Annotated in this window: 51 protein-coding genes, 6 tRNA genes and 1 rRNA gene (1 of these 58 running past the window's edge); 7 read left to right on the top strand and 51 right to left on the bottom strand. The window is 37.0% G+C overall.

The features are described 5' to 3' along the window. A protein-coding gene (locus VK91_RS15245; RefSeq protein WP_048393989.1) for an Msr family ABC-F type ribosomal protection protein crosses the window boundary here: on the bottom strand, positions 1-1288 show its 5' portion. The gene continues 161 nt to the left of window position 1, outside the view; 1288 of the gene's 1449 nt are visible here — the first part of the coding sequence; it begins with the start codon at positions 1286-1288; its stop codon lies beyond the left edge, outside the window. A 277-nt stretch (positions 1289-1565) separates the two neighbouring features. Then, complete coding sequence (locus VK91_RS23345) at positions 1566-1610, bottom strand: erythromycin resistance leader peptide (RefSeq protein ID WP_156181907.1); 45 nt, start codon at positions 1608-1610, stop codon at positions 1566-1568. 202 nt (positions 1611-1812) lie between these two features. Between VK91_RS23345 and VK91_RS15240 the strand changes: the two genes are divergently transcribed. Beyond that, the gene (locus VK91_RS15240) at positions 1813-2652 is read left to right on the top strand and encodes a YitT family protein (protein WP_036079667.1); all 840 of its coding nucleotides are present in this window, start codon (positions 1813-1815) and stop codon (positions 2650-2652) included. A gap of 263 nt (positions 2653-2915) precedes the next feature. Here the strand turns inward: VK91_RS15240 and VK91_RS15235 are convergent, their stop codons facing one another. The 4 genes from VK91_RS15235 to VK91_RS15220 all read right to left on the bottom strand — a co-directional run bounded on the left by VK91_RS15235 (position 2916) and on the right by VK91_RS15220 (position 7875). Further along, positions 2916-3824 (bottom strand): D-alanine--D-alanine ligase, encoded by a 909-nt coding sequence (locus VK91_RS15235; RefSeq protein WP_048393986.1) that lies wholly within the window; start codon positions 3822-3824, stop codon positions 2916-2918. Between the two features lie 12 nt (positions 3825-3836). After that, positions 3837-5276 (bottom strand): PLP-dependent aminotransferase family protein, encoded by a 1440-nt coding sequence (locus VK91_RS15230; protein WP_048393985.1) that lies wholly within the window; start codon positions 5274-5276, stop codon positions 3837-3839. A 176-nt stretch (positions 5277-5452) separates the two neighbouring features. Beyond that, positions 5453-6907, bottom strand: coding sequence for a sodium/proline symporter (locus tag VK91_RS15225; protein WP_048393984.1), 1455 nt, complete (start codon positions 6905-6907; stop codon positions 5453-5455). 86 nt (positions 6908-6993) lie between these two features. Continuing rightward, positions 6994-7875: a LysR family transcriptional regulator gene (locus VK91_RS15220; RefSeq protein WP_048393981.1), complete on the bottom strand. Its 882-nt coding sequence runs from the start codon at positions 7873-7875 to the stop codon at positions 6994-6996. A gap of 137 nt (positions 7876-8012) precedes the next feature. Between VK91_RS15220 and VK91_RS15215 the strand changes: the two genes are divergently transcribed. Together VK91_RS15215 and VK91_RS15210 are read left to right on the top strand one after the other, a co-directional pair. Then, positions 8013-8708: an L-2-amino-thiazoline-4-carboxylic acid hydrolase gene (locus VK91_RS15215; RefSeq protein WP_048393979.1), complete on the top strand. Its 696-nt coding sequence runs from the start codon at positions 8013-8015 to the stop codon at positions 8706-8708. Positions 8709-8712: 4 nt separating this feature from the next. Then, positions 8713-9924: a Zn-dependent hydrolase gene (locus tag VK91_RS15210; RefSeq protein ID WP_048393977.1), complete on the top strand. Its 1212-nt coding sequence runs from the start codon at positions 8713-8715 to the stop codon at positions 9922-9924. Positions 9925-9973: 49 nt separating this feature from the next. On the opposite strand, the gene VK91_RS22750 is transcribed toward VK91_RS15210, so the two are convergent. After that, entirely contained in the window at positions 9974-10123 is a 150-nt protein-coding gene (locus VK91_RS22750) for a hypothetical protein (RefSeq protein WP_156181906.1), read from the bottom strand. Positions 10124-10343: 220 nt separating this feature from the next. On the opposite strand from VK91_RS22750, the gene VK91_RS15205 reads away from it, so the two are divergent. Together VK91_RS15205 and VK91_RS15200 are read left to right on the top strand one after the other, a co-directional pair. Then, entirely contained in the window at positions 10344-11126 is a 783-nt protein-coding gene (locus tag VK91_RS15205) for an ABC transporter ATP-binding protein (RefSeq protein ID WP_048393975.1), read from the top strand. After that, on the top strand, positions 11123-12745 hold the full coding sequence (locus VK91_RS15200) for a hypothetical protein (protein WP_048393974.1): 1623 nt from the start codon (positions 11123-11125) through the stop codon (positions 12743-12745). The genes VK91_RS15205 and VK91_RS15200 overlap by 4 nt, the downstream gene beginning before the upstream one ends. Positions 12746-12807: 62 nt before the next feature. Here the strand turns inward: VK91_RS15200 and VK91_RS15195 are convergent, their stop codons facing one another. The 27 genes from VK91_RS15195 to VK91_RS15065 form a co-directional block, all read right to left on the bottom strand. Then, entirely contained in the window at positions 12808-14091 is a 1284-nt protein-coding gene (locus tag VK91_RS15195) for a histidine--tRNA ligase (protein WP_048393973.1), read from the bottom strand. 251 nt (positions 14092-14342) lie between these two features. After that, positions 14343-14774, bottom strand: a complete 432-nt coding sequence (locus VK91_RS15190) for a MarR family winged helix-turn-helix transcriptional regulator (protein ID WP_048393972.1) — start codon at positions 14772-14774, stop codon at positions 14343-14345. Beyond that, the gene (locus VK91_RS15185; RefSeq protein ID WP_048393970.1) at positions 14764-15045 is read right to left on the bottom strand and encodes a transporter suffix domain-containing protein; all 282 of its coding nucleotides are present in this window, start codon (positions 15043-15045) and stop codon (positions 14764-14766) included. The genes VK91_RS15190 and VK91_RS15185 overlap by 11 nt, the downstream gene beginning before the upstream one ends. A gap of 145 nt (positions 15046-15190) precedes the next feature. Beyond that, positions 15191-16825, bottom strand: coding sequence for a DUF4179 domain-containing protein (locus VK91_RS15180; protein WP_048393968.1), 1635 nt, complete (start codon positions 16823-16825; stop codon positions 15191-15193). Then, a complete protein-coding gene (locus tag VK91_RS15175) occupies positions 16812-17345 on the bottom strand; it encodes an RNA polymerase sigma factor (protein ID WP_048393966.1) in 534 nt (177 codons plus the stop codon). Before VK91_RS15175 ends, VK91_RS15180 begins: the two co-directional genes overlap by 14 nt. 253 nt (positions 17346-17598) lie before the next feature. Then, complete coding sequence (locus VK91_RS15170) at positions 17599-17835, bottom strand: small acid-soluble spore protein Tlp (protein ID WP_048393965.1); 237 nt, start codon at positions 17833-17835, stop codon at positions 17599-17601. 153 nt (positions 17836-17988) lie between these two features. Beyond that, complete coding sequence (locus VK91_RS15165) at positions 17989-19200, bottom strand: MFS transporter (RefSeq protein ID WP_048393964.1); 1212 nt, start codon at positions 19198-19200, stop codon at positions 17989-17991. A 142-nt stretch (positions 19201-19342) separates the two neighbouring features. Then, positions 19343-20341, bottom strand: coding sequence for a LacI family DNA-binding transcriptional regulator (locus tag VK91_RS15160; RefSeq protein ID WP_048393963.1), 999 nt, complete (start codon positions 20339-20341; stop codon positions 19343-19345). A gap of 74 nt (positions 20342-20415) precedes the next feature. After that, positions 20416-21414 (bottom strand): ureidoglycolate dehydrogenase, encoded by a 999-nt coding sequence (allD, locus tag VK91_RS15155; protein WP_048393962.1) that lies wholly within the window; start codon positions 21412-21414, stop codon positions 20416-20418. Between the two features lie 15 nt (positions 21415-21429). Then, positions 21430-22437 carry a zinc-binding alcohol dehydrogenase family protein gene (locus tag VK91_RS15150; protein ID WP_048393961.1) on the bottom strand — a complete coding sequence of 336 codons (1008 nt, stop codon included), beginning with the start codon at positions 22435-22437 and terminating at the stop codon, positions 21430-21432. Continuing rightward, the gene (locus VK91_RS15145) at positions 22425-23690 is read right to left on the bottom strand and encodes a hypothetical protein (RefSeq protein WP_048393960.1); all 1266 of its coding nucleotides are present in this window, start codon (positions 23688-23690) and stop codon (positions 22425-22427) included. The genes VK91_RS15150 and VK91_RS15145 overlap by 13 nt, the downstream gene beginning before the upstream one ends. 12 nt (positions 23691-23702) lie before the next feature. After that, positions 23703-25202, bottom strand: a complete 1500-nt coding sequence (locus VK91_RS15140) for a UxaA family hydrolase (RefSeq protein ID WP_048393959.1) — start codon at positions 25200-25202, stop codon at positions 23703-23705. A 21-nt stretch (positions 25203-25223) separates the two neighbouring features. Beyond that, positions 25224-26489 carry an MFS transporter gene (locus VK91_RS15135; protein WP_048393958.1) on the bottom strand — a complete coding sequence of 422 codons (1266 nt, stop codon included), beginning with the start codon at positions 26487-26489 and terminating at the stop codon, positions 25224-25226. 36 nt (positions 26490-26525) lie between these two features. After that, positions 26526-27359 (bottom strand): SDR family oxidoreductase, encoded by an 834-nt coding sequence (locus tag VK91_RS15130; protein WP_048393957.1) that lies wholly within the window; start codon positions 27357-27359, stop codon positions 26526-26528. Beyond that, a complete protein-coding gene (locus VK91_RS15125) occupies positions 27352-28374 on the bottom strand; it encodes a zinc-binding alcohol dehydrogenase family protein (protein ID WP_048393955.1) in 1023 nt (340 codons plus the stop codon). Before VK91_RS15125 ends, VK91_RS15130 begins: the two co-directional genes overlap by 8 nt. 9 nt (positions 28375-28383) lie before the next feature. After that, the gene (uxuA, locus tag VK91_RS15120; RefSeq protein ID WP_048393954.1) at positions 28384-29448 is read right to left on the bottom strand and encodes a mannonate dehydratase; all 1065 of its coding nucleotides are present in this window, start codon (positions 29446-29448) and stop codon (positions 28384-28386) included. Positions 29449-29461: 13 nt separating this feature from the next. Beyond that, a complete protein-coding gene (locus tag VK91_RS15115) occupies positions 29462-30082 on the bottom strand; it encodes a bifunctional 2-keto-4-hydroxyglutarate aldolase/2-keto-3-deoxy-6-phosphogluconate aldolase (RefSeq protein WP_048393953.1) in 621 nt (206 codons plus the stop codon). A gap of 12 nt (positions 30083-30094) precedes the next feature. Beyond that, positions 30095-31048, bottom strand: coding sequence for a sugar kinase (locus tag VK91_RS15110; protein WP_048393952.1), 954 nt, complete (start codon positions 31046-31048; stop codon positions 30095-30097). Between the two features lie 183 nt (positions 31049-31231). After that, the gene (locus tag VK91_RS15105; protein ID WP_048394295.1) at positions 31232-32590 is read right to left on the bottom strand and encodes a TraB/GumN family protein; all 1359 of its coding nucleotides are present in this window, start codon (positions 32588-32590) and stop codon (positions 31232-31234) included. 213 nt (positions 32591-32803) lie between these two features. Then, positions 32804-33496 carry a stalk domain-containing protein gene (locus VK91_RS15100; RefSeq protein WP_048393950.1) on the bottom strand — a complete coding sequence of 231 codons (693 nt, stop codon included), beginning with the start codon at positions 33494-33496 and terminating at the stop codon, positions 32804-32806. A gap of 165 nt (positions 33497-33661) precedes the next feature. Next, positions 33662-35332 carry a helix-turn-helix domain-containing protein gene (locus VK91_RS15095; protein ID WP_048393948.1) on the bottom strand — a complete coding sequence of 557 codons (1671 nt, stop codon included), beginning with the start codon at positions 35330-35332 and terminating at the stop codon, positions 33662-33664. A 135-nt stretch (positions 35333-35467) separates the two neighbouring features. After that, positions 35468-36460, bottom strand: a complete 993-nt coding sequence (locus tag VK91_RS15090; RefSeq protein ID WP_048393947.1) for an ABC transporter substrate-binding protein — start codon at positions 36458-36460, stop codon at positions 35468-35470. Between the two features lie 301 nt (positions 36461-36761). Continuing rightward, positions 36762-37250: a VOC family protein gene (locus tag VK91_RS15085; RefSeq protein ID WP_048393946.1), complete on the bottom strand. Its 489-nt coding sequence runs from the start codon at positions 37248-37250 to the stop codon at positions 36762-36764. A gap of 268 nt (positions 37251-37518) precedes the next feature. Next, the gene (locus VK91_RS15080) at positions 37519-38811 is read right to left on the bottom strand and encodes a CitMHS family transporter (RefSeq protein WP_048393945.1); all 1293 of its coding nucleotides are present in this window, start codon (positions 38809-38811) and stop codon (positions 37519-37521) included. A 328-nt stretch (positions 38812-39139) separates the two neighbouring features. Next, a complete protein-coding gene (locus VK91_RS15075; RefSeq protein WP_048393944.1) occupies positions 39140-40099 on the bottom strand; it encodes a tripartite tricarboxylate transporter substrate binding protein in 960 nt (319 codons plus the stop codon). A gap of 39 nt (positions 40100-40138) precedes the next feature. Continuing rightward, on the bottom strand, positions 40139-40816 hold the full coding sequence (locus VK91_RS15070) for a response regulator (protein WP_048393942.1): 678 nt from the start codon (positions 40814-40816) through the stop codon (positions 40139-40141). A 111-nt stretch (positions 40817-40927) separates the two neighbouring features. After that, positions 40928-42517: a sensor histidine kinase gene (locus tag VK91_RS15065; RefSeq protein WP_048393941.1), complete on the bottom strand. Its 1590-nt coding sequence runs from the start codon at positions 42515-42517 to the stop codon at positions 40928-40930. A gap of 606 nt (positions 42518-43123) precedes the next feature. On the opposite strand from VK91_RS15065, the gene VK91_RS15060 reads away from it, so the two are divergent. After that, positions 43124-43378: a GlsB/YeaQ/YmgE family stress response membrane protein gene (locus tag VK91_RS15060; protein ID WP_048393940.1), complete on the top strand. Its 255-nt coding sequence runs from the start codon at positions 43124-43126 to the stop codon at positions 43376-43378. A gap of 248 nt (positions 43379-43626) precedes the next feature. On the opposite strand, the gene VK91_RS15055 is transcribed toward VK91_RS15060, so the two are convergent. The 16 genes from VK91_RS15055 to VK91_RS14975 form a co-directional block, all read right to left on the bottom strand. Further along, positions 43627-44391: an SDR family oxidoreductase gene (locus VK91_RS15055; RefSeq protein ID WP_048393938.1), complete on the bottom strand. Its 765-nt coding sequence runs from the start codon at positions 44389-44391 to the stop codon at positions 43627-43629. A gap of 679 nt (positions 44392-45070) precedes the next feature. Then, positions 45071-45487 carry a hypothetical protein gene (locus VK91_RS15045; protein WP_048393932.1) on the bottom strand — a complete coding sequence of 139 codons (417 nt, stop codon included), beginning with the start codon at positions 45485-45487 and terminating at the stop codon, positions 45071-45073. Positions 45488-45652: 165 nt separating this feature from the next. Further along, positions 45653-47455 (bottom strand): glutamine--fructose-6-phosphate transaminase (isomerizing), encoded by a 1803-nt coding sequence (gene glmS, locus VK91_RS15040; protein ID WP_048393931.1) that lies wholly within the window; start codon positions 47453-47455, stop codon positions 45653-45655. A gap of 594 nt (positions 47456-48049) precedes the next feature. Next, positions 48050-48565: a type 1 glutamine amidotransferase domain-containing protein gene (locus tag VK91_RS15035; protein ID WP_016995286.1), complete on the bottom strand. Its 516-nt coding sequence runs from the start codon at positions 48563-48565 to the stop codon at positions 48050-48052. 127 nt (positions 48566-48692) lie between these two features. Further along, on the bottom strand, positions 48693-50045 hold the full coding sequence (gene glmM / locus VK91_RS15030; protein WP_048393930.1) for a phosphoglucosamine mutase: 1353 nt from the start codon (positions 50043-50045) through the stop codon (positions 48693-48695). A gap of 214 nt (positions 50046-50259) precedes the next feature. Then, positions 50260-51336, bottom strand: coding sequence for a YbbR-like domain-containing protein (locus VK91_RS15025; RefSeq protein WP_048393928.1), 1077 nt, complete (start codon positions 51334-51336; stop codon positions 50260-50262). Then, on the bottom strand, positions 51329-52165 hold the full coding sequence (cdaA, locus tag VK91_RS15020) for a diadenylate cyclase CdaA (protein WP_009370548.1): 837 nt from the start codon (positions 52163-52165) through the stop codon (positions 51329-51331). Before cdaA ends, VK91_RS15025 begins: the two co-directional genes overlap by 8 nt. Positions 52166-52314: 149 nt before the next feature. Then, positions 52315-52941, bottom strand: a complete 627-nt coding sequence (locus VK91_RS15015) for an anti-sigma factor (RefSeq protein ID WP_009370547.1) — start codon at positions 52939-52941, stop codon at positions 52315-52317. 13 nt (positions 52942-52954) lie between these two features. Next, positions 52955-53518: an RNA polymerase sigma factor SigW gene (gene sigW / locus VK91_RS15010; protein WP_004225410.1), complete on the bottom strand. Its 564-nt coding sequence runs from the start codon at positions 53516-53518 to the stop codon at positions 52955-52957. Between the two features lie 133 nt (positions 53519-53651). Next, on the bottom strand, positions 53652-54557 hold the full coding sequence (rocF, locus tag VK91_RS15005; protein ID WP_004225412.1) for an arginase: 906 nt from the start codon (positions 54555-54557) through the stop codon (positions 53652-53654). A gap of 185 nt (positions 54558-54742) precedes the next feature. Then, positions 54743-54815, bottom strand: a tRNA-Lys gene (locus VK91_RS15000). A gap of 13 nt (positions 54816-54828) precedes the next feature. Further along, a tRNA-Gln gene (locus VK91_RS14995) sits at positions 54829-54903 on the bottom strand. A gap of 14 nt (positions 54904-54917) precedes the next feature. After that, positions 54918-55001 (bottom strand) — tRNA-Tyr (locus VK91_RS14990). Positions 55002-55019: 18 nt separating this feature from the next. Continuing rightward, positions 55020-55095, bottom strand: a tRNA-Val gene (locus tag VK91_RS14985). Between the two features lie 55 nt (positions 55096-55150). Continuing rightward, a tRNA-Glu gene (locus VK91_RS14980) sits at positions 55151-55225 on the bottom strand. Positions 55226-55343: 118 nt separating this feature from the next. Beyond that, positions 55344-55420, bottom strand: a tRNA-Asn gene (locus VK91_RS14975). A 269-nt stretch (positions 55421-55689) separates the two neighbouring features. Between VK91_RS14975 and mbcS the strand changes: the two genes are divergently transcribed. Next, on the top strand, positions 55690-57276 hold the full coding sequence (gene mbcS / locus VK91_RS14970) for an acyl-CoA synthetase MbcS (protein WP_048393927.1): 1587 nt from the start codon (positions 55690-55692) through the stop codon (positions 57274-57276). Positions 57277-57391: 115 nt separating this feature from the next. On the opposite strand, the gene rrf is transcribed toward mbcS, so the two are convergent. Next, positions 57392-57507 (bottom strand): 5S ribosomal RNA (gene rrf, locus VK91_RS14965). Positions 57508-57671 lie beyond the last annotated feature (164 nt).

The following is a 57671-nucleotide window of genomic DNA, read 5'->3' as shown; positions in this document are numbered from 1 at the left end:
ACAGCAAAATATTATAATTTCCTAAAAATAGCTGACAAAGCTGAAGGCGTATGGCCTCACCACCACTAAGTGTGGTAATTTTCTTTTGTAAATCAGTGCCAGCAAACTGCATGGAATGAAGTACGCTTCGTAATAAACTTTCATCATATTCAGAGCGATTCTTTAAAAATTGTAGCACTGTTTCCTCACCAGCAAATTGGTAGCTCATCTGATGAAAATAACCTATTTTAGCCTTTGGAGAAATAGTTATACCCTCACCATTATTGGCTATATGTTTTAGTAATGTACTTTTACCACTACCATTGTTACCCTTAAGCGCAATTTTTTTACCTAACGGGATTTGGAAGCTCACCTCGTGTAATAGTACCTTATCTTGAGCATGTAAAGTGAATCGATCTGCCATAATGGGGTACTTATTATGCAATGCCAAGGCTTTTGATTGTCGAAAAACAATTTTTCTTTCTTCCTGAACCGCTTCTGCTTTATGAAGCTTCCCTATCCGATGTTCGATAGCTTTTGCTGCACGCTGTACGGCTTTTTGACTTGTGCCTTTGGACTTTGTCATAAACATACGATTAGGTTTAGCGTTAGCCTCTCTTTTAGACATATTGCCTGCCTGAGCAATTTTTTCAGCTTTTTTCATTTTTTCATCTACAGCTTTTTCAAGCCTGCTCTTTTCTTTCAAGTATTGTTCATGAGCCTGATTTTGTTGATCTTGCTCTAATTGCTTTTGCATGGCATACTCGCTGTAATTCCCTGAGTAGATCGTTACCTTACCACCATCTACCTCCCATATCGCTGTAACCAGCTCATCTAGTACAGCACGATCATGGCTAATGAGTATGAGGGCCCCATAATAATAACGTAATTCATCTAATAAAAATGAGATGCCGAGTTGATCCAAATGTGTTGTCGGCTCATCAATAAGCAAAGCTTCCTCATAAGAAGTAAATAATTGTGCTAGCTTTAATCTTGTTTGCTCTCCACCACTTAATCCTTCAGAATACGTAGGTACTGCTAATTTCCCTAATAACTGTGGATCTGCCTCTATTAACGTTGGTGCCTCCATCTGTTCAAAGTATCCGAAATGAACATGCCTTTTCAATTTCCCACTTACTGGTTGTATCTTGCCAGCAAGTAACTTCATCAACGTACTTTTACCTGCACCATTTTTACCAACGATTCCTATCCGGTCAAATTGATGCACGGCTAATTTTTCAATATTTAATAGTTCTTTATCTAAATAAGTAACGACTACATTCTCTAACTCAAAGCAAACCTTTTCCATTTTGCTACCTCCCGAAATTGATCATTCCGTACCGATAGCGATGGTATCGATACGAGCTTTTAATCAAAGCTCGTATTAAAAGAATAATAGACTATACATCTCACTTTCCTCCCTACATTCAATAAAAAAACACAGACAAATTTGCCTGTGATGTAAAGTAAAAGAGATTTATTATAAGACAAGCGTCTCTTTTTTCTCATGATTATGAAGATGATTAAAAAAGGACAGACTATCCCATTTACTCTGGTGTCACAAAACAGCGTTTGGCCCTATTCAGTTACTGGTTCAACATTGGGAAACGTAGTGTCATAGCATGTGTCATTTTTTAATAACCCTCCTTGCAGTGTTACGACTATTATAAATTCTCGCTTTAATATGTCAAGTTTCGAAAGTTCTCTCTAAAGACACACTAATTACTGTCGATATATCACAAATGAACATTCCAAAAAGTATATCATTTGGTGAAAACCTGATATAGTATGGAATTTAAGAAAAATAAAATTTGATTTGGTGGTGTTATGTGAATGAAGAAATATGTTATCGATATTTTAATGATTATGCTTGGATCACTGCTTTTTGCCCTAGCAGTTAACTTATTTGTTATTCCAAATGATTTAGGTGAAGGTGGCGTAACAGGCTTAACGATTATTGCTTATTATCTGTTCGGATGGTCGCCAAGTATTGTCAGTTTTGTTATGAATGCCGCTTTACTTATCGTGGGTTATAAATTTTTAAATAGACAAACAACAATTTATACAATCATTGCGGTCTCATTCCATTCTTTATTTTTACATTTAACAGAAACGTGGTCTATCTCTTCAGATGAGATTATCGTCAATACAATTTTTGGTGGCGTATTTGCAGGAGTCGGTATTGGCTTGATTATCAGAGTTGGTGGTACAACAGCAGGTTCTACAATTTTAGCGAGAATCACTAACAAATATCTTGGATGGAGTATTAGCTATGGACTTTTATTCTTCGATTTAATTGTTGCTTTTTCATCCTATTTTATCATTGGTGCAGAGGCATTAATGCTAACAATTGTTATGCTATATGTTGGTACTAAGGTAATGGAGTTTGTTATTGAAGGAGTTAACCCTAAAAAGGCAGTTACCATTATCTCTAAAAAACCTGAAGACATTGCTGGACAGGTAACTGCTTATATGAATCGTGGGGTAACTGTGCTATCAGGTCATGGTTATTACACAAAGGAACAAAAGGAAATCCTGTATATTGTTATTAGTAAGCAAGAAGTTGTAAAGCTTAAAAAAATTGTCAAAGAAGTCGACAAGGATGCCTTTATTGCCATTCATGATGTAAGGGACGTTTTCGGAGAAGGCTTTATTGAATTAGCAAAATCATAAAACAGTCAAAACACCTTTTGTAGGTAACAACAAAAGGTGTTTTATGTTGTTAAAAAAGATTTCACTAGCAGAAAAAGAACTTTTGGCAAAGCGAAGTGTTGATTTACGTTCCGCCAGCGTCACTCAAATCACCATGTGCAAAAGAGTCTTTTCCTTATCTTTCATCCTAACAGTAACGATCGAATAACCAATTAGAAGTAGCTTGGAACGGATGTTCATTTTATCCTTTCACAAAAATTCTATTGGTGGTTTTGTTTTTCGATTTACCTATTTCTATCAATCTGTAAAGAGCTTTGGATAATGCTGTCTAATAGTGCTGAATAGCTGATCCCCGCAGCAAGGGCACTTTTTGGTAGTAGGCTATTTTGCGTCATGCCAGGCAACGTATTAACCTCCAACACATAAGGAACGCCATCCTTCATTAACATATCTACTCTTGCGTAGACACTGCATCTTAAAGCCTTGTAACTGATCATCGCAGCCTTTGCCACTCGGTCATGAATTGCAAGTGGTAGTTCCACAGGCTCCTCCACGGTAGAAGCATCGTCATATTTTGCCTGGTAGTCAAAAAATACTGCTGTATGTTTGATTGACAGGACTGGCAATAGCTGTTCATTGAGTATTGGGCATGTAATTTCGTCACCAATCAAATACTGCTCAATAATGATTTCGTTATCCCACTTAAATACTTCTGCAACCGCAGCCAATAAGGCACTCCGATCATGGACAATTTGAACACCCACACTAGAGCCGCCAGCATTTGGTTTAACTACAAGTGGATAACCCATAAGCTCTATATCCTGCAAGGGCAACTCCTCTTCCTTTATGAGATGCACCCAATCTGGAGTTGCGACACCTTCATATCGAAGGATTTTTTTTGCCATATTTTTATCCATGCACAAACTACTTGCTAGAAGACCGCTTCCTGTATAAGGAATTCCCAACGTTTCTAGTACCCCCTGAATCGTACCATCTTCCCCGAACTTACCGTGAAGTGCTAACAAAGCCACATCAATATCACCTACCTTGTCAATAACCTCTTTGTTGTTATCTAATGTGATTGCCACAACTTCGTATTTTTGCTTATCTAATTGAGTGACCATTTCCTTACCTGTCATGATGGAAACCTGCTTTTCAGAGGAAGTACCACCCATAATTACGCCAACCTTCATTTTTTCAACTCCTCATAACGTTTTCAATGTATCACCAATAATTTGAATACCTCGAACAATATCGTCATCTGCTAAACGAGAAAAACCTAAACGAAATGTATTACTACCTCTTCCATTTGTATAAAATACATCACCTGGATAAAATACAACGCCCTTGTCATAGCATTTCTCAAGCAACAATCGTGCATCTACGTCCTCTTTTAGTTCTATAAAAAGGTGAAGCCCCCCATCCCCTGTTATCCTGCTATAGGGAATGTATTGGATACAAGCTTGACGGGCAAGCTCATATTTTTTCTTGTAAACAAATCTTGCTTTCTTTAAATATTTTTCAAAGTAACCATCCTGTAAATATTGATATAATACTGCCTGATCCAGTGTTGATGTATGAATTGTTCGAGCTCTTTTCATACTTTCCAAGCTATCAATTAACTCCCTATCTGCTAAAATCCAGCCAACACGTAAGCCAGGGAAAAGAATTTTAGAAAAGCTACCAATATAGACAATGTTATTACCTATACCGCTAAAAGCGATAAGTGGTGCCAAATGCGAGCTTGAATACCTTAATTCCTCATTAAAACCATCTTCTATAATGGGTATTTGATATTTGGAAAAAAGCTGAAAAATAGCACTCCTTTTCTCGGAGGAAGTGACAATTCCTGTTGGATTATGATAGGACGGGATAAGATAGGCAAAATCAAAGTCCTTATCTGCTAATGTTTTTTCCACCTGTTCCATGTCAATCCCGTCATCTTGCATATCGATGCCATGTACGTCTAACCCATGCAAACGGAAAAGCTTCAATGCTGCATGATGTGTAGGATTTTCACATAGTACACGCCCTGATTTTTTAGCTAAAGAGGACAATAAAATATCTAGACCTTCTGTAAAACCATTTGTAATTAAAATATCTTTATTAGAAATGTCCACACCTTTCATCTCCATATAGCTAAGAAGGTGGTCAATTAAGGGCTTATAGCCCTTGGCATAGCCATAGTTTAAGACAATATCTCCTTCAATGGACATCCTTGTGAGAAATGCCCTTTTGAAATTTTCAACATCAAAAAGCTTTTCTTCTGGAGCTATACTAGTAAATGAAATCATGCCTTTTTTCCAGTGTATATCTTGTCGTATTAAATCAATTTCATCAGCTAACAAAGTTGTTTCATTCAGCCTTTGTTTCCAATCTATTTCAATAGAAGAAGTTTTCAATGTAGTAACCTTTCCGATAAAATGCCCTTTTCCTTTCACTGCATAGATGATGCCATCTAGCTCTAATTCGGCATATGCGTTCAGCACCGTGTTTCTACTGACCGCTAATAACTTACTAAGTTCACGGGTAGATGGAAGCTTTTGATGTTCCAACAGATGCCCCTTGACAATCATGTCTTGAACATAATCCTTCAATTGTACATAAACTGGCCGTTCATCCATAAGCTTAAAATCACTAAACACTTCCTAACCCCCTTGCTTCATTTTTGCATAAACCCTGATAACCAAAAAGGTCCACACATTATGTAATTTCCTGTTAGAGTGGTTGCTCTTCTTTCTATCATATTTCAATATGGTCATAAGCATAAAAAGAAAACTCCTCTTTTGAGAAATATATCAGCAAAAAAGGAGTTTTATTATTATTTTAAAATATCATTCAGACCGTTTTCCTTTTTATCAGGACATACTAAAGACACCACAACTCCAACAATTAAGCAAATAAAGAATGTCGCTGCCTTGGCTGACACTACAGCCTCCATAGGTGACAGGGACCATACAATCGCACTAATAAAACCGACAATAATTGTAGCAATAACCCCAATGCCTGAAACACGTTTCCAGAAAAAGATTAAAAGGATCACAACCGAAAATGTATTGCCAATCCCTGCCCATGCAAAGGATACTAAGCTATAAATTACAGAACCTGATTTGAGTGAAATGATAATACCCACAATCCCACTAATAACAGCCACTAGACGCGAAAGGTGAACTAATTTTTTGCTAGAAATATTCCAACGTAATGTTTTATGAATTATATCCTCACTTATCGATGTTGTGATGACTAACAATTGAGACGAAGCCGTTGACATAATAGCTGCTAAAATACCAGCCACAATAATTCCTGCAACCCAAGGTGGTAAAATTTCAAATACCATATGTGGCAATATCATTTCAGGATCTTCAATAGAACCTTGCTTATACAAAGTGGACGCGAAAATCGCAGATAAAAAGGCACCCACATAGACAATTAATGTCCAAATAATCGCCATATTACGGCCAGTAATTCGCTCTTTTTCAGTCGTAATAGCCATAAAGCGAGAGCTCAATTGAGGTTGCCCCCCAAGCCAGCCAAAGAACCAGGATAGATTTGTAAATAGCATCGCCCCTAAGGCAAGTCCATTTAAGCCTCCAACCCAACTATCCGCACCATTGCCCATTTGAGCTAGCTCTGTTGAAATGCTTAAACCTTGATGTTGAATTTCCATATAAGCTGCAATTGGTACAATAACAAACGAGATCAGCATTAAAAAACTTTGGATTGTATCTGTCCAAACAACGGACATAAATCCTCCCATACATGAATAGGCAATTATTATTGCTCCAATAATAATTGTTCCCCAAGTGATGTTGAGTCCTGAGAATGAATAAATCGTTTTACCCATCCCGGAAAATTGAGCTGCTAAATAGCAAACAAAGAATAACACCATTACTGCAGAAGCTAACCAACGAATTATATCTGCGTGCTTTGGAAATTTAACAGCAATATAATCTGTTAGGCTATTCACCTTATATTTTTGTTGCTCTGTCATAAAGCGCTTTGATAAAAATAGCCATGATGCAACAACGCCTAAAAGCATGCCAGATAAAATCCAAATGCCTGACAGCCCAGCCACATATATAAAGCCAATTGCCCCTAAAAACATATAGGCGGATTCACCCGTTGCACGTTCAGAAAAGGCTAACGCCCAGCCCGGTAGTTTATTTCCCCCTAGAAAGTAATCATTATGTGATAAATCTTTTTTACTGAAGTATATCCCTACTCCTAGCATAGCGAGTAAATATATAAATATTTCAACATAAACAATTGTATGCATATACCCAAAGTCCTCCATCTGATTAATCTAAACAATCCCAATTGGTTTTATCAGATAATAGTTCGGGTTTTTTTAATTGTCAATAACTAATTTTGTAAAAAGGAGGCAAAGTATTTCGATATTTCTACAAACTTTAAAGCTCCTGGAGAAAGATGAATACTGTGTTTGTGTGCAATTCCAACCTGTCTAATATATGCTTGATAAAATTTTTTTCTAATCAGGTTACTTGGTGCATGTAGTAAAAGCGAGTTCGGCACAACAGAAATGCCTAAATTTTCATTGACCATTGTCAAAATGACTTGGTCAACTGATAATTCATAGACTACATTGGGATGGATTTTATGTTTAGCTAAGATCCTTGATACATCTCGATCAATCGTACGTTTAGGCATAATCCAGCGTTCATCCTGCAATTGCTCTAGAGAGAGCCTCTCTTCCTTCGCCAATGGATGCTCCTGTGCCATAATGCAAACAAGCTCATCATTAAAAATCGCATCGAATACAAGATGTTTAGAATTTGGTTGCACTAAAAAACCGATATCGACAACGCCATTATGAAGCCATTCTTCGATTTGATCATAATCTCCCTCCATCAAACGTATTTGTAGGTCTGGATGATGCTGTTCGAAATACGCTAAAACCTTTGGTAATAAGACCAGAGAAACACTTGGTAGAATACCAACCGATAACGTCCCCCCAATGAGATTTTTTAAATTTGCTACAGAGGTTTCAAGCTGCTGTTGTTGCTGCAATATTTTTGAGATGTGTTCGTAAACAATTTTCCCCTCACTCGTTAAAACAATATTATTGCGGTTTCGAATAATTAGAGAAAGCCCTAATTCTGCCTCTAAATTACTAATCGTATGACTGATTGAAGACTGTGTGAGATTGAGCTTTAAGCCTGTTTCTGTAAAATTTCCTGTATCGATAAGTGTATGGAAAGCAATATATTGTGCTAATGTAGCCATGCTATTCTGCTCCTTTTATGATTTTTTTTCATAGTTGATTATGTAAATATTCATTTGATTTAAATTACTAGCCACCTCTATAATAAAAATAAAATCCAAGTAAATCAATATGATTTGTTAATGAGGGGGCTCATAAAATGGCAGAGGAAAGATTAATGATGAAGGCTTTATCTATGGACATAATTACCGCAAAAATGTTTACAGAATTACATCTCTCCATTACAGAGCAGTATGGAGAGCATGGTCGGAGATTAGTACAAAAAGGCTTAGAGGCGTTTGGTTTAAAGGATGCTGAAGCCATGGCGAAAAAAGCAACAGCAGAAGGGGAAAATCATACTTTCTTTGAATACTTACCCCAAATCGTTGTAGGTGAAGAGAAATTTGCTGATTTAACACCGTTTGCTCGATTTTCTAAAATGTTTGCACAGATTGCCAAGCCAGTTGTAGATGAATATGGAGAAGCTGGTGAACAAGTGATTATGCGGGCAGTAGAACGTTTTGGTCATAAGCGTGGCCAAGGTATTGCTCAACGTGCTCGCACAAACGGTCTAGAAAATTCCGTGGAGCATTATTTAACTAACTATGATATGGGTCGCAGTGATTTGTTTGAAATCGATACAGTTTATAAGGAAAATGAGGTTGAACAAACGTTTACTCACTGCCCATTAGGTCAACAATGGGCAGATGATGATATGGGTAAATATGGAATTTTGTATTGTAAAGTCATCGACCCCTCTATTGCTAAAGGGTACAATAAAAGCCTAGAGGTGGTACATGATCAATTTGTTTTACGTGAAGGACAGTGCCACTTCCAATTCCAAATGAAAGAGTGATGTCATGATTAACGGAGTTAGGCTCGTACAGCATCTTCAAGACTTAAGTCAAATTGGTCGTAATGAAAAGACAGGTGGCATTAACCGCTTCTCGTTCACACCAGAAGAAAAGCAGGCAATTGAGTTAGTTACAACTTATATGGAACAAGCAGGTATGAATGTCACAATCGATGCAGTTGGAAACCTTATTGGTACATATGGTGAAGGAAATGAAACCATTATGCTAGGTTCTCACATCGATACAGTACCAGAGGGTGGCAAATATGATGGAGCATTAGGGGTGCTAGCAGCTATTGAAGTGGTACATACTATGCATGAGCAACAGTTGATACCCTCTAAAAAAATTCAAGTTGTCGCTTTTAAGGATGAGGAAGGAACAAGATTTGGCTTTGGGCTCCTTGGCAGTAGTGCAATGGCTGGTCTTTTAACAGAGGAGCAATTACAGCATACAGATGAAGCTGGCATTTCCATCGAAGAAGCCATGAAAGATTTCCATTTATCACCTTATCCTTTAACACAAGTGCATCGTAATGACATAAAAGCTTATTTAGAAATGCATATCGAGCAAGGAAAAGTGTTAGAAAATGAAGACCTACCAGTCGGTGTTGTCACAGGTATTGCAGCCCCATTATGGTTAGAGGTAACCGTAACGGGTGTCAGTGAACATGCTGGTGCAACACCTATGCCGATTCGTCAGGATGCTCTAACTGCAGCAAGTGAAATGATTTTAGCCATTGAGCAACTATTAACCAATACAACAGATTCCGTTGCAACGGTTGGTAAGCTAACGGTCTCCCCAAATGGGACAAACGTTATACCAGGTAAAGTTACGTTCTCGATTGATCTTCGTGATATTGACGAAAATAAAGTAAGTGCATTAGAGCAACAAATTATGCAACAGCTTCAACAAATTGCTGAACGAAGACATGTCTCATTGGCTTCTAAAGTATTACAGCGCATTAAGCCTGCAAAAACCGATGCCTTACTACAACAGCAACTTACTACAAGTATTGAAAAGCAAGGTATACGTCCTTATTCTCTCATAAGTGGTGCTGGGCATGATGCAATGAATATAGCTGAAATTGCCCCGATTGGGATGCTATTCGTCCGTTCAAAGGATGGTATTAGTCACAATCCCTTAGAATACAGTTCAGATGAGGATATTATTGTAGCAACTAATATTTTTTATGATACAGTTGTTGAACTTGCTAAATAGACTACTATATAGAAGAAAGCCATTCTCTAATTTTTTTAGAATGGCTTTTTTAATTTTTTCCATAACCTTCATTTTTAGCTTGAGTAATCACCTTTTGAATAAAAGGCTCTTTTTTCAGAGTATATGTTGGGCGAATCATATTGAAAAAGATAGCCCAATTTGGTTTATAGTCAGACAATACCACTTCAATTTTTTTCATGTGTCATTCACCTCACTTTTTTGAAATAAGCCAACTATAAATAAAGCGTATTTACCTTAAAATAATAAATCTATTTCGTTTTTAAATTTCCCTTTATATAAGAAGATCTCTCTATTTTTGATTGAACTGGTTTCATTTTAGCATAAGGAATATTATCTCTTTTAATATGATATAGTGTAATTATGGTTAATTTTCCAAAATAATTGAAAGGGGCTATAAAATGGAAGAGATTTTAACAATTACGAATTTAACGAAGAGTTATGGAAACAAGGAAATTTTGAAAGGGATTGACCTTCACGCAGCTAGAGGTGAAATCATCGGTTATATCGGCCCCAATGGCGCGGGTAAAAGTACAACTGTAAAACTTATTCTAGGGCTAGAAGGTGATTTTGGTGGCGAAATTAAGCTCTTTGGGAAAAGCATAGGACAAGACCAAATTGATTATAAACGGCGAATTGGTTACGTCCCTGAAATCGCTGATGTTTATGATAACTTAACAGGCTATGAGTATTTAACCTTCATCGGCCAGCTATATGGATTAGAGCTAGAGGAGGCGGCTGACAAATCCAAATCACTAATGGAACTGTTTGGAGTTGGTGAAGCATACCATTCTAGAATTTCTTCCTATTCTAAAGGCATGCGTCAAAAACTACTAATTATTGCAAGCCTTATACATAATCCAGACCTGCTATTTTTAGATGAACCAATCAATGGCCTTGACGCAAACAGTGTCATGATTTTTAAAGAAATCTTAACGCAACTAGCTGCCAATGGAAAGACTATATTTTACTCATCACACATTATGGATGTCGTTGAAAAAATCAGTAGCCGCATCATTTTGCTGTATGATGGAAAAATTGCAGCGGACGGAACATTTGCCCAATTACAAGCAGATAATACTGAAGGAACATTAGAAAGAATTTTTAACCAGTTAACAGGATTTCATGAACATCAGGAAATCGGAGAAAAATTTGTGTCCGTCGTTCGTGGGAGACAATTATGACAGATTTCAAAACGCTACGATTGCTTGATAAGTTCCGATGGTTTTTTATAAAAATGGGCATTGATTATGACATGATGAGAAAAATCCTCCATATAAAATTAACAATGGATGAACGGAAAGTACCTACCCTATTTAATCAAAACAAAAAGAAAGACAATCAAAAGTATGGCTACATTAAGTCGCTATGGATTTATATGTTATTCGGACTTATACTCATCCCGCTTATGGGATTTGGTCAAAATTTTCTATTTCAGATGAGTATCGCCTTTGCAATGATCATCTTTTTGATTATGACTTCATTGATTTCTGACTTTTCTTCTGTGCTTTTAGATGTACGAGATAAAAGCATACTTTCAACTAAGCCTATTTCAGCTAAAACAATTAATGCAGCAAAATTTATGCATATTTTTATTTATTTATCCTATTTAACATTGGCCCTAACAGCCATCCCTCTAATAGTCAGCCTTTTTACTCAAGGTATTGTGTTTTTTATTTTAACAGGTCTTGAGATTCTATTAATGAATTTATTTATAGTTGCCATCACAGCCATTTTATATATTGCCATTTTACGCTTCTTCGATGGTGAAAAGCTGAAGGATATGATTAATTATGTACAAATCGCTTTATCTCTAATGCTGATGATTGGCTACCAAGTTCTTATTCGATCCTTTGAATTCGTCAATTTAGATATGGTAGTATCGTTTCATTGGTGGAACCTCTTCTTAATACCGATGTGGTTCGCTGCCCCTTATGAACTCATACTGCATGGTGACACATCCTTATTGACAGTCATTTATTCCATCTTAGCAGTGATTGTACCTATTATTTCGATTTGGATCTATATTAAACTCATACCAACCTTTGAACGCAATCTCCAAAAACTGCTAAGTACAAGTAAGTCTAAAAAGGAAAAAAACAATCGACTAAAGTCGTTTTTATTAACCATTGTGTGTAGAACACACGAGGAACGAGCTTTCTATCGCTTCGCAGCTCTGATGATGAAGCAAGAGCGAGAGTTTAAGCTAAAGGTCTACCCATCTTTAGGCTTTTCATTTATTATTCCCTTTATTTTCATGTTTACTTTTAGCAGAGGGGAAGAAGTCGTTTATGCTAGTAGTATGAGCTATTTAAATATCTATTTTAGTATGATGATTATACCATCCGCTGTCCTTATGCTTGGTCACTCTGCTAAATATAAGGCTGCATGGATTTATAAAACGCTACCGCTTAAAGATTATACAGATTTACAAAAAGGTAGCTTAAAGGCATTTTTAATTAAATTGTATACTCCGTTATTTTTAGTACTAAGTATAGTCTTTAGCTATATTTATGGTATTCGAATTATCCCTGATTTACTAGCTGTTTTGGTAACAAGCTGGTTATATACCATCCTTTGTTTCGTCATGATGACAAACAAATTACCCTTTACCAAACCCTATGATGAAGTTAATGATGCGCAAGGCTGGAAGATTCTTTTGTTATTGCTCCCTTTAGGTTTACTTGTAGGGCTGCACTATATAATAGCTAGTCAGATAACATACGGCTCTACTATATATTTCATTGTGCTTTTCTTCATCAACATCTTGATATGGAAACTGGTTTTTAAATCGAAAAAATAACCAAAAAACGGCTCAAATCCTATAATAGAGTGGGATCAGCCGTTTTTTCCATGATATGGTGTTTAAAAGATAAATGCAACGAATTCTTCCTCACCGCTTTTCATATCTTTTATTTTATACATATTTTGATTGACCTCGTTATCTCCTAATACAATAACCTTTGGTGTGTTTTCACGATTGGCTTTTTCCATCGCCTTTTTCACTTTTTTCCCACTTAGCTCAACTTCTATCTTATATTTTTCTCGCCGTAATGCAGTTGCTAGCTTTAGTGCCTCTTTTTCTGTTCCCAGAGGAATAATATAAATATCCACGCTAGGAGCGTTTTGCTCTATTTTTCCCGAAAGCTCTAGTGCTGTATAGATGACATCTAAACCAAATGAAATACCAACAGTAGCATAGGTTTGATTTGTCTCTAAAAGGCCACCAATAGCATTGTCATAGCGTCCCCCACTACCAATACTTGAGCGAATTGTTCCATCTGCTAAAAAAATTTCATAAATTGTTCCTGTGTAAATTTCAAGTCCCCTCGCTAAAAATGGATTGAAAATACATTGGTCACTTATTTCAAGTGCCTCTAAATAAGAAGTTAGTTCCATTAATTCCTGTAAACCTTGTTGTAAAAAGACATTCTCGGTCGCGAATCCTTCAAAATACGCCATACTTATTTGAGGACGTTCATCTAAAAAGTGCTTTATTTTATGAATACTATTATCTGATAACCCCAATGCCTTCAATTCTGCGAGCATTGTTTTCTCGTCTATTTTTTCAATCTTATCTAATGTTAAAATAACTCGATTCATTTGTTCCTGTTCAACCTCAAATAATTGCAGTAAACCAACTAAAAGCTTGCGATTATTATATTGGAGATTAATTTTAAGTTTAAGCTGATTAAAGGCATCTATCGCCATCATCATTAGCTCCGCCTCAGCAGCCTGTGATTCTACCCCAACAATATCTACATCACATTGTGTAAATTCGCGAAAACGACCAGCCTTGATGGGGCCATCTCGAAACACTTTGCCAATCTCATATCGTTTAAATGGCATAGCAATCGCTGGATTCATCGCTACAACTTTTGCAAATGGAATTGTTAAATCATAGCGTAACGCTAAATCTCGCTCACCTCGATCTGTTAATGTATACATCTCCTCTAAAATCTCAGCACCACCAGCATATTTAGAAGCCATCAACTCTGTATAGTTAAGAATAGGTGTTTCTAACGGCTTGCAGCCATAGGCTATAAATGTATCTTCTAACGTACGTCGTATCACACGACGAGTAGCCTCTTGCTCTGGTAAATAATCTTGTGTTCCTCGAACATTCTGATAGTCCATTATTTTTTTCATCATAATCTCCTCCTCATTTTTTGAGCAATAAAAAAACCGTATAGCGATAAAGCTTCAAATCAGCTTTATTTATACGATTACATGAGAAATAGTCTTCCTATTCAATATTAATAAGTTAATAAAGATAGCAAGACTAGTGATGATGATGATGTTTTGTTGTGAATGATTGGACAAGAGTAATGACCATGTTTATTCCCCCTTTTATATTAAGGGTTACTATAAGACACACCCAATAGAATGTCAAATTTTTTCTAAAATTCACACAGTATTTTTTTCATTTTTTCTAGAGTAGCTAACATTTCAGCTAACTCTTCAGTTGTTAAGTGAGCATGGTACTTTTCTGTAATCTGTTGATTAAAGGCTTCGACTTCCTGTTTATATAATAGACCCTTCTCACCTAATTCGACAGAAAAGGCACGCTTATCCTCCTCATGCTGCCTTTTCATTATATAGCCATCCTGTTCAAGCTTGGTTAATTGCTGACTCACTGCACTTTTTGTAATAGCCATTTTATCTGCTAGTTCTGAAGGCGAGCAGGATGGATGACGCATCACTAATGTTAAAAGAACATATTGCTGATTATTTAAGGAGAAATTAGTATAAGCCCTTTCCATTTTCTCAAGCATGATCCAAATATCTTCAATGGTTTGATTTATTTGCTCCGCTACCTGGTTATTCTTCATTTTTTTGAGTGTCACCTTTTTCTCGCCATTTTTTAGGATTTAGATAGCTTTTAAATTTGTTGGCTACTTCTTTTCCAACAAGTAAAGCACCGAGCCAAAATAAGATTTCAGCCATAATAATACTTCCTGGTATAATCCCTGCCTTTACTTTTGTAGGTATCGGTGTGAAAGGTGTAATAATTGGGATTAACCATAAAGAAAGTGAAAAGATAATAATGCCTAATCCAAGCTTATAAGCAAAAGATTTTTGTGTTTTTTCGTTAGAGGTCATGTATCTTCTCCTGTAATAATTAATTTATTTAAGTTAACTAAACTATATGATACATTTCTTTTTATGTAAAGCTTTTTAATCTTTATAACAAAAAGCCCCATCTATTTGAATAGCGAAAGTCAAATAGATGGGATTACTAATTTAGTTATTTTCCAAATGTAAGGGGTATACGTAGCTCATCATTTGGCTTGTTAGTTAAATATTTATAAATGAGAATTTCTAGCTCCTTCTTGTCAAAATTCTCATAAACATCCATTCTTTTATTATTTTCAAGAATGCCCATAAATTCAGGCGTCCCATAGATTTTTTCTTTACCCTCTAAATAATAGGTTTGATTGACTCCAGCAAACCCTGGATCAGGGCTTAATGATTCCACATAAAGGTTATTGTCCTTCATATAATACGTCCATGAAATTGGGTACCCTGCTATATTAGATGTTACACTTTGATGCTTTGCTGATATGTTCGTTAATTGGATTGAATTATCGTCTCCGTATAAACCTTCAACACGGTTCTTAGCAACGAAAGTTAAAGGTTGATTTTCCAAAGAAGCTGCATTTAGTCCAGCTATTTCAAAGCGCAGCTCTGTTTCATTAGGATTTCCAACTTTACCCGAAATATATCCAGTCAATAATGTTCCACCTACATCCAGTTGATAATCCTTATAAGGGAAAGTTTCGTATTTTTCTTGAGTAAGAATTAATCGAACTTGGGTCGGTGTAACCGTCATTTCATGAATTTTAGTGCCACCAGGCACATTGTCGATTGGAATATCTAATACTTGCTTAAATGACGTATTTTCCAGTTGTGTTTTAGAGAGATTTAGTTGCATATTCCAAGTGCTTTCTTTTGTTTCTAGTATACGGTTATAAGAAATTTGGAATTTAGTTTCCTCTTCTTGTAAGGCTTCAGACTCGAATAGTTGCTGACTAAAGTATTCTCCTTTTGCTCCCTGTCTTCCCATGAAAGATTTTTTCCCTGTTTCAATTGAATGATTCTTATTATTAATCGCCTCAATGAATATCCCTGTATTTCGGACTTTTAAATCTGTAAGTGTAACTGCCGTTTTAAGCAATATTTTACCCTCATCTTGTGCAAAAGATTGAATAGACACTGTGTCAACTCCGTCCTTTTGAATAGGGAACACTTGCGTAGTTAAGTCATTTGGATTATAGTCGATAGAATATTTTTTATCGCTGATGAATTGAATATTCTCCATCATAAGCTCCACATCTGTCTTCTGTCCTTCAGCAACCCAATCCGTTTCAAAATAACCCTGAAAGGTACCAAGCTCCTCATTCCAAGAATGTGTATAATTCCCTTCGATAAAGTTACCCTTTGAATCTTTAAGCCCGGTATGTTCAAAACCTATATCCTCTCCATCCCAAGAGGCATCAGGTTTCAAACTATACAAAAGAAAGGTTCTGTTATCATCGATAAACGCCGTATGTACGGTCAACGTAAACCCATCCTTCGTAACGGATTTCTCAATCGTCTGCCCTAAGCCCTGGTCTAATGCCGACTGAATACCAGCTCTATAAGATAGAATAGTTGACCAATCATAGTTCAGTGCTGCATAGACAGGTGTAGCCATTAGAGCAACAGCTAATCCTGCGACCAAAACAAATCTCTTCCTTTTTCGGGGTAGAAGTTCGATCGGTTCATTTACCATTTTTAGTTCATCCTGCTGGATACCATTCCACATTTGTTCAAAGTCAGGATACTTCATGTTATGGTCTGCGTTCATCTCTTTTTTCAATTTCTTTTCAATGCGTTCCAAATTGATTCTCTCCCTTCAACCATAAATTTTGTTTTTGTTCTAGTTTTTTGCGCATGATTTTCAATGCCTTATGGAGTCTCGATTTCACCGTTCCCACTGGAATCTTTAGGGTTTCCGCAATTTCCACTAATGATAGCTCACCAATGTAGCGGAGGGTGACAACAGCCATTAACTTTTCTGGTAGCTGTCTGAGTAGTGCCTCCCACTCCTCCTCAGCTGCCTTCTCCAGTACAATGGTGTCTACAGATTTAACTGATGCCGTAGTTTGCTCCTGTAACAACTGTACTTGACTCACTTTTTTTAACTGAGCCTGCTTTCTTTTAAGCAAATTTAAACATTGATTCATCGCAATCCGTAAAATCCAAGCACGTGTATGCTCTACACTTCTCCAATCCTGACGAAAGACGGTGACAAATACATCATGGCAGAGATCTTCCGCATCTTGGGCATTCCGTAGCATGTAATAACAGGTACGGTAAACATCTTTGTTGTATGAATCGAATAATTCTCGTTCTGTCAATCCAAGGCACTCCTTTCTGATGGTTCTACGTTATAAACAAATGACTACTTGAAAAGGTTCATTTTTTTAAGAAATTCATATACGTACTTTTTTAATTTAGTGTTTATGTAAAAAGATTCAGTTAATGTGCAAAAAAAAACAGATGGCAATAGAGGTCCGTTATGGAACATCTAATCCATCTGTTTTTGGCTATTGGGAAATGGTGAGCGAAGGCAATATTATGAATCACATTTGATTCTTCTAGAAACTAATTTTAAACTTCACCTTTTTTTCGTGCTGTCATTTCATCTTTCATTTCATCTTTTAAAGCTTCAATTGACTGTTTACGTCGCTTATTTTTTTCCTTTAGCCTGTTACTTTCTAGAGGATCTGCAAATTCCATACTAATTTCTGCATCCTGCACTTTCTCTTCAGTATTTTTAACAATATCACGAATGCGTTCAACATTATTGGAGCGATCATCTGGTTTTCGATGTCTTGAATTAGCCATGTTAACCTCCTCAAATTATGTCATAAGGTTATTTTGGAATGATTTTATCATTATATGAGTGCTAACTTTTACTAAAATAACATCCTTTAAACGCTATCTATCCAATAATTCTACCTTCATTAAAAGCAATTAAGTTTCCACCTGACAGGATTTTTAGACAACATCTTCCTTCAAACCTTCATAGGCAGATTTTGAATGCATAAATACATATAAAACTAGGGAGAGGAAAATAGCTACAATTCCAAAGACAATGCAGACCATTTGTAGGGAGAGCCATTCCGATAGCAACCCTAAGGCTAACGTAAAGACAATCTGTAGCACATTAATGACCATCGTTGAAACACTACCAAAACGGCCCATAATTGATGTCGGTACACTTATTTGATAAAAGGTGCTGTAGCCCGCATTACAAAATGACATACATACTCCTAATGCTATAAAGCTAATAATCGCCATTGCCACATTCGGTGAAGAGTAAAACAATGTATAGCAAAGTGTGGTCAAAAGCAGACCATAGACAATATATTGTCTTGTTGAAAATCTTTTAGCATAGCGAGCAGCCATTGCTCCACCAATAATAGCTCCAATTCCAGCGATACTAACGATGACACCATATAGACTATCTGAAGCTTGAAGGTTTTGTTTAATAAATGTAGCTTCCTGTGAATCTAATGCAAAGGCAATCATCAATGCACCTTGAAAATAAAGAAATACTTTGGCAAAGACTTGCTCTTTTTTTATATAGGCGTAGACAATACCATAATCCTCTTTTAGCATCCTCCAAGTAATGGGTTTTCGGTGCATGTCCTGATGATCTTCTACTGCGTGAAGCTTAAAAATGGAGAGTGCACAGATAAAGAACGTCAAAGCATTAAACCAAAACGCTATAGAAATATTGGAAATGGCAATGATAAACCCAGCCAATGCTGGCCCAATTAAAAATGAGCCTGAGCTAAACATTCCTAATATTGCATTAAAGGATTGTTTATCTTCATCTGGTATATATTTCGAAATATAATAGGTACTACTTGGCCCAAAAAAGCTACTTGCTATATTAGATAAAAATAAAACACAATAGATGAGCCAAATAGAGGACGTAAAAGGTAACAATAAAATCAATATGCCACGAATAATATCACTATAGATCATTAATTTTTGTTTATTCGATCGATCAATGATGGAGCCTGCAAAAAAGCTTGTTAAAATTCGAGCAATCGGTCCTACAATAAATATACTCGCCATAGCAGTAGGCGATTCTGTTAAATGCCAAACTAATAAATTGAGCGCAACTAGATTCACCCAATTTCCTAAATACGAGAAACCAAAGCCAAATAGAATGAGCCAATACTTCCTAGCAATGCTCATAAGTCCCCTTTCTATCACCAAAATGAATGATTGGTCTTTTTTGACATAAAAGTATTCCTTTAGATAATCATATCTATCGATGAATAGCTGTGCAACTAAAAATAGCAACCCTTAGCTAAGTTCATAGCTTTGGGTTGCCTTTTTAGTTAGTTGAATCTCGATCGATTAATATCGGTTTGAAGCGATATAGTTTTTGGTCATCAGCTAGATGTTCTTTTTTAATTTTTGCTAAGAGCAATGATGCCGCTTTCTGTGCCATTGGTAAAATGGGCTGTTGCAATGTTGTAATGGAAGGTGTTAAAAAATTGGCATATGGTACATCATCCACAGCAATTACTTGTACATCATTAGGCACATGTAAGTTTCTTTTTTTAATATAAAGCATTAATTCTTGGAAAATACGATCATTTGCCGCAATGATTCCTCTTGGTGGTTGCTCCAACGTAAATAATTGATTAAAAATCTCTGTCATCTGAGCTGGCTCACCATTTTTTATATAGCGCTCATCGATCAACAGATTCCTATTTCTGAGCGCTTGACGAAATCCTTCTAAACGTTCGACACGAGGAGTAATCGGTAAGGCTAAAGAAGTAGTGATAATGGCTATTGGTTGCTTTCGAAATGTCTCCACTGCCGTATCCATGGCAGAAAAATTATCAAGCAATACAGCAGGAATATCTACTCCCTCAATAAAACGGTCAATAAAAACGATTGGCATTGCTTGTTGATGAAGCCTTATGTAGAGATTTTTGTTTTCTCCTGTTGGAAAAACGATTAAGCCATCCACCTGTTTTTCTAGTAAAGTTTCGATATGTTTTTTCTCTTTTTTAGGGTTATCCGCTGAGTTACACACAATCATATGAAAGCCTTCTTTATCGAACTCTGCTTCCAATGCATTTATTATTTTTGTTGAAAAGTCATGGATAATATTCGCCACAATAATACCAATTGTAAAGGTAGATTTCTGTTTTAAGCTACGAGCCATTAAATTTGGACGATATTGCAATGCTTCAATAGCCTCTTCAATTTTCTTACGAGTCTCCGTACTCATATATTCATATCGCTTATTCAAATATTGCGATACTGTACTATTCGAAACATTTGCATATTGTGCAACATCGGCAATTGTTGTTTTTTTCACTAAAATCAATCTCCTACCTATAATATGAAAACTCTCCTTGGTATTATGTAGCATAGCATACTTTACTGGTTAAATTAACTAGTCAAATAGTTATATACTTGTTCAGGTAAGTCAATGCCCTTATCCATTGTTTCCAAACTACGTATCTGTTCAATTTCACCAGGCACTAGTACCTGATCAAAATTTGGTGCTGTTGGCACATCATGTAATTCATTTATCATTTTCGAGATATTTGCTTTGAATTGATTTACATCTCCAAAAATATTTGGATCTAATACATATAAATATTGTCCTAGATTACGTTTCTGTTCGTAATCACCATACATTTTTGAAATGTGAGGACCAAAAGCTGCACTTGCTAAAATTCCAGAAAGAACATCTACTACAAGTGCCATACCATATCCTTTTGGCCCTGCAAACGGTGTTAAAGATTTTACTTGGTGTGGGTCTGTAGTTGGTGCTCCTTGTGCATCAACTCCCCATGTATTTGGAATTGTCTCCCCTTTTTCACGTGCATATAGAATTTTCCCTAGCGCTACATTGCTTGTTGCCATGTCCAAAATAATCGGTTTATCGTTGGTTGGAAAACCATAAGCAATTGGATTCGTACCAAAGTAAGGCTCTTTTCCGCCAAAAGGAACAACTGCGGAGTCCGTTTGAGAGCACATAATAGCAATTAAATTTTCACTCGTGGCTTGTTCAAGAAAATAGCCGAGTGCCCCACAATGGCTACTCTCTTGAATAATCGTTGTACATGAGCCATGTTCCTTAGCCACTTTAATGGTTTCATCCATAGCTTCCTTACAAATGACATGCCCAAAGCCATTATCCCCCTTAAAAAGAAGGTGATTTGTGCCTCTTTTTTCTACTGAAAAATGAGGGTTTTTCGTTATTCCACCTGCCTGTAAACGTGTTATATAATGCTCCACGCGCATAACACCGTGAGAACTGACACCACGTAAATCGGCATAAATCAAAACATCTGCTACTTGCGCTGCTGTTTCAGCTTCAACACCTTCAGTTGTGAATTTTTGAACTACTATTTTTTTTAATGCTGGTACAGAAATATTCATTGAAAATCCTCCCCATTATTTAAAATAGATTTGTGCTTTATTTGTGTTGTATTGTTTTGCCTCAAAGTAAGAAATAGCTTCATCGAATGCAATATGCTTCGTAACATAGCCTTTCTTTATAGCTCCTGACTGCATGTAGTTCATAACCGTCTCAAAATCTTCTAACGTAGCATTACGGCTGCTCTTCAATGTTAATTCCTTTGAATGAAATTCAGGATCATTAAATGTAATGGTTTTCTTCATTAAACCAATAAACACTAATGTGCCACTATTTTCTACGTATTGAAATGAGGATTCCATTGATTGTTGATTGCCTGTTGCATCAAAGACAACTGTAGGAAGTTCACCATTAAATTTTTCATGTAACTGCGCCATTATGTCATGGCTACCAACAATCACACCATCCGCTTCCGACCATGCCTGTCCTTCTTTTAAACGTTCTTCGTTCAAATCCATTAATACTGTTTTTGCACCGCGTAACTTAGCAAAACGTGCTGCTCCTAATCCAATTGGCCCTGCACCGATAACAAGTACCGTATCATTTTCTGTTAGTTCCGAACGACGTACTGCATGGGCACCAATAGCTAATGGCTCCACAATGGCTAATTGGTCACCTGACACAGCATTATCAGTAATTACAATACTTTCATCAACTACGATATATTCACCCATACCACCATCCATATGTACACCTAATACTTTCAAAGATTTACAGCAGTTTGTTTGACCTCGACGACATGCAACACACTCTCCACAATGGATGTATGGAATAACTGTTGCACGATCTCCTACTTGGATGTCCTTAACTGCTTCACCGACTTCTTCCACGATAGCAGCTAGTTCGTGGCCTAACACTCGTGGATAACTAAAGAATGGTTGTTCACCTGCAAAAGCATGTGTGTCTGTTCCACATACACCAATATGCGTGATTTTTAATAAAACATCATGACTTCCTTCAATACTAGGCTTGTCTACTTCACGTTCCACCATTTGAAACGGTTCATTAATGATTAATTGTCGCATGCTATTGCCTCCAATAAACTAGTAATTGTAGATAATTGCTGAATAACCTTTGCTGCATCACACTGGAAATATTGTTCGATAAATTGTTGCATTGGCTCTGACTGACCTTGTTCAAAATAGTTATGGATTTCAGTCAGTTTTTCAATAATTTGATCAGATTCACGCACGGAAAAGCGTGTTGGATTCATTGCATATATCCCTATTGCTAAAGCTTGATAGTATATTTCTGTTTCAGCGTAAGGGGCAATACGTGTTTGCCACTTGGATAACTCATTTAATTGAATATCATATAGCTGATGCTCAATAAATGGGTTTAAAAAACGTTCAAAGACATCTTGCTGATAGTGCTCATCCACTTGGAAGCGTTGGGTAAAATCGTTTGTTACTTTTTCAATAAAGGCTCGAACACCTGCATGTGAAAATGCCTCTCTTACAGTTGTATAGTTAAAAATCTTGCCGAATGCTGAAAGCAAAATATGACTACCATTTAAAATGGCAACTTTACGTTTTCGATACATGTCTAAATCATCAAAGACAAAAGGGAAATCATGACTTGTTGGCCAATGTTTAAATGGCTCTTTTTGGTCAATTATAAATAAGAAATACGGTTCACAAACTGTGTAAAGGGCATCCTCCCCCTGATAATCCTGTGGATAACCTGTTACAATACGGTCTACAAGTGTATTACAAAAAGTTAACGTAGCAAGCCAATCATTAAATGCTGTAGGCAACTTCCAGTCTTTAGCATGCTGTAGACAAATTGTTTTTAATGTAGAACCATTCTGTTCTATTAATTCCAAAGGCACAATTGCCACTTGTTTTTCACCTTGAAAATGTTTGTAATATTGTTCTAGAAAGACGGTTAACTTTGCTGCATAGCTTGTGGGACAAGCCGTAGGATAAGGAATATTTTCATAATAAATCCCTGCCTCTGTTGTATTAGACACAATCATTTCTAATGTCTCAGACTGTGCATATTGTAAAAATGTAGGCCAGTTTTCATATGGATGAATAGTATCTTGAATAATCTTAATAGTGGTTTCTTCTTCTACGACCTCACCGTTTTTTAGCCCACGTTCCATCACAGTGAATTGCAGCTGTTGTTCTTCTAGCAGTTTAACTGTTTTTCCTCTTGCTGTTGCTGCGACAGAAACAATACTGCAAGGGACTTGTAGTTTTTCAACTGCTAGGTCAAAAAAGCCTCTGATAAAATTCCCATCACCTATTTGCATAATTTTAATAGGATGTTTCATGTCATTTCTCTCCTACATCGTCACGCCATCTTTAAAAATGGCGATTTCTTTGAATCCATATTTCTCATTATTCGTTTGCACTTCACCTGAAGCTAGCGCTACTATATAATCCATAAATTCATCGACTAATACATCCATCGGCTTCCCATCCACTAACTGCCCTGCGTTAAAGTCAATCCAATTTTTTTTTCGTTCATAAAGTGGTGTGTTTGTTGAAATTTTGACTGTTGGTGTAGGTCCTCCAAAGGGTGTTCCCCTACCAGTTGAGAAAAGGACGATTTGGCAGCCTGTTGAGGCCAGTGCTGTTGTTGAAACAAGATCATTTCCTGGACCGATTAGTAAATGTAGCCCCTTTGTTGTCATACGTTCGCCATAATCAAGCACTTCTTTTACCTCTTGAAAGCCCCCTTTTTGTATACAGCCAAGTGATTTTTCTTCCAATGTTGTTATTCCACCCGCTTTATTTCCTGGAGAGGGATTTTCATAGACAGGTTGATTATATTTCATAAAATACTGTTTAAAGTCATTTACTAAATGCACAATATCCTCAAAAACAGAGGCATCTTTTGCACGTTCCATTAAAATCTGTTCAGCACCAAACATCTCTGGAACTTCCGTTAACACCGTTGCACCTCCAGCTGAGATCAACTGGTCAGAAAATACACCAATCATCGGATTAGCGGTAATGCCAGAGAAACCATCACTACCACCACATTTCAAACCAATTTTCAGTTCTGAAATAGGTAATGTTTGTCTGTCAAATGTCGTCACATAGTCAAAGGCTTTTTCAAGCAGTTGTTGACCCTCTTCCATTTCATCTGCTGATTCTTGAACATTTAAAAAGGAAACGCGTTGTTCATCATAATGACCAATTGTTTTCTTAAAGAGCTCAATATAATTGTTCTCACATCCTAGCCCTAATACAATGACTGCCCCTGCATTAGGGTGATGAATTAAATTAGCTAAGATTTTTTGTGTATACGTTAAATCATCACCAAGTTGTGAGCAACCATATGGATGAGCGAAATGCTGTACACCATCAAAATTGTCAGCCTTCAATAATTGGTTGCCTAACTTCGCCAAGTTTTCAGCTACTTTGTTAATACATCCAACCGTATTAATAATCCAAATTTCATTTCGTACACCAGCCTGACCATCTTTTCTACGATACCCCTTGAACGTGCGCTGTGCATGACGAGACTCGGCTACGGGATGTGTTTTTGGATTAAATTCATAGCTTAATTCACCCGATAAATTGGTTTTCATGTTATGGGAATGAACCCAGCTACCTGCTAGGATTTCTTCTGTCGCATGACCAATTGAAAAACCATATTTCGTGATGTGTGCATCTTTAGAAAGAGTCTTGATGGCGATCTTATGCCCACGTAGTACTTGTTGCTGTAACGTTATTTCCTTTCCATCCAATGGAAGTAAAAAGCCTTGAGGAAGATCACTCAAGGCTATGGCAACATTGTCCATCGGATGAATTTTAATAATTGATTGATTGTTCATTTGAATCCATCCTTTCTATTTTTAAGCTAATTCTTTATGAACAATTGGTGTAACAAATTTAATAACTGCTAATGAAGCGATGACCGCTAAGCCACCTGCAAGTAGGAAAGCTGCGGAGAATGTTCCTGTTCTGTCTACTAGGAAACCTGTTAAAGTTGGCCCAATAATACCAGCTGTGTTTGCAAGGAAGTGCATAAAGCCGCCAACAGATCCAACATACTTAGATTCCACCACATCATTAATGATTGCCCAGTAAATAGCCCCTGTTAAATATAAGAAGAAAACAGAGGTAGCAACAAGCGCAACAGCACTAACTGTTGTTGTTACAATACCTGCACAGCCAATCGATACAGCTGCTAAGAATAAACATGTCACTAGAACGACTTTACGAGAGAATAAAACTCCCTTACGCATAAAGCGTTTGTAAATGAAATCTGAGACAATTCCACTCAATGCTAAACCTAGGAATCCTAAAATCCACGGAATAACCGTTACAATACTCATATCTTTTACAGCCATTCCACGAGCTTCTACTAGATAGCTTGGGAACCAAGTTAAGAAAAAGAATAGGATATAGTTATAGGCAAAGAACGAAAAAGCAGTAAATAATACTGTTGGTTGTTTTAAATAATAAGATAGACCACGACTATGATTGATATCTTCTGCTGCAATCTCTAAGTTTGCCATTGATTCTACACTGTCTTCTTTGTTTGGCTTTTCTTTCACCACTTTAAACCATACGATTGCCCAAATAAATCCAAGGATCATGATCGCAATAAATGAATATTTCCATCCATATGCTAATGCAATATAACCAACGATTGGACCTGCGATTGCACCACCAAGTGGCGTACCACTATTGGCTAGCCCTACTACAGAGGCACGTTTATCCGCAGGAAACCAGTTATTCACCATTTTATTTATGGTTGATGACAATGGCCCTTCCGCCATACCAAATACAATACGAACAATAATCAACGATGCGAACCCAACGACTAAAACCATTGCTCCACTAAATAAAGACCATACAATCATCGCTACAAATAGCGTTAACTTGGCACCAAATTTATCGGAAGCCATTCCACCTAAGAAGTTAAAAATGGCATACCCAACAGAGAAGCTACTAAAGATAATCCCTAATTGGGTTGACGTTAGATGAATATCTTCTTGAATAAATGGTGCTGCAATTGATAGTGCTGAACGATCTAAATAGTTAATGACACCCGCTAAAAATAGCATGACAATTACAACCGTTTTGCCGTCTCCAAAAATACCTTGTTGTTTCATATCATTCACCCCTAAATTTGAAATAAATCCCCTTTGTTAAACGCCTGAATAAGCCATAAATCCACCATCAACAGGAATTGTTACGCCAGTGACAAATGCTGAGTATGTATCATCAGCTAAAAATAATAAAGTTCCTAATAAATCTTGTGGTTTTCCAAAACGCTTTTGTGGTGTAGCTGTAATGATTTTTTCTGAACGTGCAGTTAATGAACCATCTTCTGTTAGCAATAAATTACGGTTTTGTTCGGTAATAAAAAATCCAGGTGCAATGGCATTAACACGTAAACCTGCTTCTGCAAAATGCACCGCCATCCATTGCGTAAAGTTATTAATCGCTGCCTTTGCCGCGCTATATGCAGGCACTTTTGTCATAGGGGCATAGGAGCTCATGGATGAAATATTAATAATTGTGCCCTTCGTTCTCAGCAATGCTTCACCAAAAACTTGGGCAGCCAAAAATGTTCCTGTAAAATTATTCGAGAATACGCTTTCAAAACCACTTGGTGTTAATTCAAAGAAATTTGGTGTAGTCGATTGTTCTTTATATACTTCATCAGCCGTAATGGCATCTGGATGATTGCCGCCCGCTCCATTAATCAGTACATCAATTTGACCATATTGCTGTAAAATTGCTTGTCTCGCTGCTATTAACGACTCTTTGTTTAAAACATCCACAGAAAAATTAATTGCTTCTCCGCCATTTTCTGTAATCGATCGGACGACTGCTTCTCCTTTTTGCGCTGTACGATTTAAAATAGCAACTCGCATACCTTGCCTAGCCAATTCCATTGCCATCTCTGAGCAAAGAACACCACTACCACCCGTTACAACAGCCACTTTATTTTGCAATGCTTCATGCACCTTACTCACCTACTTTTAAAATAACTTTACGTACTTCATTTTGGTTTTTTTCTATATATTCAAATGCTTCTTTTGCTTCGTGTAATGAGAAAGTATGTGTAATTAAACCTTGATGCTGTAGTTTTCCAGCATCAACAAGCTTCACTACATTTTCAAATTGGAATGTTTGTAAACGTGAGCCTTTTATCGATAATTCCTTTTTCGTAATTGGTAGTGGGGCAAGCTCAATGGCTTCCTCTCCAAAGCTAAGGACTACTACTCTCCCAGCAACTGAAACAGCATCGATAGATTGCTTAAATGTTAGTGGAATACAAACTGCATCAATAGATACATTGACACCTACTCCATCTGTCCATTGGTTAACAGCCTCTAATAAATCTTGCTCGTTTACATTAACAACTACATCTGCACCAAGTTCTTTTGCAAATGAGAGCTTTGCTGGATCCAGATCAGAAATCATCACGCGTGCATCTATTAATTTAGCCATCTTTAAAATACAAATGCCAATCGGTCCGGCCCCTTGAATCAATAGTGTTTCACCAGCCTGTAATTCACCACGATATACTGCCTGCGCGCCAATTGTATAAGGTTCAATTAAGACTGCCTCTTCTAAAGAGGTGTGGTCTGCTACTTTATGCAATTGCTTTTCAGCTACAACAAAACGCTCACGCATGCCTCCATCTTCATGAACACCAAAAACAGAAAGTTGTTCGCAGACATTTGGTTGTCCTTTACGGCAAGCATAGCACTCACCACAATAACGAATTGGTTCGACAACAACCTTGTCACCAGCTTTTAAACCTTGTACGTCTTGACCAACCTCTAACACTCGGCCAGCAACTTCATGCCCAGGTACACGAGGCAATGTCGCTAATGGATTCGAACCATGATAAATATGCATGTCTGAGCCACAAATACCAACATATTCTGTTTGAACAAGGACATCTGTTGACTTTGTTATTACTGGTTCTGCTACGTCAATTAAAGCCATTTCAAAAGGTTTGATTACTTGTAGTGCTTTCATACATGTCACCTATTTCTTCAGATTTTCATAAGCATCCCAAAGTCCATTTAAATACATAATGCCAAGTGCTCGATCATATAAGCCGTAGCCTGGACGACATTGTTCTCCCCAAATATGACGACCATGATCTGGACGTACATAACCTTCATAGTTTTGGTCATTTAATGCACGGACAATATTTTTAATATCGATTGAGCCATCCGATGTAAAATGCGATGTTTCAAAGAAACTACCATTTTCCATAATCTTGACATTGCGGATATGAGCAAACGGAGCACGATATGCATATTTTTCAGCGATGGCTACCATATCATTTTGTGGGTCTGCTCCCATTGAACCTGAGCAGAACGTAAAGCCATTTGCCATGGAATCAGAGATTTTAATTAATTTTTCATAGCTTTCTGCTCCTGTAATAATGCGGGGTAAGCCAAAGATGGTATATGGTGGATCATCTGGATGAATTGCCATTTGAATACCTACCTCTTCCGCAACTGGTAAAATGGCTTGTAAAAAGTAAGCTAAGTTGTCCCAAAGTTTGGCTTCATCTACTTCTTTGTACTGTTCAAATAAATCTGAGAGTCGAGCTAATCGTTCTGGTTCCCATCCTGGAAGGGTTAAATCTGAAGAAGCGCTTACTTCATTCACTAGTTCTTGTGGATCTAAGTTCATGACCTTTTCCTTATCAAAATAGAGAGCCGTTGAGCCATCTTCTAATGGATGGAATAAATCTGTACGTGTCCAATCAAATACGGGCATGAAGTTATAGCAAATAACTTTGACACCCACTTCACCAAGGTTGCGAATAGATTGTTTATAGTTTTCTATATATTGATCACGTGTTGACAATCCTAATTTAATATCTTCATGGACATTGACACTTTCCACGACATCTGTATGGAATCCGAACGATTGAATATAGTCAACTTCATCTTGAATAGCCTCTTTAGTCCATACCTCTCCTGCTGGTAGGTGATGGAGTGCCCAAACAATACCTTTTACATTTGGTATTTGCTTCACATCTTCTAATTTCACTGTATCATTGCCACGACCATACCATCTAAATGTCATATTCATACGTCATTACCTCCTAGTTTGATAGATTTTCGATATATGCTTTGGCACGTTCCACTACACCTGCATAGCCATCTTTTACAAATGCTTTATTTAAATCACTTCCAATCCCAACTGCAACCGCGCCTGCTTCTAACCATTCATTCATATTAGCCAAACCAACACCACCTGTAGGCATAATTGTGATATGTGGTAGAGGCCCTTTAACGGCTTTAATAAAGTTTGGTTCAAATTGATTTCCCGGGAATAGTTTAATAATGTCACTTCCACCTTCAAGTGCTGTCACCATTTCTGTAATGGTCATACAGCCTGGTAAATATGGAATGCTATAGCGATTGCAAAGCCTTGCAATTGCAGCGTTATAGCTTGGACTAACAACAAATTTGGCACCGTTTAAAATCGCATGGCGTGCAGTTTCAACATCCAAAACTGTGCCAGCTCCAATTATTGCATCGCTATTGCGTAATGCTTTAAAAGTTTCTTCAACAAAAGGCGTTGTATACGTTATTTCGATTGCTCGAATACCACCTGAGATAGCACCTTTTGAAATTTCCGTCGCTTCTTCAGGTGAATCCCCACGAATAACAGCTACAATTTTTGCATCTGACAACGCTTTCAAAATTTCGATTTTTTGCATTCCTGACAACTCCTAACGCTCAATTAGTTTTTCATCACCAATAAATTGCCTTAATTCTTGCAGGGATGGAAGCCCTTCATTATCTCCTTTAATTGTTGCTACCAATGCACCTGCACCATTAGCTAAACGGAGGCGTTCTACGATATCATCACCATTTAAATAGCTATAGACATAGGCAGCATCAAATGCATCCCCTGCTCCAACTGTATCAATGGCACGAATGGAAAATGCTTCTCGATCATACTGTTCAGTGGCTGTATAAACCGTGGCGCCTTGTTCACCTTTTTTCACAATAATTTCATCTATTTTATAACTCTCTTGAACGTCTTTAATTGTACGCCCTTCAAATAAAAGCTCAAATTCATCCTGTCCTGTTAACAGAAGATTGATAGATGGATACACTTTTTCGTATACCGCTCGGGCATCTTCTATAGTCCATAGTTTTAAACGTAAATTTGGATCAAAAGATATTGGAATATTTTTCGCCTGTGCTAAAGCAATTAATTTCAATGCAACTTCAATGTTATGTTCACATACTGCTAAATACACGCCGCTAATATGTAATAGGTCCACATCATCCAGTACTGACTCATCTATACGATCTTCTGTCAGCTCAAGTAAAGGTGATGGGTTGCGGTAGTAAAACGATTTACCTGCACCGTCTTCCCGAATCTCCTTAAAGTAGATAGACGTTGGAATATGTGGTGTTCGTAAGACATGTGATACATCAATCCCTTCACCACGCGCAAAGTTATAAATTAATTTGCCAAATTCATCGTCTCCAATACAACTAATCCATTTTGCTTCCATATCTAAACGCGTAACACCTATCGCAAAATTTAATTCTGCACCACCCACAGCTCGCTCAAAGGAAGGAACGAAACGTAGAGGACCTGTCTTAGATGGATTAAAAACGACCATTGCATCCCCAATCGTTGCAATTCGTTTATTTCTCAATATGTTCATCCCCTTCACAAGTAAAACGTTTTAGTAAAACGTTTTACTAATACTAACACGATTTTTTTTACGTTGCAACAATAATCCGATTATTTAGATTGTTAGCGTCAAATGACCATTATTGTCTTACATGCATAAAAAAACCTCGTAAAAGACAGAAAATAATCTATCCTTTTACGAGGGCAATCTATTTTATTGATAAAATGGCTTTACCTTGTAGCCGTTTTTCTCTAAATGATAGCGAATATTTTTATCGATTAGGAAGTGACCTGAACCAACAACAACAAAGTACTTACCTTCTTTTTCTTCCAGTACATTCATGATTTTCTTGGCCATTTTTTCATCACGTAGACCAAATAGCATTTCATTAAATTCAGATGATGTACCTTCCATTGCTTGGAAGCTTTTTGCAAACTCTTCAACATTTCCTTGCTTCCAGCTTGTAAACCACTCTTGAAGTACTTCAGATTGATTTTCTTCCGCTGGATGAATGATACTATCCAGTACAGCGACTAATGACTGCTCCTGTGCCTCTGGTGATAATCCTTCAAACATATCAACCTGTGCTCTTGTACCTTCTAATTCAATCACTGGCTTTTGCTGCAACTGTGCATTTAATAAAAAGTAGACATCGATACCGTGCATAGCCATCTCTTGAGGTGTCATACCAAAGGAATCGTCCATAGCTAGCATCGATAATGCACTCGAAAGCATCCACGGCTTTTGAACTGTTAGCTGGTCCATTGGCAGATCATAAAGCTTTGCCACTTGTTCAAGCTTCGCATATGTTTCTGGTGCAACAGCATCTTTCAATGTTGAGCCATCTGTATACATTGCTTTCTCTGAATAGTATTCAAGTGCTTCCGTATCCAAGATATTCGCCTCTACTAGCAGTGCATCAGATTCATCAAATGCCGTTACTAATTTTTTATCGAATGGATATAAGTCTGGTGTTCCTAAATGAATAGAGCCTAATAAGTAGATAAGCGTATCCTCGTCCTCTACTACCCAGGCCACCCCTTTAGAGCCTTGCTCTGCAAGTGCATATGTACTCTGAATGAAACGAACAGCTAGCAAAACAGCCTGTTGAGTGGTTGCCTTTTTCTCTAACTGAAGTCCATTGGGAGAGCCTTGTAATATATTTTGCTCTTTCATAAATTGAACAGCATCTGTACCAACAGGTAAATCATACCGTGCTACAATATTATACAAGCGATTGACAATATCACCACGTGTATTATCGTTTTTCACACTTACTGGTTTGTATTGTTTATTTTCAGCTAAGCCTAGAGAGGCAACCTTCTTTTCTGTTAAAGCTAGTAGTTCATTTACTTTGTCCACTGGAATTTCCTGAAGAAAACCATCGAAGTACCATTCAGTTGAGTAAATCCCGTATTTTTCGCCCTCATTTAATGTTTCTATTGCCCATTCGCTTATCGACGGTACTAGGGGTGTTGTTTGCTCTTCAGCATGAATCACAGGGACAACTGTCGTCAGCATTAATGAGGCACCAAGCAACGCTGCACTCGTTCGTTTCATCATCTTTTTCATCAAATTCTTTTCTCTCCCTTTTCCTATTTTATGTATAAGTATCGTATGAAATTATACCATATACTATCCAACTATTTTATAAGTAAAAGTGTAAATATTTACAAATATGTATTGACATTTCTCTATTTTGAAATAGTTATGAAGAGGTCAAATTTAATAAGACGATGACAAATTATTATGTCATCGTCTTTTTCGTTTATTAGTAGAGAAGGTTTATTGAATAAATTTAGGATCTAATATACCTAAACCACTGCCTTCAAGTTCAAATTTCACTTTTGAAACTCCATCTAAATTAACATGAACCTTTACCTTATCTTTGATTGCTCCACTATCATAAACTAATTTCCCATCTGCGTAAATTTTCAAGAAACCTATACCGAAGGAATTAGCTGCTAATTTTTTAATTGGTGCCAAATAGGTTTCGAATCCCTTGTAATTTCCATTGGCTAAGTATTCCACTGTATGGTCTTGAACTGCACCTCCCCCATGATAACCACCAAGCTGATAGGATCGCTCAAATTTTTCACCTGTACTAATAATGACAGAGCTTGGATTGTGGAAGAAGTGGTCTTCATCACTTCCAATAGGTTTTACATCTTTTAAAGCGATGAATTTTGGAACATCACCAATATAAACGGATTTTGTTTTCCCATCCCATGTTACTTTTTCACCTAAAGATTCAGCAATAAATCGCATTGGGACATATATCGTGCCTTGATAATTAAATCCAGATTGACCTTCTGGCGGTACTTTCTCAACCTTATCTACATAATAATTAATTGGATCCTGAAACACGCTAATCTTTTTCATGTCACTTGCTGCTTCCGTTGTTGAAAAGTAGGTAAAAGTCAAACCTCCTACTATAAAAAACCCTAAGTAACTAGTTATTATAAATAGCTTTTTCATAAAATCACTCCTTAAAATAAACATAGATATATGTAATTATACCAGAAATTTCATACAGCCTTTAAAGATTTTTATATCAGGATATTTTTTAAATTTATTTGTGAGCAATTATACGATTAATGGCAAAAACTCAATCCAATTAATGGATCGAGTTTTACTTTTTAATTATCGAATAACTTTCTTCTTAAAAATAGACGGTAGAACCTCTAACAACCGTTCACGTGTAATGGGATCACAATGATTCCATATAAAATCTATGAAATGAGTCTTACCAGGAGCAAGCTCGATTAACGTGGCGATTTGTGGGCAGTAAGTAATCGTTAGTAATTCTTTGGGGGAAGCCAAGATAAAATTACGCTCTCCAGCATAGTGATTTATTTGATGCTGCTGAATTTCTATCCATGCTTGCCCTTGCTCGATTAGCTGCATTACCTGAGGAGTAGGACGAAAGCCAAGAGATTCATACAAGCTTGCAGCCAATCCAGTCTGACACATAACATAATATTTAGTATCTAACTTGAGATAAACAGTAGCCGTCTCCCCAGCAACATAAACATCTGCTAATTGCCTACGTACCAATCTTACTTTGTTCTCATATGTAGAAATCCACTTCTCTGCCGCTTTACTCCGTTCAAATAGTTTAGCGATATATCGTAACCGCTCAAATAGACTAAACTTGCTATTCAGTATAATAGTAGGAGCAATCGCATCTAGTTTCTGCAAATCATGTTCAGGATGAAAATAGCTAAGCAATAATAACTCTGGCTGCAGCTGTGCGATTTTATCCGGATCTACCCAATGCCCAATACTATGAATGTTCCTTAATTTATTGTGATAAACCACGTTATCTTTCATGATTGAGATGGCCGCCCCTATAGGAGGTATGCCTAGAACAAGTAATTCCCCAAGTGTAAATTTGCCATCAGTCACAATACGTGTTGCATCTTTAGGAACATGAATCTTTCTACCAAATGAATCGATAACTGTTCTTTCTGGAGTATGAAGTTGAATGTTTGCATATTCACGTGGGGTGTTTCCGGTTAATTTATGAAAGCATCGACTAAAATAATATTCATCCTTAAACCCAATTTGTCGAGCTATTTTTCTCAATGGCTCAGTTGAATTACTTAGAATTTTTTTTGCCTGGTTTATACGTACATGAGTCAAATAATCCGTCGGCTTTTTACCGGTCAATATTTTAAACTTTTGACTATATTGCCATCTTACCATTCCAGCCATGTTAGCTAATTGTTCAACTGTCAAGTCCTCATCATAGTGCTGTTCTATGTACTGTACAGTTTGTTGAACCAATTTTGTCTTTTCTTCGTGCTGTAACTGGTTAGCTTGTTCATCTAACTGAACCATCATAGCTAGTATTTGCTGAAGTCTACCTTGTAACATGGCCATTTCTAATGTGGATAGAGAGGAACAAAATTGATTATTGTTCGATGCTTCATTTCCTAATACCTGCTTGACTTGAGAAAACAACAGATGATAGGGATAACCATGAAGCAGGGGTGGATGAGCAATTCGGTTCAAAGTCATTCCTTCTACTTCAAAGGTTTCAAAGGTAAAGCGAGCAAGCTGTGCCTCTTTGTTACTTGACTCTACCGTGTAGCTTTGTATAGGTAAAATGAGCATGCAGCTTCCTTGTCGTAGATCGATTGCCATTTTGTCTACATACAGTCGTATGGCAGGACTGAGTGCTATCAATAATGTGCATAAATTTGTTTCATGATTATTTATTCCCTCATTATGGCTAGTAGCTGACATTAATCGATCAACTTGAAATCGATCATAGTGTTGTAGTCTAATATATAAGGATGTCAGATTCATAAGCAACTCTCCAAACATTGAAAATGATTCTCATTATCATCATTGTAACATATAATGACCCACTATCAACGATTGTTCGAGTATGTGCTATTTAGAATACTAGCGGTTTAAAAATTGATTGGACGGATACAATTTTTACTGTTTGCGCATCCACTCTGGTAGCTTTTGGAACAATTGCTTCAAAGCTAATAAATTATCTGTATTCCATTCATTAGGAACAACATAAACTTTTCCCTTTTTGACAGCAGGCAAAGTTCCCCATATCGGGCTTTGTAGCAGCCGATCAGCTTCTGCTTCACTTTCACTATCCTCTTGTACAATTACAAACAAATGATCACCAGCAAACTCAGGAAGCACCTCTTCGGAAACCTCTAGGAAAGATACCCCTTCTACATCAATAATATTCTTTTGTACTGCTGGTGGGACAGCAAAGCCATTTTTCCCATAAATAATAGCACCTAGGCTACGATCACCCATAACATAAAGCGTCTTTCCTAGCTGATAGAAAACTGTTGCGGTTTCCCCTTCTGTTAATTGAAACTTGTCAAACATTTCTTTAGACTCTGTTTCAAACTTAGCAAGCAATTGAGCTACTTCTTCCTGCTTATCTAAGATATTCCCCATCTCTTTTACTCGTTCTGTATAAGGAAGAGCAGGATTAAAGGGAATCGTAGTAGCGATTTTTGACAATTCTTCATTAAGATTTGGATCCGCCTTGTAATAGCCATTAATAATCAAATCAGGTTTTAAAGTCAAAATCGTCTCTAAGTCAGCAGGATTACCAATATCAACGATCCCTTCAAGTTTGCCTTCATAGTAACTAGGAGAATCTTTAGGAAGATTATTACCAACAACCGGAATATCCATCGCCAAGAAATCACCAATTGTCTGACCAATATAAACGACTCGTTTTGGATTTGCAGGTATTTCAACCTGTTCACCTGTAATCGTTGTATATTGAACAGTTGACTCACTTTCCTCTGCTTTCACATCAGATTGAGTTATTTTCTCGTTTTCCTTTTTCTGCGCATCAGATGTGTTGCCATTAGAACTACATGCCGCTAATATCATTAGCAACAGGAGGAAACTCCCCCATAGTATAATTCGCTTTCCAATATACTGCTTCATATTTGTTGCCCCTTTCAGATTTACCTTTAATTGAAAATGATTATCATTTACAGAGTTATTATAGATTTTATGAAAGGGCGAAACAATGAAAAAAACGCAATAATTTATTTGGATAAATGTCAATAATCAGGATTATGAATGCCTTTTGGTTTTTTTAGTGAAGAATTATTCATTTTTTTATTCTATTTCGACTATATGATCAATTAGAATCTCAAGAGAGAAAATAGTATTAGCTCCCTATAGAAAAAAAGAAACCATTTCAGTGGTTTCTTTTCATATTAACAAGCTGTTGATTACTATTCTATTTGATTTCTTCAGTGAGCTCTAAAATAATTCCTTCTGGCCCACGAACATAGCATAATTTATAGGCGTTTTCGTACCTATAAATGTCACTAATAAGTTCTGCGCCCTTCTTTGTCAATTTGTTAACGAGGGCTTCAATATCTTCAACATTGAAGGCAATATGCTGGATACCCAAAGTATTTGCTAAAGGATGCTGGATGCCTATTTCATTTGATGGCGCGTTAAATTTTACTAGTTCAATATTCGTCTCACCGTCTGGCGTTCGCAGCATTACTATTTCTATATTTGCGTCACTATCTGACGTTCGCAATTTTGCAACGTCCTCTTTTATATCTTGAAGCCCTATTACCCGCTCCATCCTCTTCACCCATTCACCCTCCACTTTTCCTTCCCCTAACACCTCAAGGCCAAAGTCAAGAAAAAATGCTTTCGCTGCAGGAAGATCATTGACGATTATCCCCACATGGTCAATCTTACGGATTTTCATATTTCAAACCACCTTTCTCCTATTTGAATAATTTCTTTTTAATTGCAGAATCCTAAGTCTTAATTATTTTTATCGTATATGATGATTGTCCTTTTTACGAATAAAAACGCTTTAAAGCCCCTATCTGAAACCTTCTAAACAATTTTTAATTTATGGCGGGTACTCGAATAAGAATAGAAAAAAGAAGCCCATTAAAATAGGCTTCTCTTACACTTATAAATAAAGGATTTTTACTAGGTAATCTTTTTCACCCCATGAACCGTAGCTTTTAAAGGGGGAAAATCCCCAACACTACACAGACAATAATCATGACAATTGTAGAACCGAATGCCCACTTTAAGAAGATACGTTGTAGTGTTCCGAAATCCTCTCCAACCATTCCTACTAATAAATACGTAGAGGGAACAAGCGGACTTAGAAGGTGTACTGGCATACCTAAAAGAGAAGCTCTACCGATTAGGGCTGGATCAATGCCATATACTGCTCCTGCCTTTGCAAGTAACGGCAGTACTCCATAGTAAAAAGCATCATTAGACATAAAAAATGTAAAAGGTGCGCTGAGAATGGCTGTAACAACAGCAAAATGAGAACCCATTGCATCTGGAATATAATGAATCACTGAGTTTGCCATCGCATCTACCATTGATGTACCTGAAAGAATGCCTGTAAATATCCCAGCTGCAAAAACCATAGAAACAACAGATAATGCATTGTCAGCATAATTCGCAACACGTTCCTTCTGATCTTTCAATTTTGGATAGTTTACAGTAATCGCAATCGCAAAACCAAGCATGAATAATGCAACAGGTGGTAATAACTCCATAATTAACGCTACTAAAAGAACAATTGTCAGAGTATAGTTAAAGATAATCAGTTTTGGACGTTTCAAATAGTCATCTTCGACTGTTGCAGCAGGCTGAGCTGCCGCTTCATAATCATATTCTATAATACCAATCCGCTTTTTTTCCTGTCTTCCAAGGGTAAATGCCATGAACAGAACAAAGATAGCCCCGCCAATCATCGCTGGAATCACTGGTGTAAAAACCTCAGACATTTCCAGATTCAGGGCTGTCATAACTCTTGCTGTTGGTCCTCCCCAAGGTAGAAGGTTCATCACACCTGAAGCTGAAACGGCAATACCAGCTAATACAATTGGTCGCATGCCAATTCTTTTATAAAGCGGTAGAAAGGCAGAAATAGTAATCATGTATGTTGTCGTACCATCACCATCTAAAGAAATAAAAAGGGCTAATACGGCTGTTCCGATAGCAATTTTTACAGGATCCCCTTTTACTAGTCTAAGAATCGTTTTAATGATTGGATCAAATACGCCAGCATCGATCAAAATACCAAAGAAAAGAATTGCAAATAAAATCATAATCCCTGTTGGAGCGACACTTTTAATCCCATCCAACATCATAGGTCCCATTTCACTTCCGAATCCACCAATAACTGCGAACGTAATTGGAACTACAATTAATGCAATCATTGCTGTAAGACGGCCCGTCATAATCAAAATCATAAATACTATTATCATTAAAAAACCTAAAATTGCTAGCATAATATTCCCCCCAAATGCTTTGTGAAGTTATTTATCAATTCGTTAAATAACTAATTTTCCGAATATTACACCTTATAATAAATTAACATCGACCAAATGTAATCGTTTACAAATTAATGTTTATTAATTTCTTTATAGCTATTTTGTACATTTTGTTCACGAAAAGCATTGTATACCTGTCTATTTTTGATAAACAAAAAAAGAGGCTAACTTTGGACTATGTATTCTCTCCAACATCGTATAAGACGATAGAAAGGAAAACACATAGATCTCAATAGTCAACCTAATAAAGCAAATATATTACTATGCATAATAAGAATAAATTTACTCAGTAAATCTCCAATAATTTCTCATATTTCTTATTTTCATCATCAAGAAATCTAGATGTATCTCTACTGTTCATATAAAAATCTTCCCACATATACGTCTGCAAAGTTTGTTTCCATTCTTTAGTTTTGACCATTTTTGCAAATGTCGTCTCCCAAAATTCGATTTCCTTTTTTGACATATTAGGTGGTCCCATAATACCGCGCCAGTGTTTAAAAACTACATCTATTCCCTCTTCCTTCCATGTAGGAATTTCTGGGAGCTCCTTTAAACGTTTCTCCGAGGAAATGACAAGCAATTGTACCTGATTCAAATCATAATATTTTTTAGCCTCGGACAAAGTCATCGTTGCCACATCTATTTGCTTTTTTAATAATGCATCAACAACTTCATCACTATTCTCATAAACTAAAAAATCTAGTTTTTCAGGATGCACCCCTGCCTGTTTACTCGCTAATACAAAAGAAATTTGATCATCATTGCCTAATCTAGGAGAAACTCCTATTTTATACGCTTGAGGTGTTTCTTTGAGCTCTTCCATTAAACCTTTTGCACTTTTTATTTCTGAATCCTTGGAGACAATTACGACATTCCATTCTGTAGCCAAAGTGGCAATGGGTGTAAAATCTTTGTAGGTTAGCTTACTTTGCCCCAACAAATGATTGGTAATGAGTAAGCTTGAATTCATTGCTAGCACATGTTTTTTTTGTTGTTTAGTATATTTCCATCCTAGCTCTCCACCAGCACCTATTTTATTCAGTACATGAATATCCTCATCAATCAAATTGTTACTCAGTAAAATATCCTGTATGGCTCTTGCTGTTTTGTCCCAACCTCCACCAATAGAGCTTGGGGCAATGAATGTTACTGTATCTGTTATTGCTTCATGCCCCTCATCTTGTGAACAACCAAAGCAAAGCATGACAACAAGCACGAAAATAAACATTATTTTTTTTCTCATTGTTCATCCCTTGTCCTTATTTTTAAGTTAACCTTGTTGTTATTCTTTATAGTAATATTTCCTCTCAGGCCTTCCAACAACTCCATATTCATGTTTTGCCGTACAGACATCAATTGAAACAAGAAACTCTAAATACCTTCTAGCAGTTGTTCGAGATGCACCGATTTGTTCACCCATCTCCTCGATGGAAATACCACCTTTTAGTTCCTTCATTACCTCTTTCACTTTTTCTAAAGTATGACGATCAACACCTGAAGGTAAGTCTTTTTGAGATGAGGACAATTGATTGGCAACACCAAAGTATTGATTAATCAATGTTTGGTCGACCTCATCACGATGACTTAGAAGTTTTTTCTTTTTTTTATATTCTTCCACCGCTTCAACAAATTTCTCCATTGTCACAGGCTTCAACAAATAGTTACTCACACCATATCTAACTGCCGTCTCCAACATCGTTTTTTCTGTTGCAGCAGTCACTATAATAATATCGATTGTTGGATAATGTTCGCGAATTTTTGCTAACAAATTTGTTCCAAGATCATCGGGCATATAGATATCCAAAAAAAGCAAGTCAACTTCATATTTCTCTAGTATGTCCATCGTTTCCTTTGCATTCAATGCCTTCTGAACAACCTTTACATCTGGTACCTTATGCAAAAACTGTTCTTGCACTTGTGCAATACGAAAATCATCTTCCGCAATGACAACCTTAATCATTTTTCCCCTCTCCTTCTTTTATCTCCCTGTGCTGACATTTAGAAACCCGACTTAAAGGGAAGTACCTCCAACATCAGTAGTACTATAGATTATCTCATTGATTAAGCTTCATTATTTCGGTAGGAATACCGTGAAAATGGCCCCACCGTGTTTGTCATTTTTTACTTCTACTGTTCCACCTAAAGATTCTACAATTTGTTTAACATTAAATAAACCGTACCCCCTATTTTTTCCTTTAGATGAACTACGTAAATCAAATATAAAATCTAACATATCTTCAGCAATTCCCTTTCCGTTATCTGCTACTTCTATAATGATATCACTCCCAATTCCTGTAATTGAGAAAGACACCCTTCTCTCTTTTCGATCGGCTACGGCATCAAATGCATTATCAATAAGATTTCCAATGATTGTGATGATATCCGTGATTTCAATGTGACTTGGTAAGACATCTACATAACTATCAGGATCAATTTCAAAGGCAATCTTCTTTTCCGATGCATTGCCCAGTTTCCCTAATAATATAGCTTGAACATTTATATCTTGAATTTGATTAAATAGGATTCGGTTTTGGTGTTGGTGATTGGCTGACTCCTTTTGTATAAATTCAAAAGCATCCTGATATCTCTCTAATTGGATTAATCCTGATAATAAGTAAAGTTTATTTGAGTACTCATGCGTTTGCGCACGAAGTCCCTCAGAATATGCGCGAACCTCTGTGATCGTATCAATAAGCTTTTTAAGCTCCGTTTTATCACGAAAACTAGAAACCACACCCATAATCTTTTCATTTTCGATAATGGGAATAAAATTAAAAATAAATACTTTATCATTAATTAATATCTCTACATTATGAATGGGCTTACCTTTCTGTAATACATGATCGATATTAATTGCTGGTAAGACAAATTGAATATGTTCACCAATAGAGGATTCATCCTTGAGGTTTAACATTGAACTAGCAGAATTGTTGATTAAGGTTAAGAAACCCTTTTGATCGATTGCAATGATTCCTTCCTTTACTGATAACAGAATGGCACTTCTTTCTCTATATAGTGAGGAGATTTCATGCGGTTCCAATCCCATAGTATCTTTTCTAATACTTTTGGTTAAAAAAATACCACCAATGATTCCTAAAATTAAAACAATTAGAGAAGCAATGAGAATGGACTTAATTCGTTTATAAATATTTTGAAAGATTTCTTTTTCTGCATATTCAACCGCTACGGTCCCAATTACACGAGTATATTCTCCATTGTCTGCTATGATAGGAACCTTTCCTATTAAAACAGAACCACTCTCTCGTTCCAATTCAAAATTATTAGAACCACCAAATATTAACCCATAATTATTTGTATGGTCAAAACTCTTCTGACCAACCTGACTTGGGCTTCTGTGCGAATAAATAATCTTCTCCCGATCTTCAATAATAATATTTTCTGCATTTACCTGATCTATTACTTGCTCAGCAATTGGACGAAAACGTAGCTCTAAATCACTTTTCCCAATGGATTCTTTAAGTTCTGGCATAAGAGAGATTGTCATAGCCGTTTGCAATGCCAATTGTTTAACTTGAGTCCTTGCATCGACATATTGTAAATAAGCAAATATACTGGCGAGCAGAAAAACAATAAAAAGAATTAACGTGCTAATCAGTCTCAATATTTTTGTTTGTAATGGTATCTTTTTTTTGTTCAATATACTTAACCTTCACCCTTTTCAACTAGTATAATTCATATAACTTTCATCCTTCTTTTATTTAAATCCCTTTGTTGCCATATTTAAGGGAATATAACTTAGCTCATGGTAATTTGACTGTTATGATTGTTTCAACTAGAAAAATCATAAGAACTTACTAAATATCAGAGGAAAACCTAGTTTGAATCCAGCTTAATTTCTAGATTATACTATATTTTAAAGGAATTTTAGAATGCATAAAATTCTTCCACAAAAATCGGTGGAAGGTTTATGTAAATCAATAATAAAATCTTATAGACACATCAGGAAAGTCCTGTTGTTAATCCATGCTTATACGCTAAGTCTCCATTTTGTAATTCTTGGTCAAAATAAACTTGTGATTTGATATTGGATTTCGGCGTTCAGGATGAAAATAGAATAAACATGAATTTATTACTATCATTAAAATAAAGATGCTCCTCTTATTACAGAAATGCGCCAATGTCTGATATCTCCCTTGAAACTTCCCCAAATTTTTATTTTTTCCCTCCTTATAGTTTGAAAGAGTTCAAAAAAGGTTATAAAACACTATAACAAAATATTTAAAATACAAAATAGGAGATGGATAGTATGAGTTTCATTTGGTTTTTAATAATTGGCGGGCTTATCGGTTGGCTTGCAGGTATAATTTTGGGTAAAGATATCCCAGGTGGAATTATTGGTAATATTATTGCAGGTATTATCGGCGCATGGATTGGTGGTATGCTTCTTGGAAGTTGGGGTCCTAAAATTTCAGATTTCTATATCTTCCCTGCCCTCATTGGAGCAATTATACTAGTTTTCATTTTGAGTTTAATTCTGAAATCATTGCGTAGTGCTTCGTAAGCTAAATAGATCTCTTAATCTATTACTATACGATTAAGTGAATCAGATGTAACCAATAATAAATGGTGACTGTGCTTATAACAAAAAAGCGGCCTTCCACATCATATCTGTGGAGGACCGCTTTTACTTTGTTTTTAATTAACTTAACAATCCTCTGCTCCGTGAATTCAAGAAGAACAGAACAGCCTATACAACAATAGCGCCTGATTGAGGAGGACTATGCCATACAAAGCTTGATAATTAATGTTCTATAGATGTGATCCTCCACTTGCATCGAGCAATTGACCAGTTACCCAACGGCTGTCTGATGAAGCAAGAAAGGCGGCAATATCTGCCACATCCCCGGGCTCTCCCCATCTGTTGAAAATTGAAAGACCAGCCGCATATTTTTGTCCATCAAGGTTTTTCAAAGTCTTAGCATTCATTTCTGTATTAATAATCCCAGGCTGGATGGCGTTTACCGTAATATTCCGGCTCCCTAGTTGTTTGGCTAGAAGACGCGTAAACGTGTCGATTGCACCTTTGGACATACTGTACGTGAAGACACTTGGTGAAGCTGCACGTGTCACAAAAGATGAAATATTAATAATACGCCCCCCATCTTTTAAACGTGGTAAAGCTTGCTGAGTAACAAAAAGTGGTGCTTTAACATTTATCTTCATTACCTCGTCAAATGATTCCTCTGTCGTCTCTTCTAAACTGATAATTTGACCAATTCCAGCATTGTTGACAAGAATATCGAATCCGCAACCGCCCATATAATCCCGAATAGTATCATCCAAAGTAGTAAATAAATCTTGAATACCATCTAGAGTACTAAGGTCAGCACCAATCGCCAAAGCATTTCCTCCGCTTTGTTCGATCTGGTGAACAACTGCTTCTGCCTCAGTACGTCTTTTCCCATAATGAATGACGACAAAGGCTCCCTCTTGTGCCAGACGCAATGCAATACTGCGGCCAATTCCTCGACTTGATCCTGTAACTAAAGCGATTTTGCCTGTTAACTTACCCATGCTTCCATCTCCTTGTTCAAACATAGTTAGATTACATAGAGAATTATATCAAGGGACTTTATTTGAAATGTTGCTCTCCTATTCGGTTTCAAGGAGTGTTTCGTTATGGATAAAAACACCCCTTTAGAATAATAGTATCCAAAGGGGTAAAATGGTGTAATTTATTTACAAACGGTATGACTTTATTTAAAACCCAAAACACATGGCTTTGGAATAAAGATTGATCAAAATGAAGGTACTCTTTATAGATAAGTATGATTTTTATAAAAAAGTTTGATCATTTTTCAGCTATGTTGTTCAACAATTGCGCCCGTCAATGGAATAACTGTAAACCTAATGAAGCTTTTTTAAAAGCTGCGTTTCCCTGCCCAGGCTCCTTGCATTTTACTGAGGAATACAAATTTGCCCAATATGATATGCATTGTGCATTGCTAAACTCTTCAGTTCAAGCACTAATGGATTGTCATCGGGAATTGGTCTATACAAATCTTCAAGTTCTGATTTTGCTAGTATTTTTTCTAGTTCACGATGAACAGAAAAGTATTCTTGTCTTGTTTCCTTCCAATTTAGAAAGGTCTCAGTTGGTAATCGATATGTAGCCCGCGCCCCTCTTTTACATAACGGGCTATCTTTGCTTCTGTCCAACCTGTTTGGCGTTTTGGCACAATATCACATCCTTTTATTTAGGATATATAACAACAACTTTCGCTTTCTTTAAACCTAAACATTTAGCAATCGTTAATCGATGTTTACCTTCTCCTTGGATATAGTATTTATTGTTTAAAACCGTTACCAAGGGATATCCAATATACGGGTCACTTAAAATAAATTTTTCAAACTGCTCTTTACTTTTGTATTTAGAAAAATTTATTCCTTTATTAACTAATATCTCCAACGCCTCTAGCCAATTACTCACTCTATCTGCATCTGTTCGGCACATACCAACTAATTCATCTAAATCAATGATTTTCAATTCTTTTGTATTTTCATCAAATTCATCGGCAGACAAATACTCTGCTTCATACGGTATTGATTTGATTTTATCTTTTAATGATGGATCGATTTCTAAAACCTTAAGTTTTTCATCTAAACTCATCTTTATTCCTCCAAAATAAAAACATCGGTACGCTTATTTTAATTATAAGCGTACCGATGTTTAGTGTTCAAACTTTAAACAACTTTATTTGTTTTTAAATGACTCTATTGTAAATGTAACAACTTTATTGTCAGGATACATCACAATTAAATCTAATTTTTGTTCTTACTCAACAGTTACCGATTTAGCTAGGTTACGTGGTTTATCTACATCACAGCGGCGGTGAAGTGCAGCATAGTAGCTAATTAATTGTAAAGGTACTACTGATACAAGCGGTGTTAGTAATTCATGAACATGTGGAATGACTAAACGGTCGCCATCTTCATCAACGCCTGCCATTGCGATAATACATGGATATGCACCACGAGCCGCTACTTCTTTGACATTACCACGGATGTTTAATCCTACTGAAGCTTGTGTGACAAGCGCAAACACAGGTGTACCTTCTTCGATTAAGGCAATTGTTCCGTGCTTCAGTTCTCCACCAGCAAAGCCTTCTGCTTGGATGTACGAAATTTCTTTTAGTTTTAAGGCACCTTCAAGGCTGACATAGAAGTCCATATTACGGCCAATGAAGAATGCGTTGCGTGCAATTTTCAAGTAATCTTCTGCAATGTCTTCTAGCACATCTTTTGAATCAATAATTGTTTGGATGCCATTAGCGGCAATCGCAAGCTCTTGTTTTAAATCAAATTCTAAGCCTTTGCCATTTGCCTTTGCTGTCACATAGGCTGCTAATGCAAGTACTGCTACTTGTGCCACATAAGCTTTTGTAGAAGCTACAGCAATTTCTGGACCTGCATGTAATAACAATGTATGGTCAGCTTCACGTGATAACGTAGAGCCAGGTACATTTGTGATCGTTAATGTTGGATAGCCCAACTCTTTAATTTTTACAAGTACTTGACGACTATCTGCTGTTTCTCCTGATTGTGTAATGAAGATAAATAATGGTCTTTCTGAAAGTAATGGCATGTTATAGCCAAATTCACTAGAAATATGCACTTCTACAGGGATACCGGCCATTTTTTCGAAATATTGTTTACCGATAAGACCCGCATGATAGCTTGTGCCCGCTGCAATAATATATAAACGATCTGCTGCTCGTAAGGCTTCTAAAATCTCCGCATCAATCGTTAAATCACCGTTGTCACCTTCATATGCTTGAATGATTTTACGAATAACTGTAGGCTGCTCATCCATTTCTTTTAACATATAGTGTGGATATGTGCCTTTTTCAATATCACTCATATCAAGCTCAGCAGTATATGGTGCACGCTCTACTACAGTACCATCTAATTTTGTAATTTCCACACTTGCTTTGTGTACGATAACTACCTCTTTATCGTGAAGCTCTACGTATTGATCTGTTACCTGTAGCATCGCCATTGCATCTGACGCAACAACATTGAAACCTTCACCAATTCCTACTAGAAGTGGTGATTTATTTTTTGCTACAAAGATTGTATCTGCTGCCTCTGCATCTAATAGTGCCAGTGCATAGGAGCCATGTAATAGAGATAATGTTTTACGGAAGGCGTCTGCAGTGCTTAGGCCATCTTTCACAAATAACTCTACTAATTGCACAATAACCTCTGTATCTGTATCAGATTTCATTGGAATGCCCTTTAAATATGTTTTTTGCAATAAGTGATAGTTTTCAATAACCCCATTATGCACAAGTGTAAAGCGTCCTGATGCACTTTGATGTGGGTGAGCATTTAAACGATTTGGCACACCATGTGTTGCCCAACGTGTATGACCAATACCAATTTTCGCAGCAACATCTTCATCTACCGCTTCTCGTAAATCTGCAATACGCCCTTTTTCTTTGAAAACCGTTACGCCTTCCTCGTTACGTACTGCAATACCCGCTGAATCATAACCACGGTACTCTAGCTTTTCTAAGCCTTTTAATAGAATTTCCTTTGCATCTGATTCACCAATATATCCTACAATTCCACACATAATTCTCGTCCTCCGATAATGTCAATTTAATGCAATGACAAACTAGGCCTCATCCTATCGATTTTTTTGAATGTATAAGCGAAGCTTTATTTTTATAAAAATAAAGCACTCCAATACACACAAGCTACTCAGCCAACTGAATAGAGATCTTCGATATGTGAAGCTTCATCTATTTATCTATTGCTTTTACAATACCTTCTCCATTTTCTGTACATTCAATCACTCAAATGCTTTCAAAATGGGAAATGACAATCGGGTATGTCGATTGGGAGGCATCCGCCGAATTTTCGATAAACCTCCACCTCGTCTGCTGAAGATCTTTTCGTCCGATTTCTTCAGCTCAGGCGCTATAATTGTTTTCCGATTTTGCGCTTTCTTCCCTCCTTAGGCGCTCGTTAAAGGATAAGGTCGGACCTCATCTTCAACTTCTCCATCATACTCAATCATATGCTATCCGTCAAATTTTCGTTATAAAAAACACCTAGTCCTAAGGCTTTTTCGTGACAAATATGTAGACAAAGCGATATATAAGCACTTTGATAAGCATTGTAATACAAAATAGGCACAAGCATTTAAAATGCTTGTGCCTATCCTTTATTTACTGTCTAATAATTTAACGATTTCTCTATTAAACGCAGGAAGATCGTCTGGCGTTCTACTTGTTACAAGCTGCTTTTGACAGACAAATACCTCTTCATCATGGAAGTTTGCACCTGCATTTTCTAAATCCACTTGAATGGATTTATAGCCTGTGGCGTCACGACCATTTAATGTCTTTGCAGTAATGAGAAGTTGTGGTCCATGACAAATGGCAAAGGTAGGCTTCATTTCATCCATAAAGGACTTTACAAATGCTACTACACGATCATCCGCACGTAATATATCAGGAGAAAAACCACCTGGAATAAATAACGCATCGTAATCAGTAGCTTTTACTTCATCAATGCCTTTATCAATTTTCACTGACTCTCCATGCTTACCCTTAATTTCCTTACCCGCTTCAGTATCAATTGTTACAAGCTGATGCCCAGCTGATTCTAAAGCTTCCTTAGGGCTTGTAAACTCAATGTCCTCAAACATATCTGTTATAACTGTAGCAATTTTAGCCATATCAATTAAACACTCCTTGTTATTGTGACTCCTAATTACTGTTCCCCATCTCGCTTATTTAAAACATTCCTTTCAAATAAGTAAACCCGATTTCCTGTTTACAGAAATCGGGTTTACACTCTATTTCTTATTCTGTTAGGCCCATTTCTACACGTACAACATCTGCAATACGTTCTACAAAACGCTCGCAATCCGTTTCTGTTGCTGCTTCCACCATGACACGTACTAATGGCTCTGTACCTGAAGGACGTACTAAAACACGACCATTTCCAGCCATTTCAGCTTCTACCTCTGCAATTACTGCAGCTACTTTCGCATTATCAGTCACAGCATGCTTATCTGTTACACGCACATTGACAAGACGCTGAGGGTAGATTTTCATTTCAGCTGCAAGTTCTGAAAGCTTTTTACCCGTCGCTTTCATAATGTTGACAAGCTGAATTCCTGTCAGTAAGCCATCACCTGTTGTATTAAAATCTAGAAAGACGATATGCCCTGATTGCTCGCCACCTAAATTGTATTCATTCGCACGCATTTCTTCCACAACATAACGATCACCTACAGCTGTTTGTACACTATACATACCATTGTCAGCCACAGCTTTATAGAAGCCCATATTGCTCATTACTGTTGAAACAATTGTTTGCTTCTTTAAACGCCCTACCGCATTTAAATGCTTACCAATGATAAACATAATTTGGTCACCGTCAACAATTTTTCCGTTTTCATCTACAGCAATTAAACGGTCTCCATCGCCATCAAAGGCTAAACCAACATCTGCACCTTTTTCAGTAACAAATTTAGCTAGTCCTTCTGGATGTGTTGAGCCTACACCATCATTGATATTTAAGCCAGTTGGAGAAGCACCCATTGTAGAAATGTCAGCTTCTAAATCAGCAAATAAATGTGTAGCTAAAGATGAAGTTGCACCATGTGCACAATCAAGCGCTACATGGATACCATCAAATTCTTCATCCACTGTTTGCTTTAAGTATTGAATATATTTTTGACCACCTTCGAAATAGTCACTTACAGATCCTAAATCTGCTCCTATAGGACGTGGTAATGTATCCTCTTGCGCATCAATTAACGCTTCAATTTCCGCTTCCTGTGCATCTGTTAGCTTAAAGCCATCAGGACCGAAAAATTTAATACCGTTATCTGCAACTGGGTTATGTGAAGCTGAAATCATGACGCCTGCATCTGCGCTCATAATTCGAGTAAGGTATGCCACACCTGGTGTTGAAATAATACCCAGACGCATTACCTCTACCCCAATTGATAAAAGACCAGCCACAAGTGCACCTTCAAGCATCTCGCCTGAAATACGTGTGTCACGACCAATTAAAACCTTTGGACGGTCAGTTGCATCTTTTGTTAAAACATAGCCGCCTATACGACCAAGTTTAAATGCAAATTCTGGTGTTAATTCACTATTCGCGACGCCACGGACGCCATCTGTTCCAAAATATTTACCCATTCTACTTATTCTCTCCTTCAATGCAAGACAGTGCCTAGTGAGTTTCTATCAAGCATTAGACACTTGTCCGCTTACTTTTGGAAAAGTCTGCTTTTGTTCATTTCATTGGTAATTATTAATATTCCACTCTGCCAGTTTGTTTGATGAAACCTGAATTACAAACCTGATTGGATTTTTGATTTAGAATCAAAATAAAATTATAGTCACATATTGTTTAAGAATCAATATCTTCCGATTCCTCAGTTGACGTATTTTTATCAGTTGTAGTACTCTCATCTGTCACATCAGGTTCTTCAGTTGGAGGTGGCGTTTCCTCTGTAGAAGCTGGTGTTTTCTGCTGTTCTTCTTGTTCAACCTTTGTAATATCTGCCTTCACCTTTATTTTCTTGTCAGATATTTTTGTCACACCATCTGGTAATTTTACATCAAATTCATAAGTTTTGGACTCAGTAATTTTTGACAGGTCAACTGTTATTGGAATGGATGTTAAACTGTCAATAATTGATTTTCTACCATACACTTTGATCATTTTCGGTGTAAATGTTAATGAGTTAATGGTAATGTCTTCGGCAGCTTGCCCTGTTTCCTTAAGGACAACTGGGATCTCTCGACTATACTCCGCTATATCTACTTGAACTTTCACAATTTCAGGTTCAATAGTCACGTCTAACTTATTTAAATCTCTATCTAATACTTTTACAGCTGCTTCCTGCGTGAATGATTGCTTCAAGCCCTGCTCTCCTGTAACAGTTGCTTTTACATAACTAATGCTTTCAATAGCACTTTTTGCACCTGTTACATAAACAGTTGGCGGGTTGGCCGTCATTTCTTTTAAGATAAAACCTTCTTCGATTAAACGTTTGTTCATTTCAGGGTCCACTCGGAACTCCTGCGTGACCTTTTCCTCAATATTCACATGAACAGTTGCAGGGTCTAATGTCACCTTTAACTTTTCTGAAATATTTTCGTATTGCAGTTTTACATCATGCTCTCCCAGCAATAAATTGCTCAAATCCGCAAATATAGAAAAATCCTTAGCTCCCTTTGCTTTTAAAACCAATGCCATCGGACCTTCTATCGTTACATCCACAGTTTCAGGTAAACCTGTCACAATAAGATTCTCATTATCGTAATAAACATCCACTGGAACATCACGAATAACATCCGTTTGTTCATTTGAGGTAGCTTTATTTAAAGGTGACAACTCAGTACGCACTGAGAAAAAAAGCAAAAACGCTAAAAATAGCGCGATGATTCTAAGTACCCAAGGGCTATCCATCATTTTATCCATTCTTTTTCCCCCTCCAAGTCAACTTAGAGGATGCATTTGATTCTTGTACTGATCCGAACCACATTTTTCTTAATAATGTTTCAAACTCCTCTAGAGATAGATTTCGATGGAGATTACCATTTAATGTTATACTAATTGCGCCTGTTTCTTCTGACACAACAATTGTAATAGCATCTGTAACTTCACTTAAGCCAAGAGCAGCACGGTGGCGTGTCCCTAACTCTTTTGAAATAAATGGGCTTTCAGATAAAGGTAAATAACAAGCCGCTGCTGTAACTTTATCTTTTTGCATAATAACAGCCCCATCATGTAGCGGGGTATTTGGTATAAAGATATTAATCAGTAATTCTGATGAAATTTCAGCATTTAGCCCTATACCTGTTTCAATATATTCATTAAGACCTGTTTCTTTTTCAATAGAAATTAACGCACCTATTCGACGTTTAGCCATATAACTTACAGACTTCTTCATAGCCTCAATAAGTCTTGTTTGTTCTTCTTCTTCTTGACTTGATGAACGTTGGAATAGCTTTCCTCGTCCAATTTGTTCTAAACCACGTCTGATTTCAGGTTGGAAAATAATAATAATCGCTAGGAAACCAAACTCAATAACTTGTTGTAGCATCCAGCCAAGTGTTTGTAACCCTAAAAGGTCTGTTGCAATTCGTGCAATAATAATGACGAATATTCCCTTAAGTAATTGGACAGCCTTCGTACCTTTAATGAGGGTTAAGACTTTATAAACAACGTACCAAACGAGCAGTACATCAATGAAGTTAATAACAATATTCACAGGTGTTAAATCCGTGAAATGTTCGATAATTTGCACGTGGCATCCCCCACTTTTCATTACGAATCCATACACATTCAAGTATATCACATTCTTATCAAATGTAACTTTTTTCAAATAAAAAGTCTACTCAGAAGAGTAGACCTTTCAGCCTCTCACGTGCACTATTTTTTAGGACGTATAGAGTGTTATTTAGTTTCTTCTTTTTCCTCAAATGTCATGGCTGTCTTAACAGAATTTTTAATTGTATACCATAACCATTCAAATACTTCGTCAATTTCTTCGATTCTCCCTGAAACTACCGCTGAAGATGCCATATATTGCCCGTTGATTACTGTGACGTTGCCATCAACTTCACCTTCAACAATCAAATCGCCATTTTTCACAACAATATCGCCTTTTACCACTTCTCCTTCAGGGACAATCACTGTTTGACCATCCACAACTAAATTAGGTTGCTTGGTCACCGAGAAATGCTGGTCATCCATGAAGCTACCCAATAATGTAGCACTCATGAATAAGCAAAATACTGCTGCTGCCACAAAGAACGGATGCCGGCGAATCCATTTTTGTATACCTACTCGACTTTTTGGTTTTGGTAAACGAGCCATAACTGCTGCTTCAAAACTCGGAGGCGCTGTAATGTGGGAAGCACTCTTCACAAAGGCGATTGTTTCACTCAATTCTTGCATCAACTGTTTACAATCATTACATGTATGCAAGTGTTGTTTCAACTCTTGCTCATGCTCACGACTAATGTCACCGTCTAAATAATCATGCATATAGTCTATAATATGCTCTGGACAAGTATTCATGACGCTCCCCCTCCTACAGATTGTTTAATTGCTTACGTAATGCCTCACGTCCGCGGTGAATCCTCGTTTTCACCGTTCCAAGCGGCATATCTAAAATCTCGCTAATCTCTTGTAACGATAACTCTTCTATATATTTCAATACTATAACCGAACGGTATTTATCCGGCAATCGTCCAATTTCATATTGAATGCGATCTTGCAGCTCCATTTGTTCTAACTGCTCCTCTGGTAGCTGGTCATCTGCTGCGATTTGCGAATACATATCAAGCCCTTCTGTACCAGCTACTTCTGCATCTAAATAATAATCCGGTTTCTTTTTTCGAATACGGTCAATGCAGAGGTTTGTCGCTATGCGATAAAGCCACGTTGAAAACTTTCTTTTCTGATCAAATGTATGCAAGTTCATATAAGCTCGCACAAAAGCCTCTTGAGCAATGTCTTCAGACTCTTGTTTGTTGCCTAACATTCGATAGCATACTTGGTACAGTTTGTGCTGATAGAGACTCACAATATCGGCAAATGCGTTTTGATCGCCTTTAAGCACTTGTTTTATTCTCTTATTTACTAACGCATCCATTGTGTTGACTTCTCCACCTTTACAACTGTCTTATACTATACGAAGCACCAATAAGAAAAGTTTCGTTTTAATTCAATTATAGCAAAAGATTTTTATGCAATGTGGCAACAGGCAATTTTTTGTCAAATTTTCTTTAAACTAGTGTTTCGCCAAATAAAGATCCCATTAATGCAACAGCCACATTTGCTGTTGTATTCTTTTCATCTAATATAGGATTTACCTCTACAAACTCTGCTGAAGTTACCATGCCTGATTCTTGTAACATTTCCATTGCTAAATGGCTTTCTCGGTACGTAATTCCGCCTGGAACTGGTGTACCCACACCTGGCGTATAAAGTGGATCTAATCCGTCTAAATCAAGTGATAAATGTAAGCCATCAACATTTCGTTCCTTTAAATAAGCAAGTGCATCTTCCATCACACGTGTCATGCCAAGTCGGTCGATTTCATGCATTGTATATACTTTAATTCCTTGTTGACGTATCAATTCACGTTCTCCTGGGTCTACTGAACGAGCTCCAATTATAATCACGTTTTCTGGCTTAATTTTTGGAGCATAGTTGCGAATTTGCACTAAACGTTCATGTCCTAGCCCAATACTAACGGCTAACGGCATCCCATGTATATTGCCTGAAGGTGTTGTTTCAGGTGTATTTAAATCTGCATGAGCGTCATACCAGATAACACCGAGATTTTTGTAATGTTCACCTAATCCAGCTAATGTTCCAATAGCAATGCTATGGTCTCCACCAAATACGAGTGGGAATTTCTTTTGTTCCACTACTTCATGCACACTATTTGCTAATGCAGTACTAACATCTACAACTTCCTCTAAATTTAGTAATTTTTCATCCACAGCTCCGTCAGCAAGCTTTTGACTAACACGAATATCCCCTTGATCCTGTACATCGTGTCCGATAGCCTCTAAACGTTCAACAATACCTGCATATCGAATAGCACTTGGTCCCATATCTACCCCACGGCGTGTTTGTCCGTAATCTGTTGGTACTCCAATAATAGAAATATTAAGTTTATTCATGTTTTTATACCCCCTAAAAGTTATAAGATTATTGTAAAGCCTACATACCACTTGGCTCAACTCGACAAAAAGTTGTATATTTATTCATTTATAAATAACATAAAAAAATCTCCTACTGTTTTCAGCAAGAGATTAGTTATCTGTAGTTAATATAACACTTTTGAATAATTTTCATTCTAAAAAAGTGAGCCATGAAGGACTCGAACCTTCGACCCTCTGATTAAAAGTCAGATGCTCTACCAACTGAGCTAATGGCTCATAAAAGAAAAAATGGCTGGGGTACTAGGATTCGAACCTAGGCATGACGGAATCAAAATCCGTTGCCTTACCGCTTGGCTATACCCCAATCATTTATAAAACTGGTGGAGGGGGACGGATTCGAACCGCCGAACCCTAAGGAGCGGATTTACAGTCCGCCGCGTTTAGCCACTTCGCTACCCCTCCGAAATAACACAATAAGAATGGTGGAGGATGACGGGCTCGAACCGCCGACCCTCTGCTTGTAAGGCAGATGCTCTCCCAGCTGAGCTAATCCTCCATAGAAACAGGTGTTATATCACAGTTTATATTCTTTATAAAGCCTATGTTTTAAATGGTGACCCCTACGGGATTCGAACCCGTGTTACCGCCGTGAAAGGGCGGTGTCTTAACCACTTGACCAAGGGGCCAATATTACGTCTCAAACAAGACAAGAATTATAATAACATTTTTTATTAATAATTGCAATGCTTTTCCACAAATTTTTTTATGTATTATAGCATAGCATTTGAAAAAAGGACAAAAAAATGGCTCCGAAGGCAGGACTCGAACCTGCGACAACCTGATTAACAGTCAGGTGCTACTACCAACTGAGCTACTTCGGAACAATGCTATTCACTTTGGTTTTAGACAACCTCTTAAGTACATTTATTATTATAGCAAGCATTATAAATAATGCAACACATTTTGTGAAAATTTTTATATTTTTTGTCGAAGTATCCTCCTATATTCGTTTGAAAGCATAATAGTTCTCTATTAATTCTAATATTTCTATTTAACGTACTAAATATTCTTGCTGTATATTATTGTAATTGTTAAAATAAAAATAGTTTTATGAATTTTCTATCAAATTTTCTGGGGGAGGATGTTCAAGATGGTATCAAATGATTTAATTGCACCTGAATTTTATAACATCACAGAGGAATTAGAAAAATTTTCGCAAGATAGTGATCGCCAAGCAATACGTTGGTTAAATACACAACAAGAGAGACGTACAGTTTCTTATTTGGAGCTTAACCAAAAAATGAATCAATACGCAAACGCTTTTACGGAGAAGGGGCTTCAAAAAGGTGATCGTGTATTAGTTATTATTCCTCGACTTCCAGAAGCCTATTTCGTTTTTCTAGGCTGCTTAAAGGCTGGTATCGTACCCATTTCATGTTCAGAGATGCTACGTGCAAGCGATTTAGAATATCGGATGGAACATTCTTCTGCTAGTGCAGTTATTGCTTATGAGGCTTTTACTAGTGAAGTTGATCAAATTGCTTCTTCTGTAGACGCATTGAAAAATAAACTAGTGATCGGTGCTGCGAAAGGAGATTGGACTTCTTTAGATGAATTAGCAAGCAGCCAGCCAGCTACATTTACAGCCGTAGCTACTACACGTGATGACATGGCATTCCTTTCTTATACATCTGGTACAACTGGTAAACCTAAAGGCGTTGTTCATTCACATGGCTGGGGATATGCACATATTAGAACTGCAGCTTCAAAATGGCTTTGTGTACGTGAAGGAGACCTCGTGTGGGCAACAGCTGCTCCTGGTTGGCAAAAGTGGATATGGAGTCCTTTTTTATCCACAATCATGCTCGGTGCTACTGCATTTGTCTATCATGGTGGATTCGATGCAAAAACCTATCTTCAATTAATGCAGGATGAAAAAGTTAATGTTCTATGTTGTACACCGACTGAATACCGAATTATGGCGAAAATCGATAATTTACAAGACTACAATCTATCATCTCTACGTAGTGCCGTTTCTGCTGGTGAGCCTTTAAATCGTCCAGTTATCGAAACATTTATGAATCATTTTGGACTAAAAGTACGTGACGGCTATGGACAAACAGAAAACACATTATTAATTGGTACACTCGAAAACACAGAATTACGTCCTGGATCTATGGGTGTTCCAACTCCAGGTAATATTGTACGTATTATCGACAATGAAGGGAATGAAGCGCCAGTTGGAGAAGTTGGTGATATTGCTGTTCACAAATCTTCACCAGCTTTATTTAAAGAATATTATAAAGAACCAGAGCGCACACAAGCTGCATTTCGTGGGGATTGGTATATTACAGGTGATCAAGCAAAATGTGATGAAGACGGTTACTTCTGGTTTGAAGGTCGTGGAGATGACATTATTATTTCATCTGGTTATACGATCGGACCATTTGAAGTTGAAGATGCATTAAACAAACATGAAGCTGTACAAGAATGTGCAGTTGTAGCTGCGCCAGATGAAATTAGGGGGCATATTGTAAAGGCATTTGTTATCTTACGAGAAGGCTTCAAAGAATGTAATGAAGAGGAGTTAACAAAGGAGCTACAGGAGCATGTAAAAGCGTTAACAGCCCCTTATAAATACCCTCGTAGTATCGTCTTTCTTGATGAGTTACCAAAAACGACATCAGGGAAAATTCGCCGTATCGAACTACGAGCTACTACAGTTCATACGCATTAAGTTAAGTATCAAAACAAGAAGGCACCCATTGAGGATGCCTTCTTTTATGTATTTATAAATAAATAATCGGCTCAAAAAAAAGCCACTACTGAGTGTATCAGTAGCGACTTTTTGCGCCTAGCGACGTCCTACTCTCACAGGGGGAAGCCCCCAACTACCATCGGCGCTAAAGAGCTTAACTTCCGTGTTCGGTATGGGAACGGGTGTGACCTCTTTGCCATTATCACTAGACTTATGCGACCTCCAATACACGGCGTATTACTGCGTCAGCTGCTCTCGTTCAATCAGTCACGTACAGAAGTACGCTCCTTCAATCACTCGTTTGCTTCCTTGTACTACTTGTGTCTTGAAGCTCTCTTTTTTGTTGAAAGAATTGTTCTTTCAAAACTGGATAA

This window comes from Lysinibacillus sp. LK3 (assembly GCF_001043675.1).
GTDB classification, from domain to species: Bacteria; Bacillota; Bacilli; order Bacillales_A; family Planococcaceae; genus Lysinibacillus; species Lysinibacillus capsici.
Note: the sequence above shows the minus strand (reverse complement) of the source record. Positions and strands in the feature narration are given on the sequence as shown.

Bases quoted from the DNA above. Each gene is read 5' to 3' on its own strand.
- VK91_RS15210 (WP_048393977.1), top strand. From the start codon at position 8,713: ATGATTAACGGAGTTAGGCTCGTACAGCATCTTCAAGACTTAAGTCAA.
- VK91_RS15215 (WP_048393979.1), top strand. From the start codon at position 8,013: ATGGCAGAGGAAAGATTAATGATGAAGGCTTTATCTATGGACATAATT.
- VK91_RS15140 (WP_048393959.1), bottom strand. From the start codon at position 25,202: ATGAACAATCAATCAATTATTAAAATTCATCCGATGGACAATGTTGCC.
- VK91_RS15135 (WP_048393958.1), bottom strand. From the start codon at position 26,489: ATGAAACAACAAGGTATTTTTGGAGACGGCAAAACGGTTGTAATTGTC.
- VK91_RS22750 (WP_156181906.1), bottom strand. From the start codon at position 10,123: ATGAAAAAAATTGAAGTGGTATTGTCTGACTATAAACCAAATTGGGCT.
- VK91_RS15085 (WP_048393946.1), bottom strand. From the start codon at position 37,250: ATGAAAATCCGTAAGATTGACCATGTGGGGATAATCGTCAATGATCTT.
- allD (WP_048393962.1), bottom strand. From the start codon at position 21,414: ATGAATATTTCTGTACCAGCATTAAAAAAAATAGTAGTTCAAAAATTC.
- glmM (WP_048393930.1), bottom strand. From the start codon at position 50,045: ATGGGTAAATATTTTGGAACAGATGGCGTCCGTGGCGTCGCGAATAGT.
- VK91_RS15060 (WP_048393940.1), top strand. From the start codon at position 43,124: ATGAGTTTCATTTGGTTTTTAATAATTGGCGGGCTTATCGGTTGGCTT.
- VK91_RS15190 (WP_048393972.1), bottom strand. From the start codon at position 14,774: ATGAAGAATAACCAGGTAGCGGAGCAAATAAATCAAACCATTGAAGAT.
- VK91_RS15205 (WP_048393975.1), top strand. From the start codon at position 10,344: ATGGAAGAGATTTTAACAATTACGAATTTAACGAAGAGTTATGGAAAC.
- VK91_RS15225 (WP_048393984.1), bottom strand. From the start codon at position 6,907: ATGCATACAATTGTTTATGTTGAAATATTTATATATTTACTCGCTATG.
- VK91_RS15220 (WP_048393981.1), bottom strand. From the start codon at position 7,875: ATGGCTACATTAGCACAATATATTGCTTTCCATACACTTATCGATACA.
- uxuA (WP_048393954.1), bottom strand. From the start codon at position 29,448: ATGAATATGACATTTAGATGGTATGGTCGTGGCAATGATACAGTGAAA.
- VK91_RS15110 (WP_048393952.1), bottom strand. From the start codon at position 31,048: ATGAACATATTGAGAAATAAACGAATTGCAACGATTGGGGATGCAATG.
- VK91_RS15200 (WP_048393974.1), top strand. From the start codon at position 11,123: ATGACAGATTTCAAAACGCTACGATTGCTTGATAAGTTCCGATGGTTT.
- VK91_RS15045 (WP_048393932.1), bottom strand. From the start codon at position 45,487: ATGAGTTTAGATGAAAAACTTAAGGTTTTAGAAATCGATCCATCATTA.
- VK91_RS15240 (WP_036079667.1), top strand. From the start codon at position 1,813: ATGAAGAAATATGTTATCGATATTTTAATGATTATGCTTGGATCACTG.
- VK91_RS15165 (WP_048393964.1), bottom strand. From the start codon at position 19,200: ATGAGCATTGCTAGGAAGTATTGGCTCATTCTATTTGGCTTTGGTTTC.
- VK91_RS15015 (WP_009370547.1), bottom strand. From the start codon at position 52,941: ATGAATACTTGTCCAGAGCATATTATAGACTATATGCATGATTATTTA.
- VK91_RS15115 (WP_048393953.1), bottom strand. From the start codon at position 30,082: ATGCAAAAAATCGAAATTTTGAAAGCGTTGTCAGATGCAAAAATTGTA.
- VK91_RS15090 (WP_048393947.1), bottom strand. From the start codon at position 36,460: ATGAAGCAGTATATTGGAAAGCGAATTATACTATGGGGGAGTTTCCTC.
- rocF (WP_004225412.1), bottom strand. From the start codon at position 54,557: ATGAATAAACTTAATATTTCTATTATTGGAGTACCAACAGATTACGGA.
- VK91_RS15145 (WP_048393960.1), bottom strand. From the start codon at position 23,690: ATGAAACATCCTATTAAAATTATGCAAATAGGTGATGGGAATTTTATC.
- VK91_RS15075 (WP_048393944.1), bottom strand. From the start codon at position 40,099: ATGAGAAAAAAAATAATGTTTATTTTCGTGCTTGTTGTCATGCTTTGC.
- VK91_RS15035 (WP_016995286.1), bottom strand. From the start codon at position 48,565: ATGGCTAAAATTGCTACAGTTATAACAGATATGTTTGAGGACATTGAG.
- VK91_RS15150 (WP_048393961.1), bottom strand. From the start codon at position 22,437: ATGCGACAATTAATCATTAATGAACCGTTTCAAATGGTGGAACGTGAA.
- VK91_RS15070 (WP_048393942.1), bottom strand. From the start codon at position 40,816: ATGATTAAGGTTGTCATTGCGGAAGATGATTTTCGTATTGCACAAGTG.
- sigW (WP_004225410.1), bottom strand. From the start codon at position 53,518: ATGGATGCGTTAGTAAATAAGAGAATAAAACAAGTGCTTAAAGGCGAT.
- VK91_RS15025 (WP_048393928.1), bottom strand. From the start codon at position 51,336: ATGGATAAAATGATGGATAGCCCTTGGGTACTTAGAATCATCGCGCTA.
- glmS (WP_048393931.1), bottom strand. From the start codon at position 47,455: ATGTGTGGAATTGTAGGATATATTGGTGAATCAGATGCAAAGGAAATT.
- VK91_RS15055 (WP_048393938.1), bottom strand. From the start codon at position 44,391: ATGGGTAAGTTAACAGGCAAAATCGCTTTAGTTACAGGATCAAGTCGA.
- VK91_RS15170 (WP_048393965.1), bottom strand. From the start codon at position 17,835: ATGGCTAATTCAAGACATCGAAAACCAGATGATCGCTCCAATAATGTT.
- VK91_RS15105 (WP_048394295.1), bottom strand. From the start codon at position 32,590: ATGAAAAAGATGATGAAACGAACGAGTGCAGCGTTGCTTGGTGCCTCA.
- VK91_RS15195 (WP_048393973.1), bottom strand. From the start codon at position 14,091: ATGAAAAAAATAATGGACTATCAGAATGTTCGAGGAACACAAGATTAT.
- VK91_RS15185 (WP_048393970.1), bottom strand. From the start codon at position 15,045: ATGACCTCTAACGAAAAAACACAAAAATCTTTTGCTTATAAGCTTGGA.
- mbcS (WP_048393927.1), top strand. From the start codon at position 55,690: ATGGTATCAAATGATTTAATTGCACCTGAATTTTATAACATCACAGAG.
- VK91_RS15235 (WP_048393986.1), bottom strand. From the start codon at position 3,824: ATGAAGGTTGGCGTAATTATGGGTGGTACTTCCTCTGAAAAGCAGGTT.
- VK91_RS15095 (WP_048393948.1), bottom strand. From the start codon at position 35,332: ATGAATCTGACATCCTTATATATTAGACTACAACACTATGATCGATTT.
- VK91_RS15080 (WP_048393945.1), bottom strand. From the start codon at position 38,811: ATGCTAGCAATTTTAGGTTTTTTAATGATAATAGTATTTATGATTTTG.
- VK91_RS15125 (WP_048393955.1), bottom strand. From the start codon at position 28,374: ATGAAAGCACTACAAGTAATCAAACCTTTTGAAATGGCTTTAATTGAC.
- VK91_RS15100 (WP_048393950.1), bottom strand. From the start codon at position 33,496: ATGAAAAAGCTATTTATAATAACTAGTTACTTAGGGTTTTTTATAGTA.